At 64.5% G+C, this 56,234-nt stretch carries 53 protein-coding genes and 1 tRNA gene (1 of these 54 running past the window's edge); 24 read left to right on the forward strand and 30 right to left on the reverse strand.

Features of this window, described 5'->3' with window-relative positions:
* The first annotated feature begins 406 nt into the window (after positions 1 to 406).
* The 3 genes from CJZ82_RS10835 (at position 407) to CJZ82_RS18415 (ending at position 3,524) form a co-directional block, all read left to right on the forward strand.
* Entirely contained in the window at positions 407 to 1,711 is a 1,305-nt protein-coding gene (locus CJZ82_RS10835; RefSeq protein WP_094555796.1) for a diacylglycerol kinase family protein, read from the forward strand.
* Positions 1,708 to 3,285, forward strand: a complete 1,578-nt coding sequence (locus CJZ82_RS10840) for a metallophosphoesterase (protein WP_094555797.1) — start codon at positions 1,708 to 1,710, stop codon at positions 3,283 to 3,285. Before CJZ82_RS10835 ends, CJZ82_RS10840 begins: the two co-directional genes overlap by 4 nt.
* A 74-nt stretch (positions 3,286 to 3,359) precedes the next feature.
* Positions 3,360 to 3,524 carry a hypothetical protein gene (locus CJZ82_RS18415; protein ID WP_158218555.1) on the forward strand — a complete coding sequence of 55 codons (165 nt, stop codon included), beginning with the start codon at positions 3,360 to 3,362 and terminating at the stop codon, positions 3,522 to 3,524.
* A gap of 45 nt (positions 3,525 to 3,569) precedes the next feature.
* Here CJZ82_RS18415 and CJZ82_RS10845 read toward each other — a convergent pair whose 3' ends face one another.
* Complete coding sequence (locus CJZ82_RS10845) at positions 3,570 to 4,772, reverse strand: MFS transporter (protein WP_094555798.1); 1,203 nt, start codon at positions 4,770 to 4,772, stop codon at positions 3,570 to 3,572.
* Positions 4,773 to 4,868: 96 nt separating this feature from the next.
* On the opposite strand from CJZ82_RS10845, the gene CJZ82_RS10850 reads away from it, so the two are divergent.
* Positions 4,869 to 7,187, forward strand: a complete 2,319-nt coding sequence (locus tag CJZ82_RS10850; protein WP_369820048.1) for an FdhF/YdeP family oxidoreductase — start codon at positions 4,869 to 4,871, stop codon at positions 7,185 to 7,187.
* Here the strand turns inward: CJZ82_RS10850 and CJZ82_RS10855 are convergent.
* Together CJZ82_RS10855 and CJZ82_RS10860 are read right to left on the reverse strand one after the other, a co-directional pair.
* Complete coding sequence (locus CJZ82_RS10855; RefSeq protein ID WP_233130201.1) at positions 7,132 to 8,520, reverse strand: APC family permease; 1,389 nt, start codon at positions 8,518 to 8,520, stop codon at positions 7,132 to 7,134. The two genes, CJZ82_RS10850 and CJZ82_RS10855, sit on opposite strands and share 56 nt — an antisense overlap.
* A gap of 97 nt (positions 8,521 to 8,617) precedes the next feature.
* Positions 8,618 to 9,967: a glutamine synthetase gene (locus CJZ82_RS10860; RefSeq protein ID WP_198949736.1), complete on the reverse strand. Its 1,350-nt coding sequence runs from the start codon at positions 9,965 to 9,967 to the stop codon at positions 8,618 to 8,620.
* Positions 9,968 to 10,045: 78 nt separating this feature from the next.
* On the opposite strand from CJZ82_RS10860, the gene CJZ82_RS10865 reads away from it, so the two are divergent.
* On the forward strand, positions 10,046 to 10,672 hold the full coding sequence (locus tag CJZ82_RS10865) for a cysteine hydrolase family protein (protein WP_094555857.1): 627 nt from the start codon (positions 10,046 to 10,048) through the stop codon (positions 10,670 to 10,672).
* Between the two features lie 18 nt (positions 10,673 to 10,690).
* Here the strand turns inward: CJZ82_RS10865 and CJZ82_RS10870 are convergent, their stop codons facing one another.
* Genes CJZ82_RS10870 through CJZ82_RS10890 form a run of 5 tightly spaced genes read right to left on the reverse strand, consistent with a single transcriptional unit; the run spans position 10,691 to position 13,673 of the window.
* A complete protein-coding gene (locus CJZ82_RS10870) occupies positions 10,691 to 11,086 on the reverse strand; it encodes a hypothetical protein (protein ID WP_094555800.1) in 396 nt (131 codons plus the stop codon).
* A gap of 48 nt (positions 11,087 to 11,134) precedes the next feature.
* The gene (locus tag CJZ82_RS10875) at positions 11,135 to 12,211 is read right to left on the reverse strand and encodes a GTP 3',8-cyclase MoaA (RefSeq protein ID WP_369820049.1); all 1,077 of its coding nucleotides are present in this window, start codon (positions 12,209 to 12,211) and stop codon (positions 11,135 to 11,137) included.
* Between the two features lie 34 nt (positions 12,212 to 12,245).
* On the reverse strand, positions 12,246 to 12,926 hold the full coding sequence (locus CJZ82_RS10880) for a molybdenum cofactor guanylyltransferase (RefSeq protein ID WP_094555802.1): 681 nt from the start codon (positions 12,924 to 12,926) through the stop codon (positions 12,246 to 12,248).
* On the reverse strand, positions 12,892 to 13,167 hold the full coding sequence (locus CJZ82_RS10885) for a hypothetical protein (protein ID WP_094555803.1): 276 nt from the start codon (positions 13,165 to 13,167) through the stop codon (positions 12,892 to 12,894). The genes CJZ82_RS10880 and CJZ82_RS10885 overlap by 35 nt, the downstream gene beginning before the upstream one ends.
* Positions 13,164 to 13,673 (reverse strand): phosphate-starvation-inducible PsiE family protein, encoded by a 510-nt coding sequence (locus CJZ82_RS10890; protein ID WP_369820050.1) that lies wholly within the window; start codon positions 13,671 to 13,673, stop codon positions 13,164 to 13,166. Before CJZ82_RS10890 ends, CJZ82_RS10885 begins: the two co-directional genes overlap by 4 nt.
* A 187-nt stretch (positions 13,674 to 13,860) precedes the next feature.
* Between CJZ82_RS10890 and CJZ82_RS10895 the strand changes: the two genes are divergently transcribed.
* A complete protein-coding gene (locus CJZ82_RS10895; protein ID WP_094555805.1) occupies positions 13,861 to 16,056 on the forward strand; it encodes a molybdopterin oxidoreductase family protein in 2,196 nt (731 codons plus the stop codon).
* A gap of 3 nt (positions 16,057 to 16,059) precedes the next feature.
* Here the strand turns inward: CJZ82_RS10895 and CJZ82_RS10900 are convergent, their stop codons facing one another.
* The 7 genes from CJZ82_RS10900 to CJZ82_RS10930 all read right to left on the reverse strand — a co-directional run bounded on the left by CJZ82_RS10900 (position 16,060) and on the right by CJZ82_RS10930 (position 23,373).
* Positions 16,060 to 16,617, reverse strand: coding sequence for a Crp/Fnr family transcriptional regulator (locus CJZ82_RS10900; protein ID WP_094555806.1), 558 nt, complete (start codon positions 16,615 to 16,617; stop codon positions 16,060 to 16,062).
* Between the two features lie 41 nt (positions 16,618 to 16,658).
* On the reverse strand, positions 16,659 to 17,492 hold the full coding sequence (locus tag CJZ82_RS10905; RefSeq protein ID WP_094555807.1) for a nitrate ABC transporter ATP-binding protein: 834 nt from the start codon (positions 17,490 to 17,492) through the stop codon (positions 16,659 to 16,661).
* Between the two features lie 20 nt (positions 17,493 to 17,512).
* Positions 17,513 to 19,540 (reverse strand): nitrate ABC transporter ATP-binding protein, encoded by a 2,028-nt coding sequence (locus tag CJZ82_RS10910; protein WP_094555808.1) that lies wholly within the window; start codon positions 19,538 to 19,540, stop codon positions 17,513 to 17,515.
* A 2-nt stretch (positions 19,541 to 19,542) separates the two neighbouring features.
* Entirely contained in the window at positions 19,543 to 20,376 is an 834-nt protein-coding gene (gene ntrB, locus CJZ82_RS10915) for a nitrate ABC transporter permease (protein WP_094555809.1), read from the reverse strand.
* A 14-nt stretch (positions 20,377 to 20,390) separates the two neighbouring features.
* On the reverse strand, positions 20,391 to 21,698 hold the full coding sequence (locus CJZ82_RS10920) for a CmpA/NrtA family ABC transporter substrate-binding protein (protein WP_094555810.1): 1,308 nt from the start codon (positions 21,696 to 21,698) through the stop codon (positions 20,391 to 20,393).
* A gap of 194 nt (positions 21,699 to 21,892) precedes the next feature.
* Positions 21,893 to 22,348, reverse strand: coding sequence for a nitrate reductase associated protein (locus tag CJZ82_RS10925; RefSeq protein WP_094555811.1), 456 nt, complete (start codon positions 22,346 to 22,348; stop codon positions 21,893 to 21,895).
* The gene (locus tag CJZ82_RS10930; RefSeq protein ID WP_094555812.1) at positions 22,345 to 23,373 is read right to left on the reverse strand and encodes an anthranilate phosphoribosyltransferase; all 1,029 of its coding nucleotides are present in this window, start codon (positions 23,371 to 23,373) and stop codon (positions 22,345 to 22,347) included. The genes CJZ82_RS10925 and CJZ82_RS10930 overlap by 4 nt, the downstream gene beginning before the upstream one ends.
* A gap of 124 nt (positions 23,374 to 23,497) precedes the next feature.
* Here CJZ82_RS10930 and CJZ82_RS10935 point away from each other — a divergent pair, with 124 nt between their 5' ends.
* Positions 23,498 to 25,078 (forward strand): ferredoxin--nitrite reductase, encoded by a 1,581-nt coding sequence (locus tag CJZ82_RS10935; protein WP_094555813.1) that lies wholly within the window; start codon positions 23,498 to 23,500, stop codon positions 25,076 to 25,078.
* On the opposite strand, the gene CJZ82_RS10940 is transcribed toward CJZ82_RS10935, so the two are convergent.
* A complete protein-coding gene (locus CJZ82_RS10940; RefSeq protein ID WP_143593635.1) occupies positions 25,002 to 25,484 on the reverse strand; it encodes a hypothetical protein in 483 nt (160 codons plus the stop codon). The two genes, CJZ82_RS10935 and CJZ82_RS10940, sit on opposite strands and share 77 nt — an antisense overlap.
* Positions 25,485 to 25,608: 124 nt before the next feature.
* Between CJZ82_RS10940 and CJZ82_RS10945 the strand changes: the two genes are divergently transcribed.
* The 3 genes from CJZ82_RS10945 to CJZ82_RS18675 all read left to right on the forward strand — a co-directional run bounded on the left by CJZ82_RS10945 (position 25,609) and on the right by CJZ82_RS18675 (position 27,996).
* Positions 25,609 to 26,907, forward strand: coding sequence for a CbiX/SirB N-terminal domain-containing protein (locus CJZ82_RS10945; RefSeq protein WP_094555815.1), 1,299 nt, complete (start codon positions 25,609 to 25,611; stop codon positions 26,905 to 26,907).
* On the forward strand, positions 26,904 to 27,719 hold the full coding sequence (gene cobA, locus CJZ82_RS10950) for a uroporphyrinogen-III C-methyltransferase (protein ID WP_094555816.1): 816 nt from the start codon (positions 26,904 to 26,906) through the stop codon (positions 27,717 to 27,719). The genes CJZ82_RS10945 and cobA overlap by 4 nt, the downstream gene beginning before the upstream one ends.
* A 100-nt stretch (positions 27,720 to 27,819) precedes the next feature.
* Entirely contained in the window at positions 27,820 to 27,996 is a 177-nt protein-coding gene (locus CJZ82_RS18675; protein WP_198949737.1) for a hypothetical protein, read from the forward strand.
* A gap of 9 nt (positions 27,997 to 28,005) precedes the next feature.
* On the opposite strand, the gene CJZ82_RS10955 is transcribed toward CJZ82_RS18675, so the two are convergent.
* Positions 28,006 to 28,872 carry a CsgG/HfaB family protein gene (locus CJZ82_RS10955; RefSeq protein ID WP_233130202.1) on the reverse strand — a complete coding sequence of 289 codons (867 nt, stop codon included), beginning with the start codon at positions 28,870 to 28,872 and terminating at the stop codon, positions 28,006 to 28,008.
* 272 nt (positions 28,873 to 29,144) lie between these two features.
* Between CJZ82_RS10955 and CJZ82_RS10960 the strand changes: the two genes are divergently transcribed.
* On the forward strand, positions 29,145 to 29,621 hold the full coding sequence (locus CJZ82_RS10960) for a redox protein (RefSeq protein ID WP_094555817.1): 477 nt from the start codon (positions 29,145 to 29,147) through the stop codon (positions 29,619 to 29,621).
* 16 nt (positions 29,622 to 29,637) lie between these two features.
* Here the strand turns inward: CJZ82_RS10960 and CJZ82_RS10965 are convergent.
* Positions 29,638 to 29,710: transfer RNA gene (locus CJZ82_RS10965), tRNA-Ile, on the reverse strand.
* A gap of 16 nt (positions 29,711 to 29,726) precedes the next feature.
* Positions 29,727 to 30,359: an occludin/ELL family protein gene (locus CJZ82_RS10970; protein ID WP_094555818.1), complete on the reverse strand. Its 633-nt coding sequence runs from the start codon at positions 30,357 to 30,359 to the stop codon at positions 29,727 to 29,729.
* 141 nt (positions 30,360 to 30,500) lie between these two features.
* Between CJZ82_RS10970 and pyrE the strand changes: the two genes are divergently transcribed.
* Together pyrE and CJZ82_RS10980 are read left to right on the forward strand one after the other, a co-directional pair.
* Positions 30,501 to 31,091 (forward strand): orotate phosphoribosyltransferase, encoded by a 591-nt coding sequence (gene pyrE / locus CJZ82_RS10975; RefSeq protein WP_094555858.1) that lies wholly within the window; start codon positions 30,501 to 30,503, stop codon positions 31,089 to 31,091.
* A gap of 19 nt (positions 31,092 to 31,110) precedes the next feature.
* Complete coding sequence (locus CJZ82_RS10980; RefSeq protein WP_094555819.1) at positions 31,111 to 32,064, forward strand: folate-binding protein YgfZ; 954 nt, start codon at positions 31,111 to 31,113, stop codon at positions 32,062 to 32,064.
* On the opposite strand, the gene CJZ82_RS10985 is transcribed toward CJZ82_RS10980, so the two are convergent.
* Positions 31,953 to 33,545 carry a TM0106 family RecB-like putative nuclease gene (locus CJZ82_RS10985; RefSeq protein ID WP_094555820.1) on the reverse strand — a complete coding sequence of 531 codons (1,593 nt, stop codon included), beginning with the start codon at positions 33,543 to 33,545 and terminating at the stop codon, positions 31,953 to 31,955. The genes CJZ82_RS10980 and CJZ82_RS10985 overlap by 112 nt on opposite strands.
* Before the next feature lie 102 nt (positions 33,546 to 33,647).
* Here CJZ82_RS10985 and CJZ82_RS10990 point away from each other — a divergent pair, with 102 nt between their 5' ends.
* Both CJZ82_RS10990 and rdgB read left to right on the forward strand, forming a co-directional pair.
* Complete coding sequence (locus CJZ82_RS10990; protein WP_094555859.1) at positions 33,648 to 35,159, forward strand: phosphoglucosamine mutase; 1,512 nt, start codon at positions 33,648 to 33,650, stop codon at positions 35,157 to 35,159.
* Positions 35,156 to 35,770, forward strand: coding sequence for an RdgB/HAM1 family non-canonical purine NTP pyrophosphatase (rdgB, locus tag CJZ82_RS10995; RefSeq protein WP_094555821.1), 615 nt, complete (start codon positions 35,156 to 35,158; stop codon positions 35,768 to 35,770). Before CJZ82_RS10990 ends, rdgB begins: the two co-directional genes overlap by 4 nt.
* Before the next feature lie 178 nt (positions 35,771 to 35,948).
* Here the strand turns inward: rdgB and CJZ82_RS11000 are convergent, their stop codons facing one another.
* The 6 genes from CJZ82_RS11000 to CJZ82_RS11025 form a co-directional block, all read right to left on the reverse strand.
* A complete protein-coding gene (locus CJZ82_RS11000; RefSeq protein WP_143593636.1) occupies positions 35,949 to 36,194 on the reverse strand; it encodes a hypothetical protein in 246 nt (81 codons plus the stop codon).
* Between the two features lie 76 nt (positions 36,195 to 36,270).
* On the reverse strand, positions 36,271 to 36,483 hold the full coding sequence (locus CJZ82_RS11005) for a hypothetical protein (RefSeq protein ID WP_094555823.1): 213 nt from the start codon (positions 36,481 to 36,483) through the stop codon (positions 36,271 to 36,273).
* A gap of 39 nt (positions 36,484 to 36,522) precedes the next feature.
* Positions 36,523 to 36,888, reverse strand: a complete 366-nt coding sequence (locus CJZ82_RS11010; protein ID WP_094555824.1) for a hypothetical protein — start codon at positions 36,886 to 36,888, stop codon at positions 36,523 to 36,525.
* A 214-nt stretch (positions 36,889 to 37,102) separates the two neighbouring features.
* Positions 37,103 to 39,487, reverse strand: coding sequence for an arylsulfatase (locus CJZ82_RS11015; RefSeq protein WP_094555825.1), 2,385 nt, complete (start codon positions 39,485 to 39,487; stop codon positions 37,103 to 37,105).
* A 54-nt stretch (positions 39,488 to 39,541) separates the two neighbouring features.
* Complete coding sequence (locus CJZ82_RS11020) at positions 39,542 to 41,902, reverse strand: arylsulfatase (protein WP_094555826.1); 2,361 nt, start codon at positions 41,900 to 41,902, stop codon at positions 39,542 to 39,544.
* Between the two features lie 110 nt (positions 41,903 to 42,012).
* Positions 42,013 to 43,377 carry a sulfatase-like hydrolase/transferase gene (locus tag CJZ82_RS11025; protein WP_094555827.1) on the reverse strand — a complete coding sequence of 455 codons (1,365 nt, stop codon included), beginning with the start codon at positions 43,375 to 43,377 and terminating at the stop codon, positions 42,013 to 42,015.
* A gap of 250 nt (positions 43,378 to 43,627) precedes the next feature.
* Here CJZ82_RS11025 and CJZ82_RS17905 point away from each other — a divergent pair, with 250 nt between their 5' ends.
* Positions 43,628 to 43,972, forward strand: a complete 345-nt coding sequence (locus CJZ82_RS17905; RefSeq protein ID WP_143593637.1) for a hypothetical protein — start codon at positions 43,628 to 43,630, stop codon at positions 43,970 to 43,972.
* 317 nt (positions 43,973 to 44,289) lie between these two features.
* On the opposite strand, the gene CJZ82_RS17910 is transcribed toward CJZ82_RS17905, so the two are convergent.
* Both CJZ82_RS17910 and CJZ82_RS11030 read right to left on the reverse strand, forming a co-directional pair.
* Complete coding sequence (locus CJZ82_RS17910; protein ID WP_143593638.1) at positions 44,290 to 45,378, reverse strand: neuromedin U; 1,089 nt, start codon at positions 45,376 to 45,378, stop codon at positions 44,290 to 44,292.
* A 248-nt stretch (positions 45,379 to 45,626) separates the two neighbouring features.
* Positions 45,627 to 46,130 carry a DUF1269 domain-containing protein gene (locus CJZ82_RS11030; RefSeq protein WP_094555828.1) on the reverse strand — a complete coding sequence of 168 codons (504 nt, stop codon included), beginning with the start codon at positions 46,128 to 46,130 and terminating at the stop codon, positions 45,627 to 45,629.
* A gap of 142 nt (positions 46,131 to 46,272) precedes the next feature.
* Between CJZ82_RS11030 and CJZ82_RS11035 the strand changes: the two genes are divergently transcribed.
* Positions 46,273 to 47,259, forward strand: a complete 987-nt coding sequence (locus CJZ82_RS11035; protein ID WP_094555829.1) for a helix-turn-helix domain-containing protein — start codon at positions 46,273 to 46,275, stop codon at positions 47,257 to 47,259.
* A 202-nt stretch (positions 47,260 to 47,461) separates the two neighbouring features.
* Here the strand turns inward: CJZ82_RS11035 and CJZ82_RS11040 are convergent, their stop codons facing one another.
* Together CJZ82_RS11040 and CJZ82_RS18680 are read right to left on the reverse strand one after the other, a co-directional pair.
* Positions 47,462 to 48,040 (reverse strand): hypothetical protein, encoded by a 579-nt coding sequence (locus CJZ82_RS11040; protein ID WP_143593639.1) that lies wholly within the window; start codon positions 48,038 to 48,040, stop codon positions 47,462 to 47,464.
* A 280-nt stretch (positions 48,041 to 48,320) separates the two neighbouring features.
* Positions 48,321 to 48,677 carry an amphi-Trp domain-containing protein gene (locus CJZ82_RS18680; RefSeq protein WP_198949738.1) on the reverse strand — a complete coding sequence of 119 codons (357 nt, stop codon included), beginning with the start codon at positions 48,675 to 48,677 and terminating at the stop codon, positions 48,321 to 48,323.
* Positions 48,678 to 48,828: 151 nt separating this feature from the next.
* On the opposite strand from CJZ82_RS18680, the gene CJZ82_RS19365 reads away from it, so the two are divergent.
* From CJZ82_RS19365 to CJZ82_RS11070, 7 genes are all read left to right on the forward strand, one after another.
* Complete coding sequence (locus tag CJZ82_RS19365) at positions 48,829 to 49,488, forward strand: diacylglycerol kinase family protein (RefSeq protein WP_255380893.1); 660 nt, start codon at positions 48,829 to 48,831, stop codon at positions 49,486 to 49,488.
* Positions 49,458 to 50,132, forward strand: coding sequence for a diacylglycerol kinase family protein (locus CJZ82_RS19370; protein WP_255380894.1), 675 nt, complete (start codon positions 49,458 to 49,460; stop codon positions 50,130 to 50,132). Before CJZ82_RS19365 ends, CJZ82_RS19370 begins: the two co-directional genes overlap by 31 nt.
* Entirely contained in the window at positions 50,129 to 51,700 is a 1,572-nt protein-coding gene (locus tag CJZ82_RS11055; RefSeq protein ID WP_094555832.1) for a metallophosphoesterase, read from the forward strand. The genes CJZ82_RS19370 and CJZ82_RS11055 overlap by 4 nt, the downstream gene beginning before the upstream one ends.
* 365 nt (positions 51,701 to 52,065) lie before the next feature.
* Complete coding sequence (locus tag CJZ82_RS11060) at positions 52,066 to 52,947, forward strand: bile acid:sodium symporter family protein (RefSeq protein WP_094555833.1); 882 nt, start codon at positions 52,066 to 52,068, stop codon at positions 52,945 to 52,947.
* A 56-nt stretch (positions 52,948 to 53,003) separates the two neighbouring features.
* Complete coding sequence (locus CJZ82_RS11065; protein WP_198949740.1) at positions 53,004 to 54,680, forward strand: SulP family inorganic anion transporter; 1,677 nt, start codon at positions 53,004 to 53,006, stop codon at positions 54,678 to 54,680.
* Positions 54,681 to 54,822: 142 nt separating this feature from the next.
* Positions 54,823 to 55,074 (forward strand): hypothetical protein, encoded by a 252-nt coding sequence (locus CJZ82_RS17915; RefSeq protein ID WP_143593640.1) that lies wholly within the window; start codon positions 54,823 to 54,825, stop codon positions 55,072 to 55,074.
* 169 nt (positions 55,075 to 55,243) lie between these two features.
* Positions 55,244 to 56,234: the 5' portion of an HAD family phosphatase gene (locus tag CJZ82_RS11070; protein WP_233130203.1), read on the forward strand. It continues 68 nt past the right edge of the window; the window shows 991 of its 1,059 coding nt (coding positions 1–991); it begins with the start codon at positions 55,244 to 55,246; its stop codon lies beyond the right edge, outside the window.

The raw sequence follows: 56,234 nt of genomic DNA on the forward strand, positions 1-56,234 counted from the left end.
AACTGTTCAGCTCACGCCGCCGCGTCCTTGGCCCCTCAGCGGTATGCGGTCAGGCGTGGATTACAGAGCTCGTGCGTACCGCCCTCTGAACGGGTACCTCAAGCATTAGGCCTCCCTCGCGTCCAGAAGCGGATGGCGCATCCCGTGAAAGCGCAGAAACAGTCGTACCCAGTGGAATACAGGCAAAAGCAGCAGAACCGCCTTCAGGGTCCCCTGGTCCGACCATCCCGGGCCAGGAGCAAAGGGTTGCCAGGGGCCTTGGAGGGGAGCAGCCAGCACACCTCCAGATGGAGAAACCTCTCCACTGATCGCAGTTGCTCCTGCTGAGTTACCCCGCCTCCCGAGAAGTTGCTTCGGGCCATGGAAGGGCTTCTCTCACGTGCGCGCCGCCGTAGCGTGAGTCCCGATGGCCCACGCTCTGGTGTTGCTGGCGAGCGCGTCGCGCGTGGAGGAGCTGCTCCACTGGCTGGATCGGCATGGCCGATCCCTGGCCGGCTTTCCCCTGCTCGCCACCGCCGAACTCGCCCGCCGCCTGCGCGAGGTTGTCCCAGCTGGCGATCATTCGCTCGCTGAGCTGCCCGCCCTGGCAGATGGGGGCGACATCGTGGCCGCCGCGCGTGTGCTCGCCGGCGAGGTGGTGGCGGTGATCGCTTTCGCTGACTCCTGCGAGCTGCCGGGCTCCGCGCCCGATCCGGCGCTCTTGCTGCGCGCCTGCGACCTGGCCGGAGTGCCCCTGGCGCTTAACGCGGCCACCGCCGACCTGGCCCTGCGCGGCCTGGCCCATGGCCGCATGGCCTATCTCCTCTTCAATCCGGTGGCCGGCCAGGGGGATCCCAATGCCGATCTGGCTCTGATCCGCTCGATCCTTGAGCCGCAGTTACTGGTCACCGTGCTGCTCACCCGTGCAGATCTCGATCCGGCCGAGCAGACGCGCGAACTCGTCGACATCCTGCAGGCGCGGCCAGACGGCGATCCCGGCGACGTGATGATCGTGGCCTGCGGCGGCGACGGCACCGTTTCGGCGGTGGCGGGAGCAGTAGCCGGCACCGGCATTGTTCTCGGTGTGATTCCCCGCGGCACTGCCAACGCCTTCGCTGCGGCTCTGGGCATCCCAACCGACCTGATCGGCGCCTGCGACACCATTCTGGCGGGCCATACCCATGTGGTGGATGCCGCCCGCTGCAACGACGTGCCGATGATCCTGCTGGCCGGCCTCGGCTTCGAGGCCGGAATGGTGGATCGCACCACGCGAGAGCTCAAGACCATGCTGGGTCCGATCGCCTACGTGCTCGCCGGCGCCCAGCAGCTTGTGGCCCAGCAGTCCTTTCAGGCTCGCGTCGAGATCGACGGTGCTCTCACCGTGGTGCAGGCCGCCGCCATCACCGTGGCGAATGTGGCTCCCGCCACCTCCGTGCTCGCCCAGGGCTTTGGACAGGTGATCCCCGACGACGGTCTTCTGGAGGTCACCATTGCCTCCCCCACCACCCGCCTCCAGGGCTTCAACGCCCTGGCCTCCCTGCTCGCCTCCGCCGTGGTGCAGTCGCCCACCACCCATCCCGACCTGCTCTGCCTGCGCGCTCGACAGATCACGATCACCACCGATCCACCCCAGAAGCTGGTGATCGATGGCGAAATGCTGGAGGCCGATCCCGTCACCTTCACCTGCCTGCCAGGCGCCCTGACGGTGTTCGCCCCGTTGCCGCTTCCGTGACTTTCGCGTCCGAGGCGGGCATCGCCACCAAGATCCGCCGCATGGCGGCGCGGGTGCGCTGGGGCCATCCCGAGTTCGCCCGCCACGGCATCGATCCCTGCCGCCTGGCGATCGAGGGGGATCCGGGCACCCCCGAGGCCTTCTCCTTCCTTGTACTGGGCGACAGCGGCACCGGGCGCCACCGCCGCAGCAGTCCCCAACGCCAGGTGGCCGAGCAGCTGCTCAGCCATGGGGCCGATGCCCGCTTCCTGCTCCACACCGGCGACGTCGTCTACCTGACTGGCTCCAGCGAGCAATACCGCGACAACTTCATCCGCCCTTACCGCGAGTGGCTCGTGGGGGGCGATGCCTGGCGCCGTCTTCGCTACGACCAGCTCGTGTTCCGGGTGCCCTTCCTGCCGGTGCTCGGCAACCACGACTACTACGACCTCCCCCTGCCGCTCAGCCTGCTCGCCGGCCTCACGGCACCGCCGCGCCGCCTGCTGCGTTCCTGGATCGACCTCGACGTGGGCTGGCACGGCTCCTTCGTGGGTCAGGCCTGGTCACGGGCCTTCCTCGACATGCTCGACGCCGTGCCGGAGGCTCGCCTCAGTGACCATCTCATGCGCACCCGCAGCGCCGTGGTCGACGGGGCCCGCTGCCTGCTCTACCGCCCCGGTGTCTCCACCCGGCTGCCCAACCGCTACTACGCCATGCGCTGGGCCGGCATCGATGTGTTCGCGCTCGACTCCAACACCTTCAACCAGCCCCTGCCGCCCGATCCTGCCGACCTGGCAGAAGCGACCCGCCGCGATGATGCCCTGAACCGCCGCCGCCGCTCGCTCGCAGCCGAGCGCCTGGCCCTGCTGAACGATCTCGTCCGCGACCCCGGCGACAACGAGGTGGAGGCCCGGGAGGATCGGGCCGCCAAGGCGGAGCAGCTCGACGAGCAGATCCGCGACATCGACAAGCAGCTGGCCAGCGGGCTTCGGGCCCGCACAGGCAGGGCGCCGGAGCTCGACGACGCCCAGCTCGACTGGTTCGCCGCGGCCCTGATCGCCTCCTGGCGCAACCCAGCGGTGCGCGGCCGCCTGCTGGTGCTGCACCATCCACCCTTCGTCACCGAAGCCACCAAGTGGGATCAGGGGCAGACCCTGGCCGTGCGCGCCCAGCTGCGCCGCGTGCTCGATCGCGTGGCCGCCGCCCTGGGCGATCGCCCGGCCGGCAGGCCCCTGCTCGATCTGGCCTTCAGCGGCCATGCCCACTGCCTCGAGGTGGTGCAGGTGGAGGACACCGGCCATGGCGATGCCGGCATTCCCTGGGTGATCTGCGGCGGCAGCGGTTACAGCCTGCGGCGGCAGCGGCCGGAGGGTGAGGAGCTGCGCGAGGGGCCGCCCGGCGCTGATCGCGTCGTGGCCCGCTCCCAGCTGTTCGTGGGCCGCAGCGGCCGCGGCTCCAGCTTGCGCCGCGCCTACTCCGCCCTGCGCGTCGACGTGGCGGAGGGCACTCCACTGCGGATCAGCCTCACGCCGCTGGTGAGCGAAAAAGCCGAAGGGCGCTGGCAGTCGAGCCAGCTGCCGGCGATTCAGCTGTAGGGCAGCAGGGCTCTTCCTCGCCGCTGCCGGTAGAGAGGCCGATCACAATCAGCATCCCGCCGTGTTCTGAGGTCTTGAGCCTCGCTATCGCCCTGCTCACGGTCTCCGACCGGCGCAGCCCCGAGCCTCCAGCGGCCATCCCTCCGTGGACGCCCTGCAGGAGCGGCACCGTGATCTTCGTGCTGCCGTGCTCCCTCGATGCCGTCACCACGGCCTGGGACAGCCTGATCCGCGGCTGAGCGAATCCCCACACCGGCCGGCCTGAAGCCGCTGCAGGGGCCCGGTCATCGACTCGGGGCAAGGCGGCTGTAAGCGCGCACCAGCAGGGCCAGGATGCCTCCGAGCGCCAGCAGGGCTGCCGCCAGGGGAACCATGGAGGTGGCGGAGATTCCCGCAGCCATGGCCACCAGCAGGCCCGTTCCCTCCTGCTGCAGGAAGCCCGTCAGCGCCGTGGCCTGTCCGGCCTGGGCGGGGAAGGCCTGCATCGGCATGGCCAGCCCGATCGGCACCAGGAGGCCGGCTCCCAGCGTGACAACGAGCATCGGCAGCAGCAGGGAGACGGCATCGAAGCGGCCTGCCAACCCCAGCACAAGCATCACCCCCGCGCCGGCCAGAACGGCGCCGAGCCCGCCGCGCAGCAACCGCTCCTGGCCCAGGCCCACCACCCAGCGACTCACGATGGCGGCGCCCAGCAGATAGGGCACGCTCAGGCTGAGGGAGATGGCTCCGAACTGAGACGGGCTGAAGTCAAATCCCTTCTCGAAATCAAATGGACTGACCGCGCCATAGACCACCATCAGTCCGGTGCCGAAGGTGGCAATCAAGGTGGGCACCAGGAAGCGGGAATCACGGGCCAGGCGGCCATAGCCCAAGGCGATCTCACCCAGGCGCAACCCTGCTCGCCGCTCCGCCGGGGCCAGTCGGCGGACTTCCTTGAGCCCCCGGGAGAGCACCGCGGCCGTGGCCGCCCCCAACAGCGCCAGCAGCAGAAAATCAGCGCGCCACGGAGCCACCCGGGCGATCAGTCCGCCCAGAAAGGGCGCCAGGCCTAGGGCCACGGCATAGCTCATGGCAACGAAAGACATGGCCCGGGTCAGCAGCCGGTCGCTGAAGACATCGCGCAGGCAGGCCCGTGACACCGAGGTGCCGCAGCCGGCGCCGATGCCCTGGATCAGGCGCATGATCAGGAATGGAGCAAAGCCCGAGACCACCACAAGCAGCAGGCTGGCCAGGCTGAACAGGGCAAGGCCCGTGAGAGCCGTGGGCCGGCGTCCCCAGCGATCGGAGAGAGGGCCCCAGACCAGCTGCGAGAAGCCATAGCCCAGCGCGTAGGCGGTGATCGACTCCTGACTGCCAGCGGCGCTCACCTGAAAGTCGCGCGCCATCAGCGGCAGCGAGGGCAGATCGATGAACAGCCCCGACTGGCCCAGGAACGTGCCGGCGCAGCCGTAGAAAATCTGGCTTCGGTGCGCTGCGACTGGGGGGATGCCGGATCCTGCAGCTGGGCCCTGATCGTATCGGCAGCAACAAGCCGAAACCCCCGCCTAGGCCCTGCGGGCGGTGGCGCGCGCCATCCTGAACGCGTGGCCGTCGCAGCGAGCATCTTGAAGGCAGAAGCGCCCGGATCCAGCGGCACACCCAGCGTGGGCGGCGGCTGGCCGGTGATCGAGGGCTGGGCCAAGGCCACCCTTTCCCCCCGCGGCCCGCTGCTCTGGCAGACGCTGCTGCACAAGAGCGCCTGCCTCTCCTGCGCCTGGGGCACCGGCGGTCAGAACGGCGGCTTTGTCGATGAGCTGGGTGAACCGCTGCAGCGCTGCCTCAAGAGCGTCGAGGCGATCAGCGCCGAACTGCAGCCCGCGGTGCCGGAATCCGTCTTCTCCGGCCGCAGCGTCAGCGAGCTCCAGCACCTGAGCTCCCTGGAAGCGGACCGGCTCGGCCGGCTCAGCCATCCCCTGATCCTGCGCGAGGGCCGCAGCCACTATGAGCGCCTCGGTTGGGACGACGTCTTCGAGCTGGCCGAGGCCGCCTTCAAGGTGCCGCCGGAGCGGCTGGCCTCCTACAGCTCCGGCCGCTCCTCCAACGAGGCCGCCTACCTGCTGCAGCTGCTGCTGCGGGCAATGGGCTCGAACAACCTGGCCGACTGCTCCGATCTCTGCCACGCCCCCTCCACCGTGGGGCTGGGCGAGGTGTTCGGCTCGGGCACCTCGATGGTGAGCCTGGAGAGCCTGCAGCAGGCCGACTGCGTGGTGCTGGTGGGCTCCAACGCGCCGGCCAACCACCCGCGGCTGATGAACGAGCTGATCCGCCTGCGCGAGCGCGGCGGAGCTGTGATCGTGATCAACCCGGTGCTGGAGGTTGGCCTGCTCAAGTTCGGCTCGCCCGCCTTTCCGATCAAATCGATGCTGCGGGGTTCGGAGATCGCCTCGCTATTCCTGCAGCCGGTGCCGGGCAGCGACACGGCCGTGTTTGTGGGGATCCAGAAGGCGTTGCTGGAAACCGGCCACGTGCGCCATGACTTCCTCGCCGCCCACACCGAAGGGTCCGAGGCGGTGCTGGAGCAGCTGCGCGCCACCGCCTGGGAGACGATCACCGCCTGCTGTGGCCTCAGCCGTGAGGAGATCGAGCACGCCGCCGCTGTGATCGCCCGCGCCAGGGGCGTGGTGTTCGCCTGGGCGATGGGCATCACCCATCACGCCAACGGCACCAACAACGTGCACGCCATCGCCAACACGGCCCTGCTGAGCGGCAACGCCGGCCGAAGCGGAGCGGGCACGATGCCGATCCGCGGCCACTCCAACGTGCAGGGCTTCGGCTCGATGGGCGTCACGGTGAAGCTGCGCGCCGAGATGCAGCAGGCACTGGAGCAGCTGCTCGGCCGCCCGCTCAGCCGCATACCCGGCTACGACACCCGCGCCCTGATCGGGGCCGCCGAAGCCAGTGCTGTCGACACCCTGCTCTGCCTGGGCGGCAATCTCTGGGGCGCCAACCCGGATTCGGAGCAGGCCCGCCGCGCCCTCGGCCGTATCGACACCGTGATGTACCTGGCCACCAAGCCCAACCAGGGGCATTTCCACGGGCTCGGGGGCCGCCAGACCCTGGTGCTGCCGGTGTTCAACCGCTTCGAAACACCGCACCGCACCACCACCGAAGCGGGCAACAACTTCGTGCGCCTCAACGAACCGGGCCAGACCCACCTGAAACGAGCCGATCTGATCAGCGAGGTGGGCTTCCTGGCCGAGCTGGCCCGGCGGCTGATGGGCGCAGACCCGATCGACTGGGGCCGCCTGCAGGATCCCGTCTATGTGCGCCAGCTGATCGCCCGCACCGTGCCCGGCTACGGCCCGATCGCACGCATCGATGAAACGAAGCGGGAATTCAGCGTGGAAGGGCGGCTGTTCGAGCGGCCCAGCTTCCCGACCCCATCAGGGAAAGCACGGATGGCCCCCACACCCCTGCCGGCGCTTGAGCTCCCCGAGCCAGCCCAGTTCGGCGGCCTGGCGCCGGGAGAAGCCGGCCTGGTGCTGGCCCTGATCACCGCCCGCAGCTACTCCCAGCACAACACTGTTGTCTACAAGCAGGGAGATGCCTACCGGGGCATGCCGCACCGCCAGACCATCCTGATGAACCGGGCCGATCTGGCCCGCTCAGGCCTGAGCGCCCACCAGCGCGTGACGGTGCAGGGCGAGGCCGGAACCCTGGAGGACATCGAGATCATCCCCGGCGAGATCCGCGAGGGCGCCGCCCTGATGTTTTATCCGGAGGTGAATGCGATCATCCGCGCCCCGGTGGATCCCCGCAGTGGCACGCCGGCCTTCAAACGGGTGCCGGTGCTGGTGCGGGGCGGGCTCAGGCAGGCGGCGATGGCGTCAGGCGCCGCGTCAGCCGGTGCAGGGGAAAGCTGAGCAGGATCAGGCCGAGGGCGCCGGCGCTGTTGGCGGTGTCGTTGCGGATGGCGGCGATGAGGAAGGCGAAGGACCCCAGCCACACGATCGCCGCGCTGATCGGATAGCCCGGATCGCGGAAGGGCCGCTCCAGATCCGGCTCCCGCCAGCGCAGCAGCACCAGGGCGGTGATCCCGCTCAGGTAGAGCAGCACATAGAGAAAGGAGGCAATGCCCAACAGGATCGTGAAGTCGCCGAAGATCACCAGAAGGCCGGCGCTTGCGGTGGTCACCACCAGCCCCAGCACGGGGGTGCCGCTGGAGCTCACCGCAGCGAACTGGGGTAGGAAGAGGCCGTCGCGGCTGAGGCCGAAGAGGATGCGCGGCGCGCCCATCACCACGGCATTGACAAGCCCGAACGAGGAGACCAAGGCCAGCACCACGATCAGCTGAGCGCTCCAGGCCCCGAAGATCACCTCGGCGGCATCGGCCAGCGGCAGCACCGACCCGGCGATCCGCGAGACCGGCAGCAGCCGCAACAGCGCCAGATTCACCAGCAGATACAGCCCCGCCACGCTGAGCACTCCACCCACCAGGGAGCGGGGCAGATCCGAGCTGGGCTCGGCGAATTCCTCGGCGAAATAGATCGGGCTGTGCCAGCCGTCGTAGGTGGTGATCACGGCCTGCATGGCAAATACCACGCCGATGCCGAGGCTGATGCCTGAGGCAGCGATCGGCTCTGCGGGCTCAGCGGCGTCGAGCAGCGGTTCAGCCAAGCCCGCCAGATCTCTCAGAGGAGCATGCAGGAAGCAGGCCATGATCAGGCCGAGGAAGGCGATGGCCTTGCCGAGGCTGAGGATCTTCTGGCTGAGGCTGCCGGCTTCGAGGCCCAGCTGCTGGATCAGGGCGAAGGCCAGCAGCACCAGCAGGGCCACCACCTTGCTGCCCACGGGCAGGGCCGGCAGCAGACCGATCGTGTAGTCGCCGATGGTCACGGCCACCCAGGCCAGGCCGGCGCAGTGCCCCACCCAGTCGATCCAGCCCACGGAGAAGCCGGCCTGATCACCCAGGGCCCGCCGGGCATACACGGTCCAGCCGCCGGCACGGGGCAGGCTGGCGCCCAGCTCAGCCACCGCGAGCGCACCGAGCAGGGCATAGAGCGCGCCCGCCACCCAGGCGGCCACGATCAAGGGGCCGCTGCCCAGTTGCGCAGCCACCAGACCCGGCGTGCGCAGGATGCCGGCACCCACGGTGCCCCCCACCGCCCCTGCGATCCCGAAGCTCACCCCCAGGATGTGCAGCAGGGTGGACGGCGGAGCTTCAGCAGTTTCCGCAGCCTGGTCGGGTGGGGACATCGAGCACCTGGCGATCAGCGCGGGATCCGAACCGGCTCCCACCACGGGCGAGTCTGCTCGCTGGCCTGGCGTTGAGGGGGAGCCGCAGCTGGGCTGCTCAGGCGGGCCAGGCGCGGGTGGAGGCGATCAAGGCCTCGTCGGGCAGGGCATCACTGCGGCGCACCTCAGCCTGGCGTGACTCCGCCAAAGTGCGGTGCAGAGCCTCCCCCATCGCCTCCCTCAGCACCGGGCTGGCCTCGAACGCCCGTACCGCCTCCGAGAGGGTCTGGGGCAGCCTCGGCGCCACCGCGGCAGACGCGGCGGCGGGATCTCCCGAAAGCGGTGGCGGCAGGGGCCTGGGCTGCTGCAGGGCGTTCTGCGCCATCGCCAGCACAGACCCCACCAGCAGATAGGGGTTGGCGCTGAGATCGGCCACCTTGAGCTCCAGTTGGCCGGGTTCGCCCCCGCCGGCCGGCACCAGGCGCAGAGCCGCCTCCCGGTTCTCCACCCCCCAGATCTGGAAAGGCGCCGCCCAGCGCCCCGGGGCCAGCCGCTTGTACGACACCGCCAGGGCACAGGCCACAGGCATCAGGGCCGGTAGCTGCTCCAGCAGACCCGCCAGCAGCGCCTCTCCCCGGGTTGTGAGGCCAGCAGTGCCCGTGCCGCCACCGAGAAGGGGCACACCCTGGTCCGTCACGCTCAGGTGCAGGTGGCCGCCATTGCCCACCAGATCAGCCGTCACCACAGGGGCAAAGCTGCAGATCCAGCCGAAGCGACGGCTCACCTGCTGGATCACCAGCCGCGCCGCCACCAGGCGATCGGCGGCCTCGAGCGGCGGCGTTGGCGCCAGCGACAGCTCGAACTGGCCGGCGCCGTACTCCGGGTGCAGCTGCAGCCAGGGCAGCTCGGCCGCATCGAGGGCCTCGGCCACTGCGGTGAGGTAATCGAGCCCCTGCACCAGGCGATCTGCGCCGTAGGGGCCGCCCACCACCGCCGGACACCAACCCACGGCACTGCCAACCGGCTGGGGCAGCCCCACCATCCACTCGATCTCGAAACCGGCCAGGGCGCTCAGGCCGGCAGCCGCGAAAGCCGCCTGCTGCCGGGCGCAGAAGCCGCGCTGATCCAGGCCATAGACCTCACCATCGCGGCCATGGCGGACGCCCGGAGCCCAGGCCCAGCCGGAGGCAGGGTCGAGCGGGCGCAGCGCGGTGAGATCGGGCTTCAGGCGCAGGTCGCCATCAGGGCGGGCCAGGCTCTGCTGCGGATCGATCAGGCCCGTGGCCCCGAAGGCATCGGCCACCGGTGAAAAGCCCACTCCCTGGCTTGCCACCAGCGCCAACCGCTCCAGCGGCACCCCCTTCACCAGCACCGATCCGGCGTGATTCACGAAGGTGATCGCCAGCCGGCGCAGACCGCGCTCCAGCAGTTCCGCAGTTTGGGCAGTGGCGCTGGGGAGGTCCGGCACGGCAGGCAGGCACGGGCCAGGAAATCATTGCCCGATTCGGTGACAGAGGCCATGGTGGAGGCTGCGGCCCCTGCTCCCTTGGCTTCCACGGCCCTGCTCCTGGTTGACATCCAGAACGGCACCTGCGGACCGGCCGGTCCCACCGGCAGCGCTGGAGCCACCCAGCCATCCACGCTGCCGCATCCGCCGCAGCCACCCCGGCCGGCCGGCTTCGATGCCCACTTCCAGGCGGCTGTCCTGCCCCGGCTGGAGCAGGCGCTGGGCCACGCCCGCTCAAGCGGCCTGGAGGTGATCCACACCGTGATCGCCAACCTCACCGCCGATGGCCGCGACCGCAGCCTCGACTACAAACGCTCCGGCATGGGCTTTGCCCCGGGCAGCTGGGAGGCACTGGTGATCGAGGCCCTCGCTCCCTGGCCCGATGAACTGGTGCTGCCGAAGAGTTCCTCCTCCCCCTTCAACTCCACCAGCCTTGATTACCTGCTGCGCAACATCGGCATCACCGAGCTGGTGGTGGCAGGCTTGCTCAGCGATCAATGCATCGATCACACCGTCAAGGATGCGGCCGATCGCGGCTACCTCGTGACCTGTTTGACCGATGCCTGCATGGCCGAATCAGCTGAGCGACACCGGGCGGCCCTCAGCTGCTTTCGGGGCTACTGCAGGCAGCTCTGCGTGGCTGAGTTCATCAGCACGTTGGTTTGAATCGGAGTTCCAGAGGCCTCACTGTGCTTTCACTGCCTCACCGGCTCCTGAACGCGTCTCTGGGAGTGGTGGACACTCCAGGTTCCCCTGCCAGGCACCCCCACCGTTCGGATTGGCCGTCCAGATGATGCCCGGGCGACCGTCACGCACCACTGCCTTGCACGAGCGCTGGGCTCCGGCAGGGGTGGTGAGCAGAGCTTCGCCGCTCTGGCAGCTGTAGACCTCCTTCATCCCCTTACCACTGGCTGCACAGCCGCTCAGATTGGAGAAGGACACCCTTGAGCCGTCCTCCATCGCTTTCTTACCGAGATAGATGGCAAACGAGGTGGGATCGGGCTTGAAGGGCAGGGCGAGGACCGACAGCGGCAAGCTGATCACCGAGATGGCGAGCGCGACCTGAAACGTGTGGCGCATGGACAGGAAAGCGATTGACAGCTGAGCGCATGGGCGTCAGAAGAATCATCACCCCCCCAAGTAGGCCATCTCAGCGTGGGAGCGTTGAATCGTGACGGTCCCTGAAGAATGCTCTTCGGCGCGCTCCTCGCTGTAACGGTCGTGGCGCCGGCTCCAGAGACTCCGCATCGCCCTGCTCAGGGTCTCCCGAGGGGCGGAAGGCGAGCGCAACCAGGGCTTGAGGTCCAGGCCACTGGAGGCGAACAGGCAGGTGTAGGCCACCCCGTCGGCGGTGATGCGCAGTCGGTCGCAGTCGCCGCAGAAGGGGGCCGAGATCGAGGCCACCACGGCGAGATTCCCCCCGCCATCGCGGTAGCGCCAGCGGCTGGCCGTGCCATGGGCCTGGCGGCCCAGGGGCTCAAGGGGCCAGTGGGCGCCGATCCGCCGCACCATCTCGGCGGCGGGCAGCACCAGATCCGGCTGCCAGCCATTGCGGTTGCCCACATCCATGAACTCGATCAGCCGCAACTCGATTCCCCGTTGCCGGGCCAGCTCCGCCAGGGACAGCAGCTGATCCTCGTTGCGGCCGCGGGCGATCACAGCGTTGAGCTTGAGAGCACCCCTGGCGGGATCGAAACCAGCATCGCAGGCATGATCGAGAGCTCTGAGCACCTTCTCGAGCAACGCCTCTCCGGCCCTGGCCCCGCCGGCGAGGCCCGCCATGCGCGCCACGCTGGCGCCATCGGTGCCATCGAGGCTCACGGTGATCCGATCCAGGCCCGCTGCCCACAGCTCCCGGGCCCGCTCGGAGCTGAGCAACACCCCATTGGTGGTGAGGGCGATCTCGCTCAGCCCCATCGAACCTGAGCCGTCCCGATGTCCGCGCAGGGGCCGCAGGGCCGCCACCAGCTCCTCCAGGCCCCGGTGCAGCAGGGGCTCACCGCCAGTCAGCCGCAACCTGCTGAAACCCAGCTCCGCCGCCGCACTCACCAGCTGGAGCCGCTCTGTGTGGCTCAGCAGCTCCGGCGGGTCCTGGCTGTCCGGGCAGCAGTAGGGGCAGGCGAGGTTGCAGCGGGCGGTGAGGGAGAGACGCAGCACCCCTGGTGGGCGGCCCAGTTGATCGAGGGGAGGGGTCGGAGCTGCCACATCTGCCCGGCCTGGGCGGCCGGCTGCGGGGGGCTCAGCCTGGCGCAGACCCGCTGAAACCGTCGCCTGACCCTGGCCCGTAATCCCCAGGCGTGTTGGCATTGAGCAGCTGGGCTGGATCGAGCTCCACGGCACGGACGCAGCGGGTCTGCTCGAGCCAACGCAGCAGGCTGCGCCCGCCCCGGCCGGTGAAGGCGTCCGCCGCCGCTCGGTTGGAGGGAGTGGCCGGATAGAGACCCAGCAGGGGCTGCAGCCGGCGGCCATCGTGGGCCAGATGGATGGTGTCGGGATCGAAGCCGGCCTCTGCAGCCGCCACCAGGGCCCGCAGGCTCTCGAGCTCCAGCCGGGGCATGTCCACCGGGGCGAGCAGCAGGCGCTGGCCGGGGTGAAGCGCCATCAGCCGGGTGAGGGCCAGCAGCGGCCCCTCCCGGGGGGGCGGCTCCAGCAGCACCTCGATCTCCAGCCCGAGCCGCTCGTTCAACTCGCGGGCGAGTTGGGCGTGGGCGCGATGCCGACTCACCAGGGTGAGCGGTGCCCCGAGACCGGCCAGCAGCCGCAGGGCATGCTCCAGCCAGGTGCCGCCGTTGGGGTGACTCAGCAGGGCCTTGTCGGTGCCCATGCGCCGGCTGTCGCCGCCGCTGAGCAGGCAGGTCCGCAGCGGGGCCGGCTCAGGTCTGGGGTCAAGGCGCGACGGGCCGCCGGCTGATCCGCTCATGGACGAACTGAAGCACGGTCGCAATCACGGCTCCTTGCTCGCCATCACGGAAGAGCTCATGGCCGCAGCGGCCGCAGACCATCACGTTCAGCTGCAGGAAGGAGAGCAGGGCCTCGATCGGCACCTGCACCACGAGTCCGAGCTGGATCAGGGCTGGCTCAAGGGCACTGAAGGTGGCTGTGCTGCCGCTGAAGCCATGCAGCAGCAGACCAACCGGGCCCCGGAGGGGCTGGGAACTCACTCGTGAAAGAAGGGGCCCGTCCTCATCCGCTCGGAAACCTTGGCTTCCGGATCCACCCCAGCGAAGGTGGGCGGCAACCAGACCCTCACCACCATCAACACGGCCATGGTGATCAGGAACATGCAGACCGCCAGGATCTGGTGCCAGTCGGTTTCCAGCACGCCGTTCACGATCACCTCCCGCAGCACCGACACGATTGCAATCTCCACAGACACGCCGATCGACACCCGCTGCTCCTGCAGATAAATGATCAGCAGGCGGAACAATTCCACCAGGATCAGGATGAAGAGGATGTCGGCGGTGATCTCATGGAACTGAGGCGCCGAGAGCAGCGTGGAGTAGAGGATGCGCATCTGCAGCACCATCACGCAGAACAGCCCCACACAGAGCGAGACCGCGATCAGATCCTGAATCGCCTCGAGCGACTGAACGATCTGGATCCGGCGGAACTGCTGGTACCAGGGCACCACGCCCGGGGGTGCGGCGAGTGGCCGCTCGACGGTGATTGGATCGACGGCAGTGGGGATGGTCGTGCTCACAGGGTTCAGGCTCTCCAGCCGGGGGTCAGTGGCCGAACCTTAGTCGGCGTTTTTCTTATGGGTCAACCTGCGATTGATGAGCTTCGATGATTGCCCCCATAGGCCCAGCCCTCGCCCCGCCTTCGCCCGTCACCAACGCAGCCCATGGGTCAGCATGGACAACGACTCCCGTTGCACCACCTGCCCAGTGCCCGCTCCTGCCAAGGCTCAATGCCCCTACTGCGGGGTCGGCTGTGGCCTGGAGCTCAAACCACCGGCAGCGGACACCAACAATCCGGACACCCCAGGCCAAGCACCAGCACCAGCCGAGGCGATCTGGAGCGTCCGGGGTGACCGGCAGCATCCCTCCTCCCTCGGCCAGGTGTGCGTGAAGGGGGCCACCGTGACCGAAACCCTTCACCACAACCGCCTGACCACACCGTTGTGGCGCGAGCAGCGCGACCAACCCTTTGAGGCGATCAGCTGGGAGCGGGCCTTCACGATTCTGGTGGAGCGAATCCAGGCGATTCAGGCCGAGCGGGGATCCAGCGCCATCGCGATGTACGGCTCCGGCCAGTTCCTCACCGAGGACTACTACGTCGCCAACAAACTGATCAAAGGGGCCCTGGGCACGAACAATTTCGATGCCAATTCACGGCTGTGCATGAGCTCGGCGGTGTCGGGCTACAAGCTCAGCCTGGGCTCCGATGGCCCCCCCTGCTGCTACGACGACCTCGACCTGGCCGAAACGGTGGTGCTGATCGGCACCAACACGGCCGAGTGCCATCCCGTGCTGTTCCAGCGACTGCTGAAGCGCAAGCGCCGCCAGAAAGAGGCGCTGCAACTTGTCGTTATTGATCCCCGTGCCACCGCCACCAGCGATGTGGCCGACCTGCACCTGGCCATTCGCCCCGGCACGGATCTGGTGCTGCTGCACGGTGTGGGTCATCTGCTGCTGGAGAGGGGTGCCCTTGACCCTGAGCGGGTGGCGGCCACGGCCGACGGCTTCCCTGAGCTGGCGGCCCTCTGGGCCGGCTGGACACCGGAGAGGGTCTGCGCCCTCTGCGGGATCGAGGAAGAGGCGCTACGGCAGCTGACGGCGCTCTGGGCCGCCAGCTCCGGAGTGCTCAGCCTCTGGTCGATGGGGGTGAACCAAAGCGTGGAGGGCACCGCCACCGTGGCGGGGATCATCAACCTGCATCTGGTCAGCGGCCAGATCGGCAAACCCGGCGCCGGACCCTTCTCGCTCACCGGGCAACCCAATGCCATGGGCGGACGGGAAGCAGGCGGTCTGGCCGCGCTGCTGCCTGGGTATCGCTCGATCCATGAAGCCAGCCACCGCGCCCAGATCGAGCAGCACTGGGCCTTCCCCCCAGGCGCGATCTCCGAGCGCGATGGCCTCTCGGTGTGGGAGCAGATCGAGGCGATGGAACGGGGCGAGCTGGGCCTGTGGTGGGTGGCGGCCACCAACCCGCTGGTGAGCCTGCCCTGGCTGGATCGGGTGCGCCAGGCTGTGGCCCGCTGCCCCCTTGTGGTGCTGAGCGAGGCCTACGCCGGCACCGAAACCGAAGCGGTGGCCCATCTGGTGCTGCCTGCCGCCCAGTGGAGCGAAAAGGTGGGCGTGATGACCAACTCGGAGCGCCGGGTCACCCTCTCCCAGGCCTTCCGGGAGCCCCCGGGCGAAGCCCGCCCCGACTGGTCCATCTTTGCGGAAGTGGGCCGGCGGCTGGGCTTTGGCCAGCAGTTCGCCTACGGCTCCTCGGCTGAGGTCTACGCCGAGTTCGCGGCGATCACCGCCGGGCGGCTCTGCGACCACAGCGGCCTCAGCCATGGCCTGCTGGGAGAACACGGGCCCCAGCAGTGGCCCTTCCCGGCCGGCACGGCGGCGGGGGGCGGCCAGGCGCGACTGCACACCGGCATCTACCCCACGCCCAACGGCAAGGCCCGTCTCGTCGCCCAGCAACCCCTGGGGCTGGGGGAGCCACCGGATGCCGGCTTCCCCCTGGTGCTCACGGTGGGGCGCTACCTCGGCCACTGGCACACCATGACCCGCACCGTCCATGTGGAGCGGGTGCGCCGCAGCCACCCTGAACCCCTGCTGGAGATCCACCCGGCAGACGCCGAGCGCTGCAACCTCGAGGATGGCGGTCTGGCCCGGGTGAGCTCACGCCGCGGCGATCTGACAGTGAAGGTGCAGATCAGCGATCGGATTCGCCCGGGCACCGTGTTCCTGCCGATGCACTGGGGTGCCGCCCAGGAGCAGGCCTGTGAGGCCAACCGGCTGATGCATGCCCTGGGCTGCCCGATCTCGAAACAACCCGAACTCAAGGCCGCCGCCGTGCGAGTGGAGCGGGCCGAGACAGCTGGCTAGGAATCAGCCGATCGGCAGCATCGCCTCCACCAGCTCAGGCGATAGGCGCAACACAGGAGGGCCACTGCCGGCGGGATGGTCGTCCACCAAGCCCGACTGACGCAACCGCGTGAACATCTTGGTGACGGTGACGCGGGTGTTGCCGATCAACTCAGCCAGGCGCTCATGGGTGATCCGGATCGGCAGCTCGTACCAGATGCCATTGCGACGACCCATCCGCTCCACCAGCAACGCCAGCAACGCCCTCAGTCGCTTTTCGGTGTCGGGGTGATGGCGGATCATCAACAGCTCCAGGGTCCAGGTGCTCAGATCCGTGAGATCGCCCAGCTCTTCCCTGCGCTCGACCCGCTCGATCTGCACCAGGGTGAGGGCTTCGAGGCCAACCCAATCGCGACGAAGGGTCAGGGCATCGCAGACATCATCCGGCTGCAGAAAGCCGATCGTGATTTCCTGGCCCGAGGAGGCAAGCAGAAACACCCGGAGGATGCCCGAGAGGACCCGCATCGGCGAGGTGGCGGCAGTGTGGCCGCCATCAAGCAGCAGGGTCTGGCCAACGGCCATCGACAACTGGCAGAAAGACTGATGAGCCGGAAGGGCTGTGCTCACGTGTCGTCGTGGGCGAAACGGCGATAGAGAAAATCGAGGGCGCGGTTGCGGTAGTCGAAGTATTCGGGAAGCTCCATCAGCCGGGCCCGATCGCGGGGCTGTGGGAAGGGAAGGTCAAGGATTTCGCCGATCTTCGCCGCCGGTCCATTGGTCATCATCACCACCCGATCCGCCAGGAACAAGGCCTCATCGATGTCGTGGGTGATCATCAAGACGGTGACCTTGTGCTCGGCCCAGATCTTGAGAAGCTCTTCCTGGAGCTCCTCCCTGGTGATCGGATCAAGGGCGCCGAACGGTTCATCGAGCACCAGGACCTTGGGTTGCAGGGCAAGGGCGCGGGCGATCGACACCCGCTGCTTCATGCCACCGGAGAGGCTCCCTGGCTTCTTGGCTGCGGCTTCGGTGAGGCCCACCATCGCCAGATGCTTCTCCACCAGGGCCCTGGCCTGGCCGTTGCGCTTGAGCTCAGGAAAAACATTGTTCACCGCCAGGGCGATGTTGTCGTAAGCCGACAGCCAGGGGAGCAGGCAATAGTTCTGGAACACCACCATGCGATCGGGGCCGGGCTCCACGATCGGCTCCGATTCCAGCCGCACCTGTCCTGTGGTGGGCTCGCGAAAGCCGGAGACCATGTCGAGCAGGGTGGATTTGCCGCAACCGGAGTGGCCGATGACGCAGATGAACTCCCCTTCACGCACCTCGAGGTGAACATCATCAAGGACGGTATAAGGGCCGTTGGGTGTGGGATACACCTTCGAGACCCCATCGATCACCAGGAACGGCTCCGATCCCTTTGTGGTGGCTGCGGTAGTGGTGGGGAGAGTCTGCATCGGTTGAAGGGTTAAGGAGCTCAGCGGAGCGACGCAGCTGGCTCGAGGGAGCTGGCTCTGGCGGGCAAAGGGACGGTTTCGTAACGGATGGGCCCGGCGGTCTGCAGTTGCTTGAGGTAGGCGATCGGATCGTTGGGATCCAGGGGCTGGTTTTCGAACAGCGGCACAGGCAGCAGACGCTGGCCATTGGCGCTGGGCTCAGCAGGGAAGTCGGCGCTGGCCTGGGCGAAGAGATCCGGTCGCTGAACGCGATCGAGCACGTCTCTCCAGTTCTCGGGGAAGACGCTGATCCCCCAGCGGGCCAGTTGGGTCAGGATCCAGAGGCCGTCGCGGCTGGAAGGAGCATTGACCTGGGCGCCGAAGAACTGGTTGAACTCCGGAATCAGCTCAGGAGTGCCGGTACCACGATCGTAAGGATCAACCAGGCCAGGAAGGAGCGTGTCCAGCTCAGTGCCCACGTACTCCCGACGCGACAGCAGTGCCGCCACATCAGGGCGATTGGCGGGGTCCTGGCAGTACTGACAAGCAGCCAGCAACGCCTTGATCAGGGCCTGGTGGGTGCGGGGATGGTTGGCGGCCCAGTCTTCGCGGACTCCAAGCACCTTTTCGCAGTGGCCGGGCCAGAGATCGGCATCGGTGGCGATCACCGTGCCCAGCTGTTGCTGAACGGCACGGGTATTCCATGGTTCACCGACACAGAAGCCATCGATGGTGCCCGCCTTGAGAGTGGCCACCATCTGGGGCGGCGGTATCACGATCAGGCTGACGTCGCGCTCTGGATCGATACCGCCCGAGGCCAGCCAGGCCCGCATGATCAGGTTGTGCATCGACGCGGAGTGCACCATCGCCAGCACCGGCTTGCGCTCGGGATGGGCGACGATCCAGGCCTTGAAGTCGGCCAGGCTGCGCACACCAGCATCGTGGAAGCGGCGGTGCAGGGTGATCGCATTGCCATTGCGAGAGAGGGTGAGGGCCGTGACCATCGGCAGGGGCGACGTTCCCTTGCTTCCCAGAGTGATGGCCAGGGGCATGCCGGCCACCATCTGACCACCATCGATCACCCCCTGGCGCAGGTCGGCCTCGAGAGTTTTCCAGTTGGTTTCCCGCCGGAGACTGACCTGATCGAGGCCGTACCTGGCAAAGAATCCCTTCTCGTGCGCAACCACCAGCGGGGCACAGTCGGTGAGGGGAATGAAGCCGAGAGTGAGGTTGATCTTCTCGAGATCGCTGGAGGCAATGGCCGCCGAGGGGTTGAGGCGCTGTTTGCGGGCTTCCTTCTGCTGGGTGAGAAACTGCACCACTTCACCCCGCAGGCTGTAGTAGCGGGGGTCCTTCACCACGGTGAGGTGAGTGCGGGGCCGGGGCAGGGGCACGTCGAGAATCTGACCGATGTAGGCCTCTGGCCCATTGGTCATCAGCACCACCCGGTCGGAGAGCAGCAGAGCTTCATCAACATCGTGGGTGACCATCACCGTGGTGACCTGGGCCTCCTCGCAGATGCGCATCAACTGCTCCTGGAGATTGCCCCGAGTGAGGGCATCAAGGGCACCGAAGGGCTCATCCAGAAGCAGCAGCTTGGGGCGCAGGGCAAGGGCCCGGGCGATCGCCACCCGCTGCTTCATTCCACCAGAAATTTCATGGGGAAACTTCTCAGCTGCAGCCACCAAGCCAACAAGCTTAATGTTGTAATCGATGATCGCTTCGCGCTCCTCCCTGGAGGATCCCCGCATCACATTGTCAACGGCGAGCGCGATGTTCTCACGAACGTTTTTCCAAGGCAGCAATGAGTAGTTCTGGAATACGACCATTCGGTCGGGTCCAGGCTCGGTGACCTCTCGGCCGTTCATCAGGATGCCGCCTTCGCTGGCCAGGGTGAGGCCGGCCAGCAGATTCAGCAGCGTCGACTTGCCACAACCCGAGTGACCCACCAGGGAGAGAAACTCCCCTTGTGCCACGTTCAGAAAAATATCCTTGAGCGCCACATAGGTGCTTCCATCCCGCAAAGGGAAGGTCTGGGTGACGTTATCAACAGTGAAGAGAGCCGGCATGGTCAGTGGCCGCCTCCACTCATCTTCCAGCCAACGAAGGCAACGAGGCGGTCGAGGGCGAGACCCACAAGGCCAACATAAACAATGGCCAGGATAATCTGACTAGAACTGGAGTCACCGCCAGCGTTGTAAGCGTCCCAGATGAAATAGCCGATGCCACCATCAGCCTTGAGCATCTCTGCGGCCACGATGGCCAGCCAGGCAAGACCGATTGCAATCCTCAGGCCGGTAAAAACGTAGGGAACCGTGGATGGTATAACAATTTCGCGGATGTAGGCACTTTTGCTGAGTCTCAATACTCTGGAAACATTCGTATAATCCTGGGGAATCTGGCGGATGCCTACTGCAGTATTGATGATGATAGGCCAGATGGCGGTGATAAAGATAACGAAAACAGCTGAGGTATTCGCATCCTGGAACAACATCAGAGCGATGGGGAACCAGGCGAGCGGCGGCACTGTCCGCAACACCTGAATGACAGGGTCAAAGCCCTTGCCGATGAAACGGTTCAAGCCGAGCAAGCCACCAATCGCTATGCCTACCACAGCAGAAAGAACGTAGCCGATGCCGACACGCTGCAATGAAATCAGGATTTGCCAGCCCAGCCCTTTGCTGGTGCCTCCTTCATCGAAAAATGGCTGACTGATATAGGGGTCCCAGGTATCAATCAGCACGTTGATCGGCCCTGGCAATCGGGCGACTCCGAGCAAGCCTGAGAGCAGTTGCCAGAGCAGAAGGAAGACACCGATACAGACCAGATAGGGCAGAAACCCCTTGAGCAGTGCCGATCGGCGTGATCGTGTACGGCGCCTTCCGGCGGCGGCTGTGAGAGTCATGGAGTCGGCTCGAGTCAGGCCAGGGCTTTGATCTTCAGGCCATCGAGGTATCCCTTGGGATTCTCGGGATCGAAGACCACGCCATCAAAGAAAGTTTCCTTGCCGCGGGAATCACTGGCCGGGATCGCCTTCTCCTGGCCGATGGCCTTGGCAGCCTCCTTCCAGAGGTCGGCCCGGTTCACCTTGTTCACCAGCGCATCGATGTCGGTGCTGGCCGGCAGATAGCCCCAGCGGATGTCCTCGACCACGAACCACTGGTCGTGGCTCTTGTAGGGGAAAGAGGCACTATCCTCCCAGAAGCGCATCTTGAACGGGCTGTTCTTCACCACCCGGCCATCGCCGTAGTCCACATCACCTGCCAAGCGGGGACGGATGTCCTTGACGTTGGCCTTGATATACTTGTCTTTGGCGAGGATCGCGCACATCTCATCAAGATTGGCCGGATCATCGCACCACATCTGGGCTTCCAGAACGCCCTGCAGCAGGGCCTGGGTTGCCTTGGGGTTCTTCTCCGCCCAGTCGGCCCGCATCGAGAAGGCCTTCTCAGGATGGAGCTTCCAGAACTCGCCGGTCTGGGCGGCGGTGTAGCCCAGCTTCTTGTTGACAAGCCGCTGGTTCCAGGGCTCGCCCACGCAGAACGTGTCCATGGTGCCGGTCTGCATGTTCGCCACCATCTGCGGCGGCGGAACCACCACGAGGTCGGCGGTCTTGTTGGGATCAATGCCGTTGGCCGACAGCCAGTAACGCATCCAGAGGTCATGGTTCCCGCCTGGGAAGGTCACCGCTGCCTTGAACTTCTTGCCTTTCTCAGCAGCTGCCGCAACGGCTGCCTCGAGGCCGGCCCTGTTGTCAATCGTGAGTTTGTTGGCCAGAAAGTCCTTGGAGACCGAGAAGCCCTGACCCTGCAGGTTCAAGCGCGCCAGGGTCACCATTGGCAACGGCTGGTTGGACTTGGTGATCGTTCCTGCCGTCAGCAGCAGGGGCATCGGCGAAAGGATATGGGCACCGTCGATGCCACCGCCATCTGAACCCAACTCCAGGTTGTCTCGGGTGGCCGCCCAGGAGGTCTGCTTCACCACCTTCACATCGGGCATGCCGTGCTTGGCGAAGAATCCCTTCTCCTTGGCGATGATCAAAGGGGCGCAGTCTGTGAGGGCAATGAACCCCAGGGTGGCCCCTTTCACCTCTGAATCACTGGCCCCGGAAGCAGCCGGAGCGGAGGTGGTTTCTGGCTTCTTACCACCGCAGGCACTCAACCAGACCGCACCAGCGGCAGTGCCGGCTGCGGTGATGAGGAATCTACGGCGTGAAAGATCTGACATTGAGCCTGGAACGGTTGGGGAAGTGTCGGGCTGCGACGAGTCGCAATCCGGACGGGCTCCGCAATCAAGCGCACCGAACCGGGATAACGCTGGCGCTCAGGCTGACCAACGCACTCAGATCATCACGAACGACTACCTCTCGGGGTGTTCATTGATACCAAGAACAGGGAATGAGGACGGTTCTCCGCGCCTGGCTAAATGCCGAACTCCCGCAGGGCCCGGGGCAGATTGCGGTGCTCGTGGCCGGGATGGCTGAGCTTGACCAGGGCAAAACGCTGAAGTTCATCCAGTGATTGCCATTGGCTGGGCTCAAGTGACGCACCCAGCTGAGCGCAGGCGGCCTGCAGCCGCTCGGGAATGTCGACTGCCTGCTGCCAGTCGAGGCCGGCGGCCGGTTCAATCCCCCGGGCGGGGCCATCGGCAAGGGTGGCCGTTCGCCGCTGCAACCAAAGCCGCAGATCACTGATGGCTTCGGGGTGATCCAGCCACGCCAGCAGCTCTGCCCTCTCCTCCACTGTGAAGGCATGCCAGTGGCTGAGCCGGAGTTTGACGCCGGCCAGATCGAGCTTGCGGCGCACCGCCATCGGCAGGCAGCGCAGATCAGCCACGAAATCGTCTTCGAACGCGAAGCAACGGTCGTGCAGGCTCATGCCGAGAGCTCCTGACGCAAACGCTCGCCGCTGCGGGCCGCCAGCAACCCCCTGGCCTGCTCCAGTCCGGCTTCGAGGCAGTCGCAGCGGTCGGCCTGCCACCAGTACACAGCCAGATTCCAGAGCAGGGCATCGGCCAGGGGACCCACCCCCACCAGAGCCGCCAGGGCCTGATCGCGCCAGATCTCCAGGTTCTGCCATGAAACCTCCTGGGCGGTGATGCCGTGATCGCGGGGATGCAACAGGATCCGGGTCATGGTGCCGTGGCGCAGCCGTGCCGAGATGCCGGCCCTGGTGGTGGGCAGGTCGGTGGAACCCTCCAGGCCCTTGACCGTGTACACATCGGTTTCAGCGGCGTGGCCGAGGGCTTCCCAGGCCCGGCTTTCCGTGGGGGGATGCACGAAGCCACTCACCAGCAGGTGCTGCCCCTGGTGAGGCGTCCAGAGCAACTCCAGGCTGGCCACCGGCGGCCGCTTGCCGATGGCGTCGCGGACCGGCAGCAGACGCTCGGCTCGCGGGAAGTGATCAGCCTGGTGGGTGAGGGCCAGGCCATGGCGATCCAGCCGTAGTTGCACTGCTTCCAGGCTCAGCCCCCGCCATTCGATTCCCAGGGCGGCGAACAACTCCGCCAGGGTGACGCCGTATTTCACCGGCATGGGGCCACCGCCGTGCAGCACAACGGGCTGATCCGCCGAAGCCAGCACCAGGGCCAGCAGCGGCAGCACCGGTGCCGTGCGGCTGCGGCCGTCGTAGGGGACGCCAAAACAAAGGGGCCTGAGCCCCGGGGTGACCAGGGTGGGGCCCAGGGCCCGGTAGCTGTCGAGCATGCCGGTGAGCTCGATCGGTGAAGGCCGGCGAATGCGGTGGGCGATCAGAAAAGCCCCCAGCTGGGCATCGCTCACCTGGCCCAGAAGCATCAGGTCCATGGCCTCGCGGGCCTCGGCGCGGGTCAGCCCCGTGCTGGTGTGCTCGCCGCTGCCCACCTTGGCCAGCAGCTCCCGGAAACGCACCGCCTCGGGAGGCATCGGCGGCCGCCTTGTCAACTCCCCACGGATCCCCTCTGGAGCCAGGTTTGGTAAAGCTTGCAACAGGGTGACGGGGCTCGTGCTGAGACGCTAGTGGGTCAGGTCTCAGCATTCGGGAGCGACCGTGAGCGCAGCTCAAGCATCCGCCGGGGGGCCAGCGTCCCAGGCCTACAGCAGCGCGAAGTTGAACAAGGTGGAGAAGGCCAAGGCTGAAGCCTGCGGGCTGGATCTGGCCCCGCGCCTGGCCGAACTGGGAGCCGCGGGCTGGGAATCCCTGGATGAGGCCACCCTCACCATCCATCTCAAGTGGCTGGGCATCTTTTTCAGGCCCGTGACTCCGGGGCGCTTCATGGTGCGCCTGCGGCTGCCCAACGGGGTGATCAGCGCCGATCAACTGGAGGTGCTGGCCGACGTCATCGATCGCTGCGGCGAGCACGGGAGTGCCGACATCACCACCCGGCAGAACATTCAGCTGCGGGGCCTGCTGCTGGAGGACATGGCCCCCCTGATGAGCGCCCTGGAGTCAGTGGGGCTCACCAGCCGCCAGTCAGGCCACGACAACCCCCGCAACGTCACCGGCAATCCACTGGCGGGCCTGGATCCTGAGGAATTCCTCGACACCCGCCCCCTGGTGGACTCCATTCAGGAGGCTCTGCTGGGACCAGACGGCCCCCGCAACCTCCCCCGCAAGTTCAACGTGGCCGTGGGCGGGGCGCCCGACAGCTTCCTGCTGCACAACGATCTGGCCTTCCTGCCGGCCCATCACGGAGGTGAGCTGGGCTTCACGGTGATGGTGGGCGGATTCTTCTCCGCCCAGCGCAACGAGCTGGCCGTTCCCCTGGGGCTGTGGCTGAGAGGCGAGCAACTGCCTGCCTTCAGCCTGGCGGTGCTTCGCCACTACGAGCGTGAAGGCAGCCGCGAGAATCGCAACAAGACCCGGTTGATGTATCTCATCGACGCCCTCGGGCTGGAGGACTACCGCTCCCAGGTGCTGGATACGTTCGCGGAGTTCGTGGGTGTGGAGGAAGCCGCCGCCACCCCCACCCACGACGGCTCCCATCTTGTGTGCCAGGCCCCACGTGACATCTGCGGCGTCCACGCTCAGAAGCAGGAGGGCCTGCACTGGGTTGGCCTGCACGTGCCGATGGGCCGGCTTGATGCCGCCAGCATGGTGGAACTCGCCCGTCTCGCCCGGGACTACGGCACGGGCGAACTGCGGCTGAGCGAAAGCCAGAACGCCCTGATCGCCAATGTGCCCGAGGACAGGCTTGATGCACTGCTGGTGGAACCCCTGCTGGAACGCTTCCAGGTGAACCCGGGGCCGCTCCAGGCCGAGGCGGTGAGCTGCACCGGCAACCGCTATTGCAGCTTCGCTCTCATTCCCACCAAGAGCACGGCCCAGGCGGTGGTCGACGAACTGGAGCGGCGTCTGGAGCTGCCCCATGGGGTGCGGACCCACTGGACCGGTTGCCCCAACGCCTGCGGCCAGCCCTACATGGGTCAGATCGGCCTGATGGGCGCCAAGACCCGGGTGGATGGTCAGATGGTGGAAGCCGCCAAGATCTTCCTCGGTGGCGCCATGGACGCCAACCCCAAACTGGCGGCTCTGCACGACAAGGGCGTGCCCCTCAGCGAGCTCCCGGACGTGCTGGAGGCGTTGCTGGTGGAGCACTACGGCGCCCGCCCGCGCGGGGCTGCGAGCTGATGACGCCTCGGCGGGGTGCTCCGCCACCCCAGCCCCAGCGGAACCCACCCCGGGGCTGGGCGGCAGGCTGCTGCTGGCTCCAGCTCGCATCAAGGGCCATCAGGCCCTGGCGGTCGTCGCAGGGGTGTCCGCCATAGAGCAGGGCGGTGACGCGATCTGGATCGATCTCCAGCAGCGCCACTTCCTCCCAGAGGCGGCGGGTCAGCTCCCGGTCGGCGCGCACGAACTGGGCTTCGGCCAACTGGCGCACCAGGGTGAACACCAGCTGCTGCTGCTTGAGATCGGAGAAACTGGCCGACGACTGACTCTTTGGCCCGGCGTCGGTGCGGACACAGGCTCCTCGATCGATCGAGAGTTCTGCGGTGGCGTGGTCCATGGCGTCCTTGTCCTGACGGCTGTGTCTCAATCCTTGCTAAATGGGCTGTGGCACCACGCCAGTGCTGCCCCATAAAACGTATCAGTGGAGACACTTTGCGATTCAGCTCAGGTTCCGGGCGACGCCTGATGACACAGGGACAGGGTCAGCCCCAGTGACTCCTCTTCCGTCCCAGCTGCCGCCTGAAGGCAGCCAGGAGCGCTGGCCCTGGCTGCAGCGTCTCAGGCGGTCGGAAGCGGTGGCCACAGGCCCCTGGCTGGAGGCACTGGAGCAGGGCCTGCTGCCTGCGGCCAGTGACCTGATGGCGGTGCTGGTGGAGAAGCTCGATGGGGCAGGATCAGCCCGTCTGCTGCGCTGGTGGCTCAGCCTGCCCGAACCCAGCGAGCCCGCCGAGGTGGCTCAGCGACAGGAGCTGCTGGATCTGATCGGTCGCCGCCGGGATCCCGCCTGCGCTGCCCAGCTGCGAGTTGCCGTGGCTGAGCGGTCGAATCTGTCCCTCTTGCCCCTGCTCGGGCACCAACGCGACAGCCAGGACTTCGCCTGTCTCGAGCATCTGGCGCGCCAGCCCGGCCCGTCTGCGTTGCGGCGCGCTGCCCTGGAAGGCCTGGCCGTGGGACTGAGCGTCTGGCCCCAGGCGGCGCTGCAGCTGCTGCTGATTGAGCTCTGCAGCGATCTCGATGGAGCGCTCGCCTCCCAGGCCGTGGATCTGCTCGCCCGCCTGCCGAGCGGCCGCCAGGGCATCGAGCAGGTGCTGGCCCGCCCCCTCGACCCTGGGGCCGAAGCCCGGGCCCGGCGGCGGCTGGCGGTCCTGCCCCGCAGCCCGCTCCTGCTGGTGGTTCATGGCCGCGCCGGGGGGGTGATCCCCGAGGAGCTGCAGGCCCTGGCCCTCGACCTGGAGCGCCGCCGGCGCGCTCCTGTGCGGCTTCAGCCCCTGACTGGCAGCTTGGCTCAGCCCGATCCCGCCGACCCGGTGCTGGGGAACGCCCAGCGGCCGCTCACCCTGGTGCCCCTGCTGCTGCTGCCCGGCACCCACGTGCGCCACGACATCCCGGCGATCGCGGCGGCCTGGCGCCGCCGCGGCCCCCTGCGGAGGCTTCCCTTCCTGGGGGCCTGGCCCAGCTGGCAGGCGGCGATCGCCGCCGAACTGGCTGACCTGGCGGCCAGCCAAGGCCAGGAACCGCCGCCCCTGTTGCTGCATCATCCGCTCGAACCTGGCCTGGCCGACCGCTATCTGGCGCACCTTGCGCGCCGCTGTTCAGCGACTTGTCAAGCCGCTCCATACACTGCGACTGATCTCGAGGATCTGACTCTGGCAATCCGCGGCGCTGCCCTGCCCCTGGCCCTGGCCGCGAACCGGCTCACCGAGAGCCTGCCCGCTGCGCTGGGTGCCCCGCTGCTGCAACGTCCACGCTTCCAGGCCCTGCTGCTCGATCAGCTCGAGGCCCTGCCATGAGCGCAGGCACGGCAGATCCTGCGCAGCCAGCTGTCGAGGCTCTGGGCACCGTGTATCTGGTGGGCGCCGGCCCGGGCGATCCCGAGCTGATCACGCTCAAGGCCCACCGGCTGCTGCAGTGCTGTGATGCGCTCGTCTACGACTCCCTCGTACCGACAGCTCTGCTGGAGCTGACCCCGGCAGGCTGCGAGCGGCACTTCGTGGGCAAGCGCCGGGGGCACCATTCCGTCCCCCAGCCGAGCACCAACGCCGTGCTGGTCGACCTGGCCCACCGCCACCGCACGATCGTGCGTCTCAAAGGCGGTGATCCATTCCTGTTCGGCCGTGGCGGCGAGGAAGCGGCTCACCTGGCCAGCCAAGGGGTGCCCGTGCAGGTGGTCCCGGGCGTCACCGCCGGCATCGCCGCACCGGCCTACGCCGGCATCCCTGTCACCCACCGCAAAGCGGGCTCCAGCGTCACCTTCGTGACAGGCCATGAGGAGATCGACAAGGGGCGGCCCGGGGTTGATTGGCGGGGCCTGGCCCGCAGCAGCGATGGGCTGGTGATCTACATGGGGCTGCACAACCTCCGCCGCATCTGCGATGAGCTGATCGCCGGCGAGCTGGCGCCAGACACCCCCGCGGCGGTGATCCAGCAGGGGACTGTGAGCGGCCAGCGGCAGTTGGTGAGCACTTTGGTGGAGCTGGCTGATGCGGCCGAAGCCGAGGGCTATGGCTCCCCCTCGATCGTGGTGATCGGCCATGTGGTTCACGAGCGGGTGGCGGCCTGCGCGCCCCCACCGGCGGATGTGGAGATGCCGATCCCGTTCTGAACCAGATGGGAAGGCAGAACGCCCTGCCCTGGGACGGGGTACGGCAAGCCGACCAACAGAGGACCGTCACAGCTTGTAACGTTATGTAAAAATAACTGACATGAACACCTCCCTCTCCCGCGAATTCTCCACCGCCGTGCACTCACGGGCCATCGACAACTGCAACGACATCGAAGAGCTGCGCCAGGTTGCCAAGACCCTGCTGCGCGCCTGGCAGCTCCAAGCCGACTTCACAGCCGACTACGGCGCCAAACTGCTGAACATCAAGCCCCGCTGAGGAACCGGCTCAACGCCAGTGGCCGGAATCACTCCAGCTGCAGCACCCCACGGGTGCGCTCACGCCGCTGCTGGTCCTGAGCTCAAAGCTGGCCATGCAGTTGCCCTTGGGCACCAGCAGGCAGCTCACATAGCTGGAGGCATCGATCAGTGCAGCACGGATGGCCTTGGCAGCTGGGGTGCGCTGGGCCTCGGAACTGTTGGAGCCGAAGCGCAGTGTGCCGGCAGCCGCAGTGAGGCCCTGACCGGTGCGGCCCATGTTGGGGGCGAGGAAAAGGGCGAGAGCTGCGGCCGGCAGCAGATTCACCCCATCTTCACGGCTGGCAGCCGTATTGCTGGTCCTCCCCTCCACCGTGCGCTGGCCCACCACTTCACCGGTGGTGCTGTCCACCACGCGCACGTCGATCGCCACGTAATCCTTGGTTTCGGCCTGCTGCTTGTCGGTGCCGAAGCCCAGCAGACCGAAATTGCTACCTGAGGTTTTGCTCTCGACGTTGGACTCATACGAGCTGACCGTACCGAGCACGATGTAGCGGGCCCCGGTCATCTGCCCGCGCTGAGCCGAATTGGCGCTCTTGCGCACGATTCCAAGCTCCGCGAGCTCCTGCTCGGAAAGCACCGCCTTGAGGTTGTTGCGCTCCACCACCTGGATATCGCCGGTGGCCTGGAGTTCATTGGAAAGCATCGCCGCCAGATCGGTGGCCACGGGTCCCTGCCACCACCAGGTCTGCTGGGTGACGGTGTTCTTGAAATCGGGCACCGAGACGGTGGGCCGGCCCGCGGGCCGGGTCTGCGACAGAGCCGGGCCCGCTGCGACGCCCAGACCAAGCCCAGCGGCCAGGAGCGCAACGGTGAAGACGATGGGGCGAACGGGCAAGGCCATGGATCCCAGTGAACGTCCATTCAAACGACGATGACCAGGAATTCCAGGGGTACGCCCGAGGAAGGCTGGCCGGTGGCTGGCCGTCATGACCGGATCGGCATCTGTCCGATGCGAGCCGGTTCCGTAGCGTCCTGCACGTCCACGGGGACAGCGGCTCTGTTGGAATGGAGAGACTTCACACCGCCTGGCCGTCAGTGCCGACGGTTGCCGCCATGGCCGCATCTTTAATCCGTAACAGTGAACAGAAAGGGCCCAGGCCGGCTCCGATGTTCGAACTGATTCCCTACGAGAAGTTCCGGGACACCCCGGCAGTGCGCTTCTTCGACATCACGGTGCCCACCTCCAACGCCAGGGATCTGGTGGTGCATACCGGTCCGGCCGTGAGCCCCCCCGACGACCCCGAGACCGGCGCCTGGCAGTTCTACCTCCATCCCCACCAGGAGGACAACCTGCTGGCGATGCACGGCGGCCGCACCTTCTTTCTGGTCAACCTGGGCTGGAACTACCCCTTCCACATCGTCCGCCTCGATACCGGTGGCGACATCCTGCGTATCCCCCCTGGCACCTTCCACCGCTCGGTCTCCGATCCCGATGGCTCACTGGTGCTCAACCAGGCCGTGCGCGAGAAGGGAGCCTCGCTTGTGCGCGAGTTCCGCGTCTACAACAGCCACAACATTCCCCGGCTGTTCGCCGTCACCAGCCAGACGGCGCCCCTGCCGAAGTTGCATGGTGTGAGCTGGTGAAAGGCTGAATGATTGATGGGGGTCGCGAGGATCGAACTCGCCTAAGGCGGATTATGAGCCCGCTGCATTCACCAGATTGCTAGACCCCCTGGCTTGTGTGTTCCTTCACCAGAGCCCACGCACCGGTTGACGCATGGGGGAGCTTTCGATGGGCAGTTCCGTCGGGAAATAGTTGGCTCCCGGCTGAGCGACTTCCACCGGAACCGAGATCGGGGCCACCTGCAGGCTGGCGGAGAAGATTGAAGGGAGATCGGTATTGCGCCAGGGCATCGGAGCGCTTTGCTCCTCAAGCAGGGCTGCAGTTGTGTTGGTGATGGCGGAAGAATCCCAGATGATGGCCTGCTCGGGGAAGCCCAGCCCCATCACCCGGTTGCCCTCGGGGCCTCCCATCGCGATGCCGAGGATGTCGGTGATCTGGTGGGTCAGGCTGACCCCACGGGCGAATGTGGAGCGCCAGGTATAGGCACGCTGCTGGAAAAGTTCCGCGGTGGTCTGGACCTCGTCACAACGGGTGACTTCCACCGGAGCACTGAGCGGCTGGGTGCTGTTGCCGGTGCCGGCCAGGGGCGCCTCAAGGGTGGTGGTGCAGATCACCGGGCCCGCAACAGCGGGAGTTGAGGGGAACAGAGCCAGGGCGCCGCCAGCCAGGGCGCCAAGCACCACAGGCACCGTACGGGCCGGTTCAACCCACACGGAGCTGGGGATGGCGTCTGAGGGCATGGCTTTGCGGCAGTTCATGGCTCAGGCGGCCAGCAGGTGAACGGAATGGGCATTACACCCTGATCATCGCGCAAACTAGGCCGTTGAGCCGTGCTCTGCCAGGGGCCTTGGCCGGAGCGCCGCCGCCCCCGCTCACTCTCCGCTCCGATGCCACTGCCGATGCCATTGACCCCCATCCCCGACACAGCCCCGGGGCGCCGCCAGGTCCTGCTGGAGCTGCTCGCCGTCAAGGCCTACCGCCACGGCCAGTTCACCCTGGCATCGGGCCGCAGCAGCGACCACTACGTGAACTGCAAGCCAGTGAGCCTCAGCGGCTACGGCCTGGCCCTGCTGGCCATGGCGCTGCTGGAGCAGGTGGAAGGGGACGCTGCGGCCGTGGCCGGCCTCACCCTCGGCGCCGATCCCCTGGTGAGTGGCGTGGCGATGGCGGCAGCCCAGGCGGGGCTTCCCCTCGACGCCCTGATCGTGCGCAAACAGGCCAAGGGGCACGGCACCGGCGCCTGGCTGGAGGGCCCCCTGCCCGCCACAGGAAGCCGAATCACCGTGCTGGAAGACGTGGTGACCACGGGCGGCTCGTCGCTGCAGGCGGTGCAGCAGTTGCGCCAGGCCGGCTACGTGGTGGAGCGGGTGGTCACGATCGTCGATCGCCAGGAAGGGGGATTGGATGCCATGACGGCGGCAGGTCTGGAGCTGCGCAGCCTGTTCCTGCTGGAAGAGATCGCCGCCGCCGCCCAGACTTTGCAAGGGTGAGCCCATCGCTGACCACGCCATGGACCTGAACCACTCCACCTCCCCAGGCCCCTGGGACTGGCGGCCCGCCAGTCCCAGCCGCTGGGAGCAGCCCGTGAGCCTGATCCGCCTGGAAGGGCCTGACAGCCTGCGCTTCCTCCATGGCCAGAGCAGCCAGGACCTGGAGCGTGCCCAGCCCGGCCAGTGCCTGGCCACCTGCTGCCTCACCCCCACCGCCCGGGTGCGCGGCCTGGCGGATGTGCTGGTCGACGCCAGCGGCGCCTGGCTGGTGATCACCGCCGGCGAGGGGGTGGCCATTCATCAGGCCCTCGACCGGGTGCTCTTCCCGGCCGATCAGGTGAACCTGGGGCCGCTGCTGTCCGGGACGCTGATCCACCTGGAGGGAGCTGCCGGAGCGATTCAGAACACCAGCGTGGGCTGGCGACTTCCCGGCGATCGGCTGGTGCTCAGGGATGGGGAGTGCCTCAGCGCCGAGCTCGAGGCCATCCCGGCCCTTGGGCCGATCGAGATCGAGCGCTGGCGCCTCAGCCAGGGGCGGCCGCTGGCCCCCAACGAGATCAGCGAGGAGGTGAACCCCTTCGAGCTCGGGCTGGCGGATCGGGTCAACCTCAGCAAGGGTTGCTATGTGGGCCAGGAAACCCTGGCCAAGCTGGCCACCTACGACGGCGTCAAACAGCAGCTGCGGCGCTGGTGCTGGGCGGAACCGGCCGCCAGCACCGCTCGCACGGACACAGAGCCGGTGGTGGGGGCAGTGCTGCGCACCATCAGCGGTGAGCGGGCCGGGCGGATCACCTCCAGGCTGCAGCTGAACGCCGGGCCCGATGGCACCAGCCTCTGGCTGGGGCTGGCCCTGGTGCGGCGTCAGGCGCTGGCGGAACCGCTGCTGCTGGCCGGCGAGGGGATCACCCTGGAGATCTCCGAACCCATAGGAGTGGTGGCGCCACCGGTGGGGGCTGGCAGCGCTGCGTCCTGATCCAGCAGCCAGCGGGCCACCGCCCAGGTGGCCAGACAGTCGTCGTGGTTGTAGCGGAAGATCCGGCGCAGGCCATGGAGACTGCCCCGGTCCGCCGGGGTGCCATCGCCGCGCCACTGGCGCCACCAGAGCAGGCAACGGGCCCCATCCACTCCCTTCTGGCTCCAGGCAAAGCCAAGCCAGCCGGCCACCGCCTTGAGGCCATAGCTGTTCACCGGCAGTAACCAGTGCTGGCGCAAGCGCTGATGCAGGTCCACCAGGCGCCGGCGCAGGGCCACCAGCTCCCGCTCGCTTGCCCCCTGGCGCTGGGCCAGGCGCACCAGGGCGATCGACTCGGTTTCGCCGTAGTGGAGCAGGGGCCAATCGGAGGGCGTGGCCACCAGCAGCCGGCGCAGCCGCTGCCAGAGCCTGGCCTCGCCGTGTTCCTGCAGGGCCAGCAGCGGGCGGTAGCAGCCGATGCGGGTAGCGAGCCCTGCGGGCCAGCGGCCAGCGGCATCCCTCTCGATGCGCAGGAAGCCATGCAGAAAGTCGTCGCGGGCATCGGGATCGGATTCGATGTCGTACACGAGCATCCCGCTGGCGGTGGCCAGCTCGGGCAGGGCTGTGGCTGGCTGGCCAGGCTCCACCGGCAGGCGCAGGGGCTCCCCCCGCTGCTGCACGCGGGCCTGGGCCACCAGCCGCGCCGCCACCTCGCGGTGCTGCTCGCCGTGCACCTCCAGCGCATCCGCGAGGACCTCGGGATCGGCGGCGGCCAGGGCACTGAGCTGGGACAGGCCGAGCTCGAGCAACAGCTCACGCCGCTTGGCGCCGATGCCGCTGACCTCGCTGAGGTGGCCCTGCACGGCCGCCTCCTGATCGCAGAGGCCTCGCCAGGAGCAGAGCACGCACTTCTTGCGGTCGCTCACCAGCGCTGGCGGCGTGGGGCGCTCCAGGTCGGCCGCCACTTTGGGCAAGGCCTCATCCAGCTGGCGCAGCAGTCCATCCCCGAGCACCAGCCGCTCCCGCTCGAGCCGCCCGGAGCCTGTCGCCACCACCAGGCCATGGCTGACAGGCCCCTGCTGCCACCCCGAGAGCAGCTGCCCCCATAGCCCCATCACAAGCCGGTGCTCACGGGTGAGGCGGCGGCCTTGACGAGCCATGACGGGCTCGTAGGCGTAGGCCCCCCAGCGGCTTTCCCCGGTGCTGCGCCGCAACAGCGGTGGATGGGCCTCCAGCGCCAGGCCGGCGGGGCCCCTTCCCCTGAGTCGAACTCCGACCACCGCAGGGGCCCCGTCGGCACAGGCGGCCTCCCCTGCCAGGGGCTGCTGCTCGAGCAAGCTCACGAAACAGCGCTGCTGGTGGTCGAGCTGAAGGGCCCGGTGGGCGCTCCAGATCCGCTGGTCGGGATCACCGTGGCGATCGAGCCAGGCACGGCGCCGACAGCGCAGCCAGCTGCGCAGCAACCGGTCGGTCACCAGCTGGTTGGACGGTTCAGCCGACATGGAAGGAGGCTACGGCGGGGGGTGGCCTGCCGCCAGGCCGGCACCTGCTGGCGCCCAGGCCGGCCGGCCGACTGCTACGAGCTACTGAACACCGATGCCCCCATGGCTTCTGCCCCCCTGCCCCTGGAGCCCAGTCCCATCCGTTTCGGCACCGACGGCTGGCGCGGCATCCTCGGCGTCGATGTGACCCTGGAGCGCCTGCTGGTGGTGGCCGCGGCCGCGGCCCGCGAACTGGAGCGCGCCGCCCCTGCGGCACTCACGAGCCGCGAGGTGGTGATCGGCTATGACCGGCGCTTCCTGGCACCGGAGCTGGCCGAAGCCATCGCCAGCGCCGTGCGCGGCGCCGATCTCGAGCCGGTGCTCACCGATTCAGCCGTGCCCACACCCGCCTGCAGCTGGGCCGTGGTGGAGCGGGGCGCCCTCGGAGCTCTGGTGATCACCGCCAGCCACAACCCTCCCGAGTGGATCGGCCTCAAGATCAAGGGCCATTTCGGCGGATCGGTGGAGGAGGCCTTCACCGCCGATGTGGAGAAGCGCCTGGAGGCGGGGGGCATCACCGTGCCGATCCCCGGAGACACCCCACGCTTCGATGGCTGGGGCGGCTACCTGGCGGGCCTGCGCCAGCTGGTCGACACCGGCGCCCTGCGCCGGGGACTGGAGGAGATGGGTCTTCGGGTGATCGTGGATCCCATGCACGGCTCCGCGGCCGGAGGGCTACCGGCCCTGCTGGGGGGCGGCTCTGGGACCGGTGAAGAAGCCGCTGACGGTCACGGTGAGGAATGCATTGGTGATGAATGCATTGAGGAGATCCGCTCCTGGCGTGATCCGCTGTTCGGCGGCCACCCCCCCGAGCCGCTGGCGCCCTACCTGCAGGAGCTGATCGCGGCAGTGCGCGCCAGCGGCGAGGCCGGCCGGCCGGCGGTGGGGATCGTTTTCGACGGCGACGGCGATCGCATCGCCGCCATCGATGAACGGGGCCGCTACTGCAGCACCCAGCTGCTGATGCCCCTGCTGATCGATCACCTGGCCCGGGCCCGGTCGCTGCCGGGCGCCGTGATCAAGACCGTGAGCGGCTCCGACCTGATGCAGCTGGTGGCCGAGGGGCTCGGACGGCCGGTGATCGAGAAGCCGGTGGGCTTCAAGTACATCGCCAGCGAGATGCTCGCCGGCGGGGTGCTGGTGGGCGGCGAGGAATCCGGCGGAGTGGGCTTCGGCCTGCACCTGCCTGAGCGGGATGCCCTGTTCGCCGCCCTGCTGGTGCTGGAAGCACTGGTCGAGGGTGGCCTGCCCCTGGGGGAGCGTCTCGACCGGCTGCAGGCTGACCACGGCGGAGCCAGCGCCTACGACCGGCTCGACCTGCGCCTCAGGGACATGGCCAGCCGGGAGCGGCTGGAGCGCCAGCTTGCCCAGGATCCCCCCACCAGCGTGGCCGGCTGGCCGGTGCAGGAAGTGGTGAGCACCGATGGGGTGAAGCTGCGCCTCGGGCCCAGCCACTGGCTGATGCTGCGCTTCTCAGGCACCGAACCGCTTCTGCGCCTCTACAGCGAGGCAGCGAGCGAGGAGCGGGTGGGCCAGATCCTGGCGTGGGCCCGCCAGTTCGCCGAAACAGCATGAACACCCCCAGCCCAACTGCGGCCCCGAAGCTGCTGGTGATCGCCAGCGGCAATGCCGGCAAGCTCAGGGAATTCACGGCCTTGCTGGCCTCGGCGGGCCCTGGGCTGAACCTCGAGCTGCGCAGCCAGCCCGAGGGCTTGGAGGTAGAGGAGACCGGCGACAGCTTCGCCGCCAACGCCCGCCTCAAAGCGGAGGCGGTGGCACGGATCACGGGGCAATGGGCCCTGGCCGATGATTCCGGGCTGAGCGTGGAGGCCCTCGGCGGAGCCCCCGGCATCCACTCCGCCCGCTACGCCAGCAACGACCAGGAACGGATCGCGCGGCTGCTGCGGGAGCTGGCCGGCGAGGGCAACCGGCGAGCGACGTTCACGGCTGCCCTGGCCGTGGCCGATCCCAGCGGCCAGACGGTTCTGGAGGTGGAGGGACACTGCCAGGGGGAAATCCTGGAAGCCCCGGGCGGAGAGGCTGGTTTCGGCTACGACCCGGTGTTCCTGGTGCCCGAGACGGGCCTGAGCTTCGCCCAGATGGACCCGGAGCTCAAACGGCGCCTGGGCCACCGCGGCCGGGCCCTGGAGGCGCTCCTACCCCGGCTGAGGCCTCTGCTGGGCTGAACCGCTCAGCCGAAGGGCTGCTCGCCGAAAGGCTGCGCTGGCCAAGGGGGCAAGGTGCTGCCGTTGGGCATGGCGTGGTAGCCGAGGGAGAGGATCTCCACCCCAGCCCTGGAGAACTGGTCCTGGATGGCCCTGAGCAGATCGGAGAGCGTGCGGGGGTGCTGTCCACGTCGCTCACTTAGGCATTGAGCTCGTAGCTGATGAGGAAGCCGTTGAGAGAGGTCTGGAGCACAAAGGGGAGCTCCTGGCTGATGCAGGTGGTGGTGGCGGCGGCCTCGAGCAGCAACTGATGCACTTGGCGCCAGGGGAGGTCGTAGCCGATGAAGACCGTAGTGGCGATCACCACGGGTTCGTTGATCTCCCGACGGGCCAGGCTGTCATTGGTGATCGACGCCGCGAGGACGGTGGCTTTGGAGAGGCTCACCACCTCATTGCGGATCTTGCACGCGGGTAAGGACCAGGGCGCAGTCGTGAACGATGACGATGGTGACGTTGGTGCTTTATCGATCACCCTCTCGGAAGGCGCTGGTGTAGGCGAGCATCAACCCTTCGATCAGGTTCGCGGCCACGGCGCTGGAGCCCAGGAGCAGGATACCGATCGCCACCAGCCGGGCCGTCGGCCGCGCCCACTCGGAATAGAACCAGCGCAGGCGCAGGTTCCCCAGCTCCACCGCCTTGAACCAGGCGTTGCTGGCGCGCAGCAGCAGCAGCATGGCTCCATGGTCGATCCGGGGCAGAGGATCAAGCAGTCCTCAAAGCTGGTCGGCGGTGAGCAACTGGTTGCCGCCCACAACCAACCCCGCAGGGCGACGGCTTCCGAGAGGGATCAGCGATCCAGCGCTGGATCCGTTGGTTGAGGGCCATCTGGCCCCGCAGCCAGAGGATGTAAAGCCCAGGGCCAGCAGAACCAGGGTCGTGCCTCGGATCCAGTCTTGGCGGCAGTGAGTGTTGCGGTAGCGCTCGAACGCGCCCCGAATCTGCAACAGGTAGCGCTGGGCCAATTGCTGGCGGCTGAGGCCAAAGCTGGCCGCGTTGCGGTCGTCGGAACTGATCTGGGGGTCGAACACCCCGTCCTTGAGCAGGCCGATGCAGGTTAAGTGAAGGCCCTCGGGGATCAAGCTGCGCGGGCTCGACTCTGTAATCGGCCGCCTGGGCAGAATCCTGCGGAACGTTGCCTGCCGGTGCTGTCGGTAGCGCCGCCACCGCTAGGGCCGTCGCCAGCAAGGGAGTAATGAGACCCCCATCAGTAGTTCCTATTCACTCACATCAGGTGGGAGTCACGGTGAGATGACACCAACCTGAGCTTCCCACTTCGCCAGAGTCAACCTGGTCTTACTGCCTGGCCAGTGCCACTTTGAGGAGCTCATCAGATGAGATCAGTCGATCCACATCCTTGGCATCCTTGTCGATGTCGATCTGGACCCAGTTCACCTTGCCGCTGAACTTGTTGGCTGTGCCGCGTGGGGTGGGATAGTCGTTGATCACGGGTGAGCCTCGGTCAAGCCCAATATCGAGGGTCTCAGTAAGGGTGAAGACGAGCGGCATGGTCCGATCCACTCGGCCTTCACCCGCCTTCTGGTCATCGACATACAGCGTGACGGTGCCACCCTTGGCCAACCCGCCACCATCGTAGGCAAACTCAATGCGCACCTGATGAATTCCGGGTGAAATCGGGATCGACCCTTCGATGGTGGAGCGCTCGAAGCTGAAGAAGTTGTAGCAGTACTTGAGTCTGCTGTCTCTGGCGTAGAGACTCCAGCCGCCCTCGACGCCACCCTGGGCCACGATCACCCCTTCGGCCCCCGATTCGGGCACAACCACCTCAGCGGTGATGGCATGAGACTTGTTCTTGGTGTTGATCACTGAGTTCTCGGAGAGTCGCTCCATACCTCCGAAGAGAACCTGCCGGTTACCCGTGATCAGCTGAGGACGGCCGGCAAGTTCGGAGTTGGCCCGCTCGGCCAAGCGATCATCCAGCGGCAGCACGTTGTACTTCGTCGCTTCGATCAGGAACAGCCGTTGCAGTTCACGCAACTTGTCCGGATGTTCCGTGGCGAGGTCGTTCGCCTGCGACCAGTCGCTGTTGGTGTCGTACAACTCCCAGACATCATCATCAAAAGCCGGGAGAGCCACGAATCCCGTCTCCCAAGGGATGCGATGGCGGGTGATCGCCGTCCAGCCCTTGTGGTAGATGCCACGGTTGCCAGATAGTTCGAAGTACTGTGTTTCCCGACGTTCTGCGGCATTGGCAGCGTTGAAGGAATAGGCCATGCTGACCCCTTCGATCGGGCGCTGCTGCGTTCCATTGACAAAGGCCGGTGCTGGCAGTCCGGCCACTTCCAGGAACGTGGGCGTCATGTCGATCACATGATGAAACTGGTTGCGTATCTCGCCTTTAGCCTGAATCCCATTGGGCCAGTGGACGACCGTCGCGACGCGGGTGCCCCCCCAATGGGAGGCGATCTGCTTCGTCCACTGGTATGGAGTGTCCGTGGCGTGGGCCCAGCCCGAGGAATAGTGGATGTAGGACTCAGGGCCACCGAAGAGATGCAGCCGCTCAGTTAAGGACTCGACCGTCTCCAGGCCAGGAAAACCCGAGAGCGGAGCGATTTCATTGAAGGCCCCGTTAATGGAGCCTTCAGCGGAGGCCCCGTTATCGCTGTAGAGCACATAGATTAATGTATCATCGAGAACACCCATGTTTTCGAGCCTGTCCACCAACCGCCCAACGTGATGGTCGGTATGCTCCAAAAAGCCGGCATAAATTTCCATCTGCCGTGCCAGAATCGGCTTCAACTCCGTTGGCATCTCTTCCCAAGAGGGCAACTGCGATGGTCGATCGGTCAGCTGGCAATCGGACGGAATCACGCCTAGTTGCTTCTGGCGGGTGAAAATCTCCTCGCGCAGTACGTCCCAGCCTTGGTCGAACTTGCCTTTGTATTTGTCCGACCATTCCGGCCCCACCTGCAGTGGGGCATGGCAAGCTCCGGGGGCATAGTAGATGAAGAAAGGCTTGTCGGGCATCAGGGCCTTTTGCTGGCCGACCCACTTGATCGCTTTGTCGGTCATGTCGTCGGTGAAGTGATAGCCCTGCTCCGGGGTTTTGTCCGCTTCGATCGGGGTGGTCCCTTCATAAATGGTGGGGTAGTACATGTTGGTTTCCCCGCCTACAAAGCCATAGAAGTACTCGAAGCCGTTGCCACCTGTCGGCCAGTGGTCGAAAGGTCCCATCGGGCTGGTTTCCCAGGGGGGGACTTCATGGCACTTGCCAAACTGCGCGGTCGAATAGCCATTGAGTTTGAGGGTTGTGGCGATCGTGGCGCAGCTCTTGGGCCGGACTGAGTTGTAGCCGGGAGCGGAGGTAGCAATTTCTGTGATGCCGCCCGCGCCCACGGAATGGTGATTGCGCCCGGTGAGCATGGCCGACCGCGTGGGAGAGCACAGGGCGCAGGTGTGGAAGCGCGTGTAGCTCAGGCCGTTCGCCGCCAGTTTCCCGATGTTGGGGGTCTGGCAAGGCCCACCGAAGGTGCTGGGGGCACCGAACCCAACGTCGTCCAGCATGATGACGAGGATGTTGGGCGCACCTGATGGAGGGCGCAGTTGCTGGATCGGGGGAAATCTCGTGTCTGGATCTTTCGCGTCGTAGGTGGTCAAACCGACGTGAAACTGATCAGGAATCGGCAGAATCGTGCGGTTGATGCCGTTCGGAGCGCTCATGGCTGATTTCCTCTGGTTCGTTAGTAACAGGCGGTATTCGGCGGTAGGTGTCGCTCAGTTAGCGCCCATGATCGCGTTAGCCAGCATCTCCTGGAGCCTTTGCTGATCCTCAGGGCTCAGCTTCTCCGGCTCCAGCACCACCATGAAACGATGCAATGTGCCGGTGAAGGCATAGGGCATCTTGTCCACATAGTCCTCCGATGTCGGCGTGCCGAGGTCCATGCCGATGTCAAAGGTCTCGTCGAGCGAGTAGCGCGCGATCGTCGTGTGCTCGACCCGGCCTTCGGCAATCTGTTGGTCGTCAACGAACAGCGTCGCCACGCCGCCCTTGCCGATGCCGCCGCCGTCATACTTGAACCTCACGCGGACGACGTGGTGCCCAGGCGGAATCCGCTTTTCGGAGGCCGTCTTGTACTTGTGTGCGGGCTGGTTGGAGTAGGCGGAGACGAAGCGCGGACGACTGTCGTCCAGCCATAGACTCCAGCCTCCGTAGCGCCCGCCGACCGTCGCGAGCACGCCGCTGGCGCCACCTGAGGGGATGACGATCTCGGCGGCGATCGTGAACGACTTGTTCTTGAAGTCGGGTGCCGCAGGCTCGGGGATCCGTACCGTCCCTGCGTAGTAGGTGTACTCGGTGCGGCCGCCCTGGAGTGTCGGCTTGATGCCCGGGTAGAACCTAGGCACGAAACCCGAATCGAGCGGGTAGACGTTGAATTTCTTCGCTTCCACGTCGAAGGCCGCCTGCAGTTCCTTGAGCTTCTCGGGATGCTGGGCCGCGAGGTTGTTCGCCTGACTGAAGTCTTCAGCCACGTGATAGAGCTCCCATTGGAAGTCATCGGGGTCGACCTCGGCCCTGGTCAGCCACGGCAGCCGCAACGGTGTGGTGCTGGCCATCCAGCCATCCTTGTATAGCCCGCGGTTGCCCAATAACTCGAAATACTGAACCGGGCGGCGCGTTGCAGCCGCCCCGTCGTCGAGGGAATAGATCATGCTGACTCCGTCGATCGGCTTCTGCTCGACCCCGTCGAGGACATCGGGCGGCGTGATGCCGGCCGCCTCGTAGATCGTGGGCGCGATGTCGATCACGTGGTGGAACTGCGAGCGGATCTCACCCAGCTGCTTGATCCGATCGGGCCAGGACACCACCAGCCCGTTGCGCGTGCCGCCGAAGTGCGACGCGACCTGCTTCATCCATTGCAGCGGCGAGTCCATCGCGTGGGCCCAGCCGACCGGGTAGTGGTTGTAAACCTTGGGCCCGCCGAGTTCGTCGATCATCGACAGCAGGAAGGGCAGGTCCTCCGGCACACCCTGAGCGGCGCCGACCTCGTTGGTCGTGCCCTGCGGCGTCGTGCCCTCGGCGCTGGCACCGTTGTCGCCCATCAGGTAGAAGATCAGCGTGTTGTCGAGCTGGCCTGATTGCTCCAGCTCATCGAGGATGCGGCCCACCTGGTGGTCGCAGAACGCGAGCGCCGCTGCGTACACCTCCATCATGCGGCTGAAGAGACGCTTGCGATCGGGATCAAGCGAGTCCCAGGCTGAGATCACGTCCGGTCGCGGCGTGAGCTTGGTGCCCGGCGGCACGATGCCCATCCGGATCTGGCGGGCCAGTGTTTCTTCGCGGATCTTGTCCCAGCCCTGGTCGTACTTGCCCTTCTGCTTGGCGATCCACTCCTTCGGCGCGTGGTGGGGCGCATGCGCAGTTCCCGTCTGGTAGTTGATCAGCCAGGGCTTGTCCGGCGCAACGGCATTGCGGTCGCGGATGAACTTGATCGCGTGATCGGCAAGATCGGCGTCCAGGATGTAGTCAGACTTGCCCGTTGCTGGTTGGATCGGGGTGATGTTCTCGTAGAGGTTCGGGTGCCATTGACAGGAGTCACCGCCCAGGAATCCGTAGAAGTACTCGAAACCCAGCCCGACCGGCCAGAGATCGAACGGGCCAGCCTGGCTCGTCATCCAGTCGGGCGTGTGATGAGCCTTGCCGAACCAGGCCGTGTTGTAACCGTTGGCCTTGAGCACGGAGCCGATTGTGCCCGCGCTCTTCGGCAGGATGGAGTTGTAGCCGGGGTAGCCCGTAGCCATCTCGGTGATCACGCCGCTGGCAACGGAGTGATGGTTACGGCCGGTGATCATCGCCGCCCGCGTCGGTGAACACAGGGCAGTTGTGTGGAAGGTGTTGTAGCGCAGGCCGGTGGCGGCCAGGCGCTCGAAGTTGGGCAGCTCAATTGGGCCGCCGAAGGGCGAGGTGGCTCCAAAGCCGACATCATCGGTGAGGATGATGAGCACGTTTGGTGCTCCCTTTGGAGCCTCGACTCCCTTGGGAAAGTCTGGGGTGGAGGCCTTGGCGGTACGGCCGATCGTTCCTTGGAAGGGTTGTTCCGGCTTGGGCAGGATGACCCGATCGTTCTCGTTCGTCATGACTTCTCCTTGGGGTGTGTGAAGGGGGTTTTCATCGTGAGTTGTTTAGATCTAGGGCCAGCATGCAGTTGGAAAGATTCCAAGCGATGGGGAACGGGTGGGTAGGCTGTTCATGGGCTCAATGCCTGCTTCGGGTTGAAGTCGAGCGGTGCGCCCTTGGGCACGGCGTCGCCCTGGAGTGATCGCCGGAACGCAGTGGCCCTGGGTGCAAAAATCTTATACATGACCCAGGAATGGAGCTGACCATAGTTGTAGGGCGTGTTCTCATCGGGATTCACCGTGAGGTTGTAGATGTGGGGTGTCGCCAGCTGCTGGATGGCTGCTGCGCCATGCTCGATGATGTGGGTGAGAACCTTGAAGTTGCGATAGCGCATGCCAACAAACAATTCATCGAAGAACATCCAGAAATGTTCGCGCTCGGAGTGGTCCTGAGCTCCAGACAAAAAGCTGGATTGATCGATTCCATCGAGCACTCGATCAGTTGGCAGCAGTTCCTCGTGGCCGATCAGGTGCAGAAGCGACGGGTACCAGTCGACGATGTGAAACATCTCATCGCTGGCACCCTCGCGGAGCTTGCCGGGCCACTGCGCGAGACCAACGGTTCGGTTGTTGCCTTCATAGGTGGAGAAGTAGCCGCCCCGCCAATTGCCCTGAGCCCCTTGATTGTTGGGAGCATGGAATGTGGTATCGCGGCCGTTGTCGCCGGCGAAGATCACGATGGTGTCATCGCGCACGCCAAGCTCGTCGAGCAGGTCGAGCAGGCGCTGAAAATCAGCGTCGATCATCTGAATGCAGTCGGCCACTTCGCCGCCATCGGAGGAGTCGAGGAAATCCTGACGCGGCAGCATGGGGAAGTGGGTCTGCGAGTGGTTGAAGTAGACGAAAAATGGCTCTTCGGCGGTCACGGCGTCGCGCATCCACCCCTCGGCCTTCTCGAGGAACTCCAAGTCGATGGTCCTGCGGACCTCAAGATCCAGGACCTTGATCTTCTCGAGATGGCCGGGCCCGGTTGACTCGATCACATGCTCGGGCTCAAGGCCGGCGCGCTGGAACCACTTATCGCTCGGCCACAGGGCCACATCCCAGGTCTCACCGATGCCGTACCAGTAGTCAAAGCCGTGATCGGTGGCATAGCGGCCGGGCTCATTGCCACAGTGCCATTTGCCGAGGATCGCATTGCGGTAACCGAGCTGCTTGAGCGAATCGGCCAGTGTCACCTCCCACGCCACCAGCCCAACTCCTGGCAATGCCGAGGTACAGCCGGTCCGCAGCGAATGGCGTCCGGTCATCAGCGCTGAGCGCGACGGGGTGCACTGGGCCTCGACGTTGTAATTGGTGAGCTTGAGACCATCGTCTGCGAAGCGGTCGATGTTGGGCGTCTTCGCGCCGATGGTGATGCCGCCGCCGTAGCAGCCGACGTCACCAGTGGAAATATTCTCCACATGAAAGAATAGGATATTCGGACACTTTCCCATGATTCAAGACTCTAAACTGATGGCTGTCGGGCCAGCATCTGCATCATAACTGCTGCATTCGTTGGCTTCATTAAATCTTGCTTAAGGCATCAAGTCCAGCGTATGTAGAATCGTTAAGCATGGCTGCCGGCGGCGCACGAGGTCCATTGATACGTCTAAAATAATTAGGTTAGCAATGTGCATTTATCTCAAGATAATGTGATACATTGCTGCCAAGTCAAATCAAACGCGCCGTTCTCGTAGCCGACAAATGGAATCAAATTCAGAAATCGTCAAGGCAGCAGATTCATCCTTACGAACTAATCATGTCACGGCTACCAATGGAATTGACGAAGTAACGGAAGCAGCTCAAGCGTTAATTGATGCGCTGCAGAGATTGGCGCAGAGCGAGATCCAATCTGTATCCGACCATACGGAGGAACTGTATCAAGGTATCGATAAAGCGGTGAAGAAACTCAGAGATGAACATGACCGTACTGTGCAAAAAGTTAGCAATCAGGTTGATGACATTGACGAACGCCTAACTGAAGCAGCCAAAGCGGCTTGGGCAATCCTCACCGCTCCTTCATCCAATTCCGAGTCTGCTTCAAGATAAAAGCATCTTGATTAGATAATACGTCTTGGCGGCTTTTGGGAGTCTCAGTTTGTGGGAGGCGCCGCAACAAGCCGCCATCAATTAATTCATCGCTAATGGAACACAGCGGCTGTAGTATCTCAGGAGAGAGCAATGAGTTTCCGGCAGCAGAGAGGCAAGATCTGCACCCGTTTCAGAGCGGATCTAGTACTTTACCTCAGCAGGGGTTCGCATGAATGTTGTGCGTCTTAGCTGCAAGTGTGATGATCGCAAGTATTCAGCATAGTTTTACCACTTGGATGCATTCCCAAGGCTGTACGATGAGGCGATGAGTAACTTTATCTCTTCGGGAAGAGTAGCCGAATCTCGAATCGGAGAGTCCAGTCAGGCGCGTTATCTGGTTTGACAACATTCACAAACCCTTGCGCAATAGCATTGACCTTTTGTCCGCCAATGCCAAAAACACGACCAATGCCTCCCCCAACAGGAACCAGCCACTGATTCCCCTTATCGGCCATAAAGTTAGCTTGTACAATGGGGCTACTGGTTAAATACCAGCCACTATTAAGATTATAATTTACAAATGGTTGAATCGTCAGTTGGCTCACTTCGAGGCGATTGCTATCTCCGCCAACGGACCAGACATTGTTGGCAACACCCCCGAAGACGAAACGGTCAACGACTGCGGTGAAGATCGCTGCTGGGCCGATACTCCACTTGCCTTGACCCAAAGACCTGCTGGTCGCCGTAGGTGCGACAAACGTTGGGCCAAAACCCCAATTGATACTGCTGGCGCGCTTGGGCGAAAAGTAGAATTGCGGTTGGATGTCACCTAAACCAAATCGATTCGAGTCAGTTTCACTGAATGGCGGTTGATAGATAACGGGTACAATAGTACGAGTAATCAGCACAACATCATTGCTAATTGAAATGGGAATGATCGGCTGGATCAGCATCACGTTTTGGGCTTTTTCTAGGAGCCCCGATCCAAGGTTAATATTGTTCTGAAACGGCACACTGATCATGTTAGCGATCGGATTCTGATTCTTCCTTGCTAGTACTGAATCACTATCTGAGTAGAGAGGATCAGAGAAGTAGTTTATTTGTGTGGTCGCCTTTGAATCTGGCGATGCCTGCAAGTCGCCGTCCGCTATGAGATGAGAGCCATTGCTGAGAAGTTCATCCTTTGAAACCGACAGAAATCCAGTAGATTTAAGCTCATCGGGGAGAAGGTCACAAGCAGAATAGTTAGCCTTGTATTTCATACGTTTGTGATCAGCACCATCTCTATTACTTTTGGGGCCTGACGCAGCAAGCCTTGCATGCGGAGCGAAGCAGGCTTGCCCCGTCTGCTGGTCTCTTTTGCCAATGGGCTGAGTAACTGATGATTGCGGTGTTAAGAAAGTTGCCTGAGCATGAACGGGCATTGACCAAATGAATGCAGATATAGCCGAACATGCAGCGAAGAGCCAACCCATTCTTAAGGGTGAGGCCTTAGCAATCAAGATGTGGCGAATTGACTCTCGTTGATAAGAGAATTGGCTATGCATTCTGATTTCAGCACTTGGATCAAGTCAGAGTTGTTTTGACTGATTCTTGATTCGGGTCTGGCTAGTCCTCGTCCGTGAAGACTGGCAAGGGAACAGAATTCTGTACCCTCGTGCTGACGATCCACCTAAGGCGTCGACGGAGAGTCTGCGGAGGCGAGTGCTTCACGCAGCTCTGACTCGCGCGTTTCGTCGAGCGAGGTGTGCAACACGACGCCACCGTGAACCTTGATCTCTGCCAGCACCTTGTCGGCAGTCATGTCCTGGACAAGAACAAACAGGGCGGCATCGCCAGGCTTGAGGGCTGCTCCGAGCTCCATCATGAACGCATCGTTGATCCCAACGTCGCTCAGCGCACCGGAGATCGCTCCCCCTGCCGCTCCGGCAGCCACACCCAAGAGTGGATTGAGGAAAATCATCCCGATCAGCAGGCCCCAGAAGCTGCCGCCAGCTGCACCGGATGCGGTGGTGTTGAACAGCTGATTGAGCTTCACCCTCCCCTTGTCGTCGCGGGTGACGATGACCAGGTCGTTGAATTTGATCAGATAGCGCGTCGCGAGGTCGAAGACAAGGTCGCGAACGTCCTCCGCCTTCTTTTCGGAGGGGTAAACAATGGCAACCAAGCTAGACATGTAAACTTTAAATTTTATCTTTACCTATAATGGCGTAATCAACACCAATCAAGTGGCCCCGTTCTTGCAATTTATTTCCGACAAGCCCGCAGGTGCCTTATGATCTCTTCATATTTGGTTTGTGGTTGACCTTCGGCGTGGCATGGACAGCCCTAACCCCGAAAAGAAACCCACAGAGCTGATCCTTCAGCGCTCCTATATCGATATAGATGATTTGGCTGCGAGCCTGGGTGCGCGTCGCTCCTTGCAGTTGATGCGTCTTGATATTCAGAGTTTCCAGGCCAATCTGACACTCGCGGAGTTCGATTCCTTCCAGCTGCTGGTGACAGAATCTGCCTGCCCCCTACATATCGTTGGCGATCGAGTCGGAGACTACCTCGATTTTGCCTGTATTCTGCGACCCGGAAAGGATCGGCCTGTCTCTCATAAGATACCCGTCAGCCTGGACATGCTGTTTGGCTTTGACCCCAGCCGGGGAGGAGACCTTGTCTTGCCGGCCAGTTGCAGAATGGCGGTGTTTCAAATCAAGCAAACAGTGTTTGAGGACTATTTGCAGATTATGAATCGATCAGATATTGATCAACGCTTCTTGTCAAGACATTGTATTCGCCTTCCAGCCGAGATGCCAGCCATCCGGGGCTATCTCAATCAGCTGCTCCATGTGAGCCAACGCCATCCCCATCTTCTGCGTCAACCCCATCTGCAACGACTGGTGCTTGAAGACTTCCTGCAACTGTTGGTCAGCAGCTTGCCAGCTCCAACTCACAAACAGTTCTTGTCCCCAAAGCCTTTTCGACGCGCTGAGCTTGTCGATCATGCCGTAACGCACATGAGAGCCAACGTTAGTCGAGCACTGACCCTCAAGGATCTCTGCATGGCATTGAGTACCAGCAGTCGAGCCCTTAATTATGGATTTAATGAGGTGTTTGGAACCAGCCCCATGGCCTACCTCAAATACTTGAGGTTGCATAGTGTCCGCAGAGCCCTGCAGGCAGCGGATCCAAGCGAAGCCACCGTGTGGTCGATCTCCACGCAGTTCGGATTTTGGAGTAGAGGGCATTTTGCGAGTGCCTATGCTGAGCTGTTTGGCGAGACTCCCAGCGCAACATTGGCGAAGGCTCGGCTGTGATTGTAGTACTTAAAGTATGGCTTTTAGCTGTCAAACTCTGATCAATCTTAGTCCATACTGGAGTGATTGAATTCCTGCGAACCAGGCCGATTCTTCCAGTCTTGGCCGGGCCCACAGGGGCGCAATAAGTCAAGCAAGTGGATGAATCTATGATTAGTTCTATAAATTAGCTCTCCACCCTTGAAGGCTCCTTGGGCGCTTCTCAGCCTGCCTGATTCAGCCACTTAACATAGGGGCTGCGGCGAACGTCGAAATAGTGCGACAACACCTGATACCAACTGAGCAGTGTCGTCACTAGCAGCGAGCCTGCAATCCGATCCATAATTCCAAGCGTCCACTCTCGAACAGCAGGATCTCTCAGCCCGCCCACCACAATGCCTCGAAAGGCTGGGAAGGTGGCTGTCAAGAGAAGGGTGGAGACGACGATGGAGAAGGCACCGACGATGCTCTCCGCACGACGCTCGCGTAGCGCATTGAAAAAGCCCTTGGAGGTGATCGTACCAACGATATGTGATTGTCCTTTTGTGCTTAACAGGTACACGTGTCTTTCGAAGCGAAGTCGCTTCGATCGCCTTAGGCCCCTCGATACGATATGCAGCCTGCCCACGATTTCTTCAACGCTGCTCATCAGACGTTCGGGATCGTCGTTCACTAGTCGGAAGACGTAGCTGTTGTGTTCCGGATGACTGACAACACCCCCTGTTTTGGTGCGATAGTGTTGAATTGGATACTTGAGAGAGGCGCGGGCTGAGTTATTTTCAGCCTCTGACAGATTCTGCATGGCCTGCTCTGCTGCAGCAAGAAGGTCTAACTCCTCTGAATCGCTTGGCCACCAACTAGCTGCTAAAAGCAGCTCCTGGAGAGCCCTGGGTGCGACTGAAGTTGTGAGCGTCAGCCTGACTTGCACATTACACCTCGGCTTCGGCCGACAATGACCTCAAGAGGAGGCGCGATGACTGATCCCGAGGCAATGCTCTGCCTATGGAATTCCACCTTTTTGCGCCGAGGATGCCTGTTCATTAGCCTGTCCATAGGCGGAGAAACTGATAATCAGAAGTAGCTCACTCTCTGGACCACTTCAGCTGAAACTCAATTTCTTCGTCTTCCTCCGAACGTTCGTGTTCAATGCTGAATTTGGCACGAACTGGTACATAGATGCGCTCGCCTGCAATCTGGATCTCGAAGCGCTCTCCACTCTCAATGGCATCGGCCAGACGCCGAAGCTTGGCAACGACATCGGCCTTTGGGTAATCTTTCTCAACATCTCGTTGTGGCTTTTTACCCATTGTTCCAGTCTTTGATTGATTGTTTTGCGAAGACACGCTGCTCATCATTAATCGGTTCCAAGGACTAGACGACATGGATACTACACAAGAGTGCTGGGGCTGCTCATCTGTTTCAGCCAGTTTTGGCGCCATTACCACTTTGCTTGATGAGACCCCGCAACAGCTTCCCTTCCGTTAGCACAGCTCAGACTTGGAGGGAGGGTGTTCAAGTCTCCGAGGCTGAGTTAATGGGGTCAGATCAAGCTTTGGGTTGATTAGGGTTCTGCTTGGAGCACTTGTTGTGATGGCTCACACTCTGGCGCTGCTGGCAAGTTCCTCGCGTGTCGACGAGCTGCTCGACTGGCTCGCTCGTCAGACGCCCTCACTTGCCGGCTTGCCCCTGCTGACCACCGCTGAGCTGGCCCAGCGGCTGCGGGCCGATTCCCGCACCGCCCAGCTGCCGGCCAAGGCGCTCGAGGCTGTTGACGCAGGTGGTGACGTCCAGCTGGCCGCCCGGGTTCTTACCGGTGAAGTGGCCCTGGTGGTGGCCTTTCTGGAGCCAGGATCGTCAGCGGGCACGCCTCCCGATGCACAACTCCTGATCCGCTCCTGTGACCTGGGCGCCGTGCCCCTGGCGCTCAACGCCGCCACCGCCGACCTGGCGCTGCGCGGCCTGGCCCATGGCCGGACGGCCTACCTGCTCTTCAACCCGGTGGCCGGCCAGGGGAATGCCAATGCCGATCTGGCCTTGATTCGCTCGATCCTCGAGCCTCAGGTTCTGGTCAACGTGCTGCTCACCCGGCCCGATGTGGATCCAGCCGAGCAGACGCGCGAGCTCGTCCACATCCTGCAAGCGCGGCCTGCCGGCGAACCCGGCAGCGCCATGATCGTGGCCTGCGGCGGCGACGGCACGGGTACGCTGTGGCGGGAGCGGTGGCCGGCACCGGCCTTCCCCTTGGTGTGATTCCCCGGGGCACCGCCAACGCCTTCGCTTCGGCGCTGAGTATCCCCACCGACCTGATCGGCGCCTGCCACACAATCCTCGCGGGCCACACCCATGTGGTTGACGCCGCCCGCTGCAACGACGTGCCGATGACACTGCTGGCCGGGCTCGGCTTCGAGGCCGGGATGGTCGATCGGGCCACCCGTGAGCTCAAGACCATGCTCGGCCCCACCGCTTATCTGCTCGCCGGCGCCCAGCAGCTCGTCACCCAGCAGCCCTTCCAGGCCCGGATAGAGATCGACGGCGTCGTCACCGAGATGAAAGCCGCCGCCATCACCGTGGCGAATGCGGCTCCCGCCACCTCCGTGCTGGCCCAGGGCTTTGGCCAGGTGATCCCCGACGACGGTCTGCTGGAGGTCACCATCGCCTCGCCCGCCAACCTGCTGCAGGGGTTCAACACCCTGGCCTCCCTGCTGGCCTCCGCCGTGGTGAAGTCGCCCACCAACCGCCCCGACCTGCTCTGCCTGCGCGTCGCATGCCTCACGATCAGCACCGATCCAGTTCAGAAGCTGGTGATCGACGGCGAGATGCTGGAGGCCGATCCTGTGACCTTCACCTGCCTGCCTGGCGCCCTCACCGTGTTCGCACCCCTGCTGATTCCGTGAACCTCGCCTCCGAGGCGGGCGTCGCCACCAAAATCTGCCGCATGGGGGCGCGGGTGCGCTGGGGCCATCCCGAGTTCGCCCGCCTCGGTATCGATCCCTGTCGCCTGGCGCTCGAGGGGGATCCCGGCACCGCCGAGGCCTTCAGCTTTCTCGTGCTCGGCGACAGTGGCAGCGGCCGCCGCCGCCGCCACAGTCCCCAGCGCAAGGTGGCCGAACAGCTGCTCGCCCACGGCGCCGACGCCAGCTTCCTGCTGCACACCGGAGACGTTGTCTACCTGGTGGGATCGAGCGAGCAGTATCCCGAGAACTTCATCCGCCCCTACCGCGAGTGGATCGAGGGAGGCGACGACTGGCGTGGTCTCCGCTACGACCAGCTCTTGTTCCGGGTGCCCTTCCTGCCGGTGCTCGGCAACCACGACTACTACGACCTCCCCTTTCCCCTGGGCCTGCTCTCCGGTCTAACGGCCCTACCCCGACGGCTTCTGGGTTCCTGGATCGATTCCGATGTGGGCTGGCACGGTTCCTTTGTTGGCCAGGCCTGGGCCAATGCCTTCATCGACGTGCTTGCCGCCGTGCCGGAGGCCCAGCTGGCCGGTCATCTCGAGCGCACCCGCAGCGCCACGGTGCAGGGCCGGCGCTGCCTGCTCTACCGCCCCGGGGCCTTCACCCGCCTGCCGCACCGCTACTACGCCGCTCGCTGGGCCGGGGTCGACGTCTTCGCGCTCGACTCCAACACCTTCAACGAACCGCTGTCGCCGCAGGCCAGCGCTGAAGTGGACGACCCAGCCCTGCTGCAATCGCGCCGCCACGACTTGGCGGCCAGGCGCTCCTCCCTGCTGCGCTCCCTGGCCGATCCCTGGTCAGCCGATGACGACGACGATCTCCTTGATGACCGCCTCGCCGAGGCCGAACAGCTCGAGGAAGACATCCGCGACATCGACAAGCGCCTTGCCAGCGGCGCGGCCGCCCGTGCCGGCCAGTCGCCAGCGCTCGATCAGGAGCAGCTCGACTGGTTCGTGGAGGCCCTGGTGTCTTCCTGGCACGATCCGGCGGTGCGCGGGCGCCTGCTGGTGCTCCATCACCCGCCGGTGGTCACCGAGGCCAGCAAGTGGAATCAGGGCCAGACGCTGGCGGTGCGTCATCACCTGCGAATCGCCCTCGATCGGGTGGCGGCCGCGCTGGGTGAGCAGCACGGCGGCCGGCCCCTGCTGGATCTGGCCATCGCTGGCCATGCCCACTGCCTTGAAGTGCTGCGGGTGGGCCCGACGGGCCATGGCGATGCCGGCATCCCCTGGCTGATCTGCGGCGGCAGTGGCTACAGCCTGCGCCGGCAGCGACCGGAAGGACCTGTGCTGCGGGAGGGTCCGCCCAGCGCCGTCCGGGAGCTGGCCCGCTCCAGCTTGTTTCTGGGTCGCAGCGGGCATGGTTCAGCCCTGTGCCGCTCCTACTCCGCCGTGCGCGTCGATGTGGAGGCAGGCACGCCCTTTCGGCTCAGCGTCACGCCCCTGGTGGCGGAGCGGACCCAGGGCCGCTGGCGCTCCCATCGCCTGCCGTCGTTCGCGCCCTGATCCACGGCAAGAGCGAGACATCCATCAGGCGCCAGGTTGACCGACTGATGTCTGCATGAAACTTCAAACCAACACTGCAAACGCCACCAACATTGCGCAACCGTGCTGATGGATTCCGCCAAGAGTGAATGGATTGGCAGCTGACGCTCGGTGCGTTTCATGGCGGGTTCGCCAGACCAGCCGCAGGCCGCTTGGGAGGCTTCAGAGCCACTCATGACTGTTCGTGCCTGACAAGCGAAGAGAGGTATATTCCAGATGGCCGTCTCATGAGAGAACAGGCCAGATGCTTGATTCGAAAATGGCAACTTACGCTAGTTGTCCAAGCAGGGCCAAAGTTTTTATCCCGAATCCTGAATCACAACGACATGAAAGATGCTATTCAAGTGATCGCAGACCTCAGCAGTCTGGTATTTGTGGTTGGCACAATGCTATCGCTGGGGCTGAGTCTGACCCTGCGGCAAATTTTGCATCCGCTGCAAAGCACTGGTTTCGTGATGAGAATTCTAGTGGCAAACTTTGTGTTGGTACCATTGTTAGCCTACCTGCTGAAGAGCTTTATTCCACTTGATCCATCCGCAACGATTGGCCTGATTTTGCTGGCAACAGCCGCAGGAGCACCGATCCTGCCGAAATTGGCAGAAGCATCCAAAAGTGATGTGCCCCTGAGCGCAGGCCTTATGGTTCTGCTGGCGGTGGCATCAATTTTGTACATGCCAATCGTTATCCCATTGCTACTGCCAGGAGTGCAAGTAGCTCCAATGGATATGGCTGGTTCGCTGATCAACATGATGCTGGTTCCTTTGGTAATTGGCCTGATCATTCATGCCCGCTACAGAAACGTTGCTGATTCGATACAACCTTATATGGCCCAGGCATCGAGCACCAGCTTGATCGCCTTAGTGGTGTTGCTGGCTGGCCTTAACGCCAGGAGCTTTGTGGCAACAATTGGCAGTGGGATCATCGCTGCGTTGTTAATCATGATCGCTGTTTCCTGGGTAATTGGCTACGGGTTAGCAGGGCAATCGCGCGATGCGAAACTGGTGTCTGGATTCGCAACAGCAAAGCGCAATTTTGCCGCCGCTATGGTGGTCGCAGCTGCGAACTTTAGTGATGATCCCAAGGTTCTTACGATCGTTTTACTTGGCGCCATGTTGATGATTGCGATCCTGATGGTAGCCGCTCAGGAAATCGGTAGAAGTACAACAAGGCTAGACGGAAAGATGCGCGCGGAGGAGGCAACAGTCTGATTAAGTTCTTTTGAATACCAGGTCCATAGTTGATCAAAAACCCTTTCCCCATCCCTGTGAAGCTTCCTTTCCAAAGACGAGGATTGTTCAATCCAGCAACGATTCGCGAAGACCTCAGTGCTGGATTGGTGCTGGGAATTCAGAGCATTCCCGATGGCCTGGCCTGCGGACTGCTTGCCATGGTGAATCCGGTTTACGGGCTGTACAGCTACATGACAGCTGTCTTCACGGGGGCCTTCTTCACCAGCTCAGTCTTCACCTCCGTCCAGGCCACCTCCACGATGGCGTTGATCATCGCCAACGTTCCTGCCGTGACGCAGGCGCAGAGCCCCAACATCCCGCTGTTCACTCTGGCCGTGCTCACCGGAGTGCTGATGCTCACAGCAGGCCTGTTCAAGCTAGGCAGCCTGGTTCGTTTCGTGCCGAATTCAGTCATGGTCGGCTTCATCAATGCCGTGGCTCTGCTGATCGTGCTGGGTCAACTTGATAGCTTCACCGGTTACCAAAGCACAGGGCCAAACCGCGTCGTCAGAGCGTTTGATATCTCACGCAATTTCGACCAGATTCATGTGCCGACGCTCGTTATCGGCGTATTGACGATCATCCTGATTCTCACCCTGGAGCAGACACGGCTCAATGCCCTGGGCATGGTGGTGGCCATCTTCTTCGCCTCGCTGGTCGTGCCCCTGGCTGGAGCGGACAAGGTTCAACTGGCCCGCGATGTGGCCAACATTCCCAACTCCTTGCCAACTCCCATCCTTCCCTCGCTCCAGCTCGTTCCCGACCTGCTCATCTCCGCGCTGGCGCTGACGTTCGTGGGGTTGGTGCAGGGTGCCGGCATCAGTGCCTCGATTCCCAATCCCGATGGCCACTCTCCCGATGCCTCAGGTGATTTCGTCGGCCAGGGGGTGGCGGGGATTGTCGCTGGACTGTTCCAAGGGATGCCCGTCGGGTCCTCGATGTCTGCCACATCGCTGGTGGTCGCTGCGGGTGCCCGCTCGCGCCTGGCCAACATTTTCGCCGGCGTCGTGATCGCCCTCAGCATTGTCTTTTTCGGGCGTCTGGTGGGCTTGATCGCCATGCCCGCCCTGGCAGGGCTCCTGATCGTCATCGGCTTCCGCACGCTGAAGCTCAGCCAACTGACCAACGTCTGGAAGACCGGACTGACCCAGCAGGTGGTGATGCTGATCACGTTCATCGCCTGCTTGCTGATTTCGCTTCAGTACGCCGTGCTGATCGGCGTTGGTCTGGCGATGCTCCTGTTCGTGAACAGAAATTCAAATCAGGTACGGGTGGTTGCCTGGCAGCTGGAGCCTGGCCAGCTCCCCCGGGAAGTGGCGCCGCCCAAGGAGGTGCCCGGAGGGCAGGTGACGATACTTGTACCCTATGGCAGTCTATTTTATGCGGCTGCACCCGTATTCAATGAGCAGTTACCAAAGGTGACCGAAGATTCACGCTACGCAGTGATCATTTTGAGTTTAAGAAGCGAAACTGAGCTTGGCAGCACCTTTCTGGGGGTGCTCAACCAATACGGCGAAGCCTTGCGTCAGCAGAAGAGCCTACTCATGCTGGCGGGTGTGGCACCCACGATCAAGCAGCAACTGGCGCGGACCGGCATGTTGCGGTCGCTGGGTCGTGACAACGTCTTCCTCTGTGACTCGATCATCGGTCAAAGCCTGCAGGAGGCGATAGACGCCGCTGAGACCTGGATCGCTGCCCGTTCAGAACCGTAGCCTGGCTCGAAAGGAACATCCCCGCTGCAGAACTCCTGCATGGCCTCATCAACGAACCTATCGAGACCAGGTCTGATGGCAGGCAACAGGAAGGGATTGGTTCACTCTGTCGACGTACCCTCACCAGCAGCACCCTGATGTCGTGGGGAACGGACTCCATTGCGGCTCGGATCGACTGAAACGCAGCTTTTCCCCGCACACCCGAGGTGGTCATCGGCGCCATCGCCACGAGTGGGGACCTCAGTTGCTTCCCTTGGTGGGAGTCGAAGGTGCGGCCCTGTGCTTCATGGCCGTGATGGTGGTGATCTTCCTGGTCATCTCTATGGACAGCCCCGACCTGGCCTGCGTTGAGTCCCTGAGTGAACGGGCCGCGCCGCCAACAGTCACCCCTTGAAAGAGAGGCGGCATCATGTCCACAGAACAGAAATCACCTAGGCGCCGCCATGAGTAGAGGGTTAAGCCGTCGGTGGCTGCTGGGTGCCGCACTCGGACTGCCAATGGTTGCCAACCTTGCCGCTTCCGGGCGGCAACGGCATCCAGATCAGCCAACGGTCGACTCCCTGTTGACCAACCCACTGCCTTCGTGGAAACAGGGGAAAGCCAAGCAACGGATCTTCGCCTTCATCGAGGCCGTGACCATCCCAGGAAGCCCCAGCTTCGTGCCGCCGGCTGAGCGCATCGCCGTGTTCGACAACGACGGCACGCTCTGGTCGGAACAGCCGATGTACGTGCAGCTGGCCTTTGCGATCGAGCGGGCCCGCGCCCTGGTGGCCCAGCAACCCGAACTGGCCAGCAATCCGGTGCTTGCCGCGGCCTCCGCGGCCGGAAACGGCGAGGCGGTGCTGACCATGGGCACCAAAGGCCTGCTCGAGCTGGTGGCACTCACCCATGCCGGCATGAGCACCGAGGTGTTCCGGGATCTGGTGCGCGAGTGGCTCGATGGCGCCTGCCACCCGAGCCTGAAGCGTCCCTACACCACCCTTACCTACAAACCGATGCGGGAGCTCCTCGACTACCTGCGCGCCAACGGCTTTCGCACCTACATCGTGTCCGGTGGTGGCGTGGAGTTCATGCGGGTGTTCAGCGAAGAGGTCTACGGAGTCCCCCCCGAGCAGGTGATCGGCTCGACCGTGGGCAGCCAATACAGCAACCGGGCCGGCCTGCCGGTGATCCTGCGCAAGCCCGAGGTTCAGGTGATCAACGACCACGCGATCAAACCGGTGATGATCGAACAGGTGATCGGCCGCCGGCCCATCGCCGCTTTCGGCAACTCCGACGGCGACTTCGAGATGCTGGAGTGGACCACCAGCCAGCCGGGAGAGCGTCTGGGGGTGATCATTCACCACGATGACCCGGAGCGGGAGGTGGCCTACGACAGCCAGTCCTCCTTCGGCCGCCTCGATCGGGGGCTGCGGGAAGCCTCGCGGCGAGGCTGGTCGGTGGTGTCCATGCGCGACGACTGGGCCCAGGTGTTCGCCGCCCCTCCGGCTTCAACCGGATCAGACGGAGCCGGAGGGGCCAACCGCTGTGAGCGTGGCGCTGGGCAACTCCCCG

The sequence above is a fragment of the Synechococcus sp. 1G10 genome (assembly GCF_002252625.1).
Classification (GTDB): Bacteria; Cyanobacteriota; Cyanobacteriia; order PCC-6307; family Cyanobiaceae; genus Regnicoccus_A.

What these genes read in the sequence shown, in the direction of transcription:
- CJZ82_RS10900 (WP_094555806.1), bottom strand. Translation starts at nt 16,617, where the DNA reads ATGGCCGTTGGCCAGACCCTGCTGCTTGATGGCGGCCACACTGCCGCC.
- CJZ82_RS17905 (WP_143593637.1), top strand. Translation starts at nt 43,628, where the DNA reads ATGGAATCAAATTCAGAAATCGTCAAGGCAGCAGATTCATCCTTACGA.
- CJZ82_RS19365 (WP_255380893.1), top strand. Translation starts at nt 48,829, where the DNA reads ATGGCTCACACTCTGGCGCTGCTGGCAAGTTCCTCGCGTGTCGACGAG.
- CJZ82_RS10870 (WP_094555800.1), bottom strand. Translation starts at nt 11,086, where the DNA reads ATGCGCCACACGTTTCAGGTCGCGCTCGCCATCTCGGTGATCAGCTTG.
- CJZ82_RS11035 (WP_094555829.1), top strand. Translation starts at nt 46,273, where the DNA reads ATGGACAGCCCTAACCCCGAAAAGAAACCCACAGAGCTGATCCTTCAG.
- CJZ82_RS10835 (WP_094555796.1), top strand. Translation starts at nt 407, where the DNA reads ATGGCCCACGCTCTGGTGTTGCTGGCGAGCGCGTCGCGCGTGGAGGAG.
- CJZ82_RS11030 (WP_094555828.1), bottom strand. Translation starts at nt 46,130, where the DNA reads ATGTCTAGCTTGGTTGCCATTGTTTACCCCTCCGAAAAGAAGGCGGAG.
- CJZ82_RS10855 (WP_233130201.1), bottom strand. Translation starts at nt 8,520, where the DNA reads ATGTCCCCACCCGACCAGGCTGCGGAAACTGCTGAAGCTCCGCCGTCC.
- pyrE (WP_094555858.1), top strand. Translation starts at nt 30,501, where the DNA reads ATGCCATTGACCCCCATCCCCGACACAGCCCCGGGGCGCCGCCAGGTC.
- CJZ82_RS17910 (WP_143593638.1), bottom strand. Translation starts at nt 45,378, where the DNA reads ATGCCCGTTCATGCTCAGGCAACTTTCTTAACACCGCAATCATCAGTT.
- CJZ82_RS10970 (WP_094555818.1), bottom strand. Translation starts at nt 30,359, where the DNA reads ATGAACTGCCGCAAAGCCATGCCCTCAGACGCCATCCCCAGCTCCGTG.
- CJZ82_RS10960 (WP_094555817.1), top strand. Translation starts at nt 29,145, where the DNA reads ATGTTCGAACTGATTCCCTACGAGAAGTTCCGGGACACCCCGGCAGTG.
- CJZ82_RS10920 (WP_094555810.1), bottom strand. Translation starts at nt 21,698, where the DNA reads ATGTCAGATCTTTCACGCCGTAGATTCCTCATCACCGCAGCCGGCACT.
- CJZ82_RS10905 (WP_094555807.1), bottom strand. Translation starts at nt 17,492, where the DNA reads ATGCAGACTCTCCCCACCACTACCGCAGCCACCACAAAGGGATCGGAG.
- CJZ82_RS10990 (WP_094555859.1), top strand. Translation starts at nt 33,648, where the DNA reads ATGGCTTCTGCCCCCCTGCCCCTGGAGCCCAGTCCCATCCGTTTCGGC.
- CJZ82_RS10985 (WP_094555820.1), bottom strand. Translation starts at nt 33,545, where the DNA reads ATGTCGGCTGAACCGTCCAACCAGCTGGTGACCGACCGGTTGCTGCGC.
- CJZ82_RS18680 (WP_198949738.1), bottom strand. Translation starts at nt 48,677, where the DNA reads ATGGCGCCAAAACTGGCTGAAACAGATGAGCAGCCCCAGCACTCTTGT.
- CJZ82_RS18675 (WP_198949737.1), top strand. Translation starts at nt 27,820, where the DNA reads ATGAACACCTCCCTCTCCCGCGAATTCTCCACCGCCGTGCACTCACGG.
- CJZ82_RS10930 (WP_094555812.1), bottom strand. Translation starts at nt 23,373, where the DNA reads ATGCCTCCCGAGGCGGTGCGTTTCCGGGAGCTGCTGGCCAAGGTGGGC.
- CJZ82_RS11005 (WP_094555823.1), bottom strand. Translation starts at nt 36,483, where the DNA reads ATGCTGCTGCTGCTGCGCGCCAGCAACGCCTGGTTCAAGGCGGTGGAG.
- CJZ82_RS10980 (WP_094555819.1), top strand. Translation starts at nt 31,111, where the DNA reads ATGGACCTGAACCACTCCACCTCCCCAGGCCCCTGGGACTGGCGGCCC.
- rdgB (WP_094555821.1), top strand. Translation starts at nt 35,156, where the DNA reads ATGAACACCCCCAGCCCAACTGCGGCCCCGAAGCTGCTGGTGATCGCC.
- cobA (WP_094555816.1), top strand. Translation starts at nt 26,904, where the DNA reads ATGAGCGCAGGCACGGCAGATCCTGCGCAGCCAGCTGTCGAGGCTCTG.
- CJZ82_RS10895 (WP_094555805.1), top strand. Translation starts at nt 13,861, where the DNA reads ATGGACAACGACTCCCGTTGCACCACCTGCCCAGTGCCCGCTCCTGCC.
- CJZ82_RS10880 (WP_094555802.1), bottom strand. Translation starts at nt 12,926, where the DNA reads ATGAGCGGATCAGCCGGCGGCCCGTCGCGCCTTGACCCCAGACCTGAG.
- ntrB (WP_094555809.1), bottom strand. Translation starts at nt 20,376, where the DNA reads ATGACTCTCACAGCCGCCGCCGGAAGGCGCCGTACACGATCACGCCGA.
- CJZ82_RS11040 (WP_143593639.1), bottom strand. Translation starts at nt 48,040, where the DNA reads ATGCAGAATCTGTCAGAGGCTGAAAATAACTCAGCCCGCGCCTCTCTC.
- CJZ82_RS11015 (WP_094555825.1), bottom strand. Translation starts at nt 39,487, where the DNA reads ATGAGCGCTCCGAACGGCATCAACCGCACGATTCTGCCGATTCCTGAT.
- CJZ82_RS11020 (WP_094555826.1), bottom strand. Translation starts at nt 41,902, where the DNA reads ATGACGAACGAGAACGATCGGGTCATCCTGCCCAAGCCGGAACAACCC.
- CJZ82_RS11060 (WP_094555833.1), top strand. Translation starts at nt 52,066, where the DNA reads ATGAAAGATGCTATTCAAGTGATCGCAGACCTCAGCAGTCTGGTATTT.
- CJZ82_RS10910 (WP_094555808.1), bottom strand. Translation starts at nt 19,540, where the DNA reads ATGCCGGCTCTCTTCACTGTTGATAACGTCACCCAGACCTTCCCTTTG.
- CJZ82_RS11025 (WP_094555827.1), bottom strand. Translation starts at nt 43,377, where the DNA reads ATGGGAAAGTGTCCGAATATCCTATTCTTTCATGTGGAGAATATTTCC.
- CJZ82_RS10925 (WP_094555811.1), bottom strand. Translation starts at nt 22,348, where the DNA reads ATGAGCCTGCACGACCGTTGCTTCGCGTTCGAAGACGATTTCGTGGCT.